The organism is Kitasatospora sp. NPDC001539, from assembly GCF_040298565.1.
Classification (GTDB): Bacteria; Actinomycetota; Actinomycetes; order Streptomycetales; family Streptomycetaceae; genus Kitasatospora.
In genome coordinates this window covers 1-51,577 of record NZ_JBEPAK010000012.1, presented here as the reverse complement: position 1 = coordinate 51,577, position 51,577 = coordinate 1, and the positions used below count along the sequence as shown (strand labels likewise).

Here is a 51,577-nt window from a genome sequence, read left to right as displayed (position 1 = left end):
GTCCCCGGCGGGCGGCCGGCCTCCGTGCTGCTCGGCCCGTCAGTTCCGCTCGGCCCGCTCCCCGCCCCCGCCCGAGTCGGGTTCGAAGCGGATGACGACGGCCTTGGACGTGGGGGTGTTGCTGATGTCGGCCGTGGAGTCGAGCGGCACCAGGACGTTGGTCTCCGGGTAGTAGGCCGCGGCGCCCGCGCGGGCCACGGGGTAGTGGACGACGCGGAAGTGCGGGGCGCGGCGCTCGGTGCCGTCCGTCCACTCGCTCACCAGGTCGACGTACTGGCCCTCGGCGAGGCCGAGCTCGGCGGCGTCGGCCGGGTTCACCAGCACCACCCGGCGGCCGCCCCGGATGCCGCGGTAGCGGTCGTCGAGGCCGTAGACCGTGGTGTTGTACTGGTCGTGGGAGCGCAGCGTCTGCAACAGCAGCCGGCCCGGCGGGACCTCGGGCGCGCACAGCGGGTTGACCGTGAAGTTGGCCTTGCCGGTCGCGGTCGGGAAGGTGCGGGAGTCGCGCGGGCCGTGCGGGAGGGTGAAGCCGCCGGGGCGGCGGACCTTCTCGTTGTAGTCCTCGAAGCCGGGCACGACCCGGGCGATCCGGGCCCGCAGGGTGTCGTAGTCGGAGGCGAAGTCCTCCCACGGCACGCTGTCCTGCGGCCCGAGGACGGTACGGGCCAGGCGGCAGATGATCGCCGTCTCGGAGAGCAGGCCGGGCGCGGGCGGGCGCAGGCCGCCGCGGGAGGCGTGGACCTGGCCCATCGAGTCCTCGACCGACACGAACTGGGGGCCGTGCGCCGTGACGTCCCGGTCGGTGCGGCCGAGGGTGGGCAGGATCAGGGCGCGCGCGCCGGTGACCACGTGCGAGCGGTTGAGCTTGGTGGAGACGTGCACGGTCAGCCGGCAGCGGCGCATCGCGGCCTCGGTGACCTCGGTGTCCGGGGTGGCGGCGACGAAGTTGCCGCCCATCGCGAAGAACACCTTGACCTTGCCGTCGCGCATCGCGCGGATGGTGTCCACCGAGTCGTAGCCGTGCGCGCGCGGCGGCTCGAAGGCGAACTCCCTGCCCAGGGCGTCGAGGAAGGCCGCCGTCGGCCGCTCGAAGATGCCCATCGTCCGGTCGCCCTGGACGTTGCTGTGCCCGCGCACCGGGCAGACCCCGGCGCCCGGGCGGCCCACGTTGCCGCGCAGCAGCAGGAAGTTGACCACCTCGCGGATGGTGGGGACGGCGTGCTTGTGCTGGGTGAGGCCCATCGCCCAGCAGACGATCACCTTCTCGGAGGCCAGCACCAGGCGGCCCAGCTCCTCGATCTGCTCCCAGGGCAGGCCGGTCGCGGCCAGCACGTCCGCGGGCTCGGTCTTGAGCGCCTGCTCCTCGAACTCCTCGAAGCCGTGGCAGTGTTCGGCCACGAAGGCGCGGTCGACGCCGTCCCGCTCCAGGATGATCCGGTTGAGCGCGCGGAACAGCGCGAGGTCCCCGCCGAGGCGGATCTGCAGGAAGAGGTCGGTCAGCTTGGTGCCGTGGCCGACCAGCCCGCGCGCGTGCTGCGGGTTCTTGAACCGCTCCAGGCCCGCCTCCGGCAGCGGGTTCACGCTGACGATGGTCGCGCCCGCCCGCTTGGCGCGCTCCAGCGCGGAGAGCATCCGGGGGTGGTTGGTGCCCGGGTTCTGCCCCGCCACGATGATCAGGTCGGCCTGGTAGAGGTCCTTGAGGCTCACGCTGCCCTTGCCGACGCCGAGCGTCTCGGTGAGCGCCGAACCGGAGGACTCGTGGCACATGTTGGAGCAGTCCGGCAGGTTGTTGGTGCCCAGGCGCCGGGCGAACAGCTGGTACGCGAAGGCGGCCTCGTTGCTGGTGCGGCCGGAGGTGTAGAAGGCGGCGCCGTCCGGGGTGTCCAGCGCGCGCAACTCCTCGGCGATCAGCGCGAAGGCGTCGTCCCAGGAGACCGGCGTGTAGTGGGTGGCGCCCTCGTCGAGCAGCATCGGCTGGGTGAGCCGGCCCTGCTGGCCGAGCCAGTAGCCGGAGCGCTCGGCGAGCTCGGCGACCGGATGGGCGGCGAAGAACTCGGCCCGGATCCGGCGCTCGGTGGCCTCCTCGGCCACGGCCTTGGCGCCGTTCTCGCAGAACTCGGCGGTGTGCGTCCGGTCCGGCTCGGGCCAGGCGCAGCCGGGGCAGTCGAAACCGTTCGGCTGGTTGACCTTCAGCAGGGTGGCGAGGGTGCGGCGGGCACCCATCTGCTCGGCGGCCATCCGCAGACTGTGGCCGACGGCGGGCAGACCGGCGGCCGCGTGCTGGGGCGCGGACACCTCGGGGGCGTCCTGCGCCGGGTCGCTCTGCGGGGCCTGCTTGGCCATGACTGCGCTCCTCGGGCTCTGCTGGTGCGAGCCGCCGCACCGTCGCGGGGCCCGCGCCCATCCTTCCACCTGGGCCGGGCCGGCGGGAGGGCCGTCGGTAGAGTCTGGGCGTCATGACGGGACGGACGTCCTGACGGGAGGGGAGGGGCGCGTGCGAGTCGGTGACGTCCTCGACGGCCGGTACGAGCTGCGGGAGAAGCTCGGACAGGGCGGCTTCGGGGTGGTGTGGCGGGCCCAGGACACCCGGGTGGGACGGCCGGTGGCGGTCAAGGTCATCGGGCACCACGGCGGCGACCACGCGAAGGCCGCGCTGCGCTTCGTCCGGGAGGCCGGCGCGGCCGGAAACCTCTCCCACCCGCACATCGTCACCGTGCACGACCTCGGACAGTGCGAGCTCGCCGGCCAGGAGGTCACCTACCTGGTGATGGAGCTGCTCACCGGCCGCACCCTGACCGAGGTGCTGCGGGCGGGCGTGCCCGAGCCCGCGCTCAGCCTGCGCTGGGGGCGGCAGATCAGCGCCGCGCTGGCGGCCGCGCACGACGCGGGCATGGTGCACCGGGACATCAAGCCGGACAACATCATGATCACCGACGCCGGGCACCTGAAGGTGCTGGACTTCGGGATCGCCCAACTGGACACCGGCGCGGGCGGACTGACCACCACCGGGACCATCGTCGGCAGCCCGGCGTACATGGCGCCCGAGCGGTGGACGGGCGGCCGGGTGGACGGGCGGGCCGACCTCTACGCGCTCGGCTGCGTGCTGGTCGAACTGTTCACCGGAGCACGGCCGTTCACCGGGGACTCGACGCCGGTGCTGATGTACCAGCACCTCAACGAGCCGCCGGCGCCGCTGGACCCGGCCCGGTTCGGGCTGCCGCCGCAGGTGGCGGGGCTGGTCGCGGAGCTGCTGGCCAAGGACCCGGCGGACCGGCCGGCCGACGCGCGTGCGGTCGAGCGGCGGCTGGCGGAACCGGCGGCGCCGCCGCCCCCGGCGCAGCCGCCGCTCCCGGCTTCGCCGCCGGCACCTCCGGCCGTCCCGCCGGCTGCGCCGGTGGTGTCCGCTGCGCCCGTGCCGCCGGCTGCGCCGGTGCCGCCCGCTGCGCCGGTGGTGCCCGCGCCGTCGGTGCTGTCGCCGTTGACCACCCCGCCGGTGGTCGCCGCCCCGCCGTCCGCCGAGGCCGTACGGGCCGGGCTGCGCGAGCGCCGTACGGCCGCCTACCGGGCCGCGACACCCGGTGAGGCGGCGATCCAGCTCCAGGCGATCGCCCAGGAGTGCGTCACCGCGCTGGGTGCGGCCGACCGCGACACCCTCTGCACCTGGCGGGACTTCGCCTGGTACCTCAGCCGGACCGGGGACCTGGACGGCGCGATCCGGCTGCTGTCCGCCCTGGTGGAGGACATGCGCGCGGCGCTCGGCGCGACCGATCCGGACACCCTGGGCGCCCGCCACCACCTGGTGTGGTGCATCGGCGAGAGCGGCTCGGTGGTGACGGCGATCCGGCTGATGAACGAACTCCTCCCGGACCTCCACGCCGTCTGGGGCGCGCTGGACGGCCGGGTCCTGAAGGCGCGGCACGACGTCGCCGTCCACCACGCCGACCGGGGCGACCTGCAGAGCGCGGTGGCGCTGCTGCACGCGCTGCTGCCCGACCTCGCCCGCGCGTTCGGCGAGCACCACCCGAGCACCCTCCAGGCCTGGCAGCAGCTGGCCGGCTACCAGCAGCGCCTCGCCCAGGCCGGCCGCAAGGGGCCGGCGAGGCGCCGGGCGCCGCGGATGAGCCGGATCGAGGCGCTGGTGCTGGTCCGGCGGCTGCGGGTGTGGGACTTCGCCACCGACCAGGAAGCCCGCGGCTGCATCGACGCGTTCGAGCGCGGGATGGGTCTGAAGGGCGCCGCCGACGTGGTGTTCGAGGCCCCCGACCACGTCTCGGACGAGGACCTGGTGGAGGAGATCTTCGGCCCCTGAGGCGGCACGGTCCCCGAGCGCGCACCGCCCGCGCCGCACGGACGGCCCGCACGGCCCGCGCCGCGCGCACCGCCCGCACCGCCCGCGTGGCACGCACCGTCACGCCGCCAGCGCCGGTGCCGCCGGGAGTGCGGCCAGGGCCCGGAGCAGCGCCCGGGCGGTGGCGTCGTTCTGCCGGAACGCCGGGGCGTCGGTGCGCGGCCGGGCGAAGGCGGCCGCCGAGCGCAGGCTGGTGTGCGGGCCGAGTGCGGTGCGGCGGGGGTGCGGGGCGCCGCCGAGGGCGGGGTCGAGCAGCCGGCTGTCAGCGGGGGCGATGGTGACCAGGCCGGAGCGGTGGGTGTGTTCGCCGTCGCTGACCACCTCCTCCACGAGCCGTCCGGCGCGGTGCAGTTGGCGCAGGACGGGGTCGAGGGTGCGGGAGAGCGCGTGCTTCGGCAGGTAGCCCTCGACCAGCGCCGTGGCGGTGACGGTGTGGCCGGGCACGGTGGCGCCGGTGGCCCGCCAGGTGCCGGTGGCCTCGTCCCGCTCGACCCGTACGCCGGCGCCGAGGAAGCGCACCACTCCGGCCTCGGAGAGGGCGAGCAGCTGGCGCAGCCGGAAGCCGGGCGGACCGGAGGCGAGGAAGCTGAAGAAGCCGAAGAACCACTCGTCCACCTCCTCGGCGACCGAGCGGGCGGTGAGCCGGCCGCTGGCGAGCACCCGGGGGAGCCGGCCGAACAGGGAGAGCAGGGCGAGGAACGCGCCGAGGTCGGCGCTGTGCGCCGGGTCGCGCCGGCGGTCGGCGTCGGCGGTGATGTAGCCCCGCAGGTGGGCCTGGAGTTCCTCGGCGGAGCCGAGTTCGAGCCCGGCCAGGGGGTGGTCGAGCCGCTCGAAGTCGAGCCGGTCGGCCGGGTCGGGGACGGCCTCGGTGACGAGGGCGGCGAGTTCGGAGGAGTACCAGCCGTGCCGGTCGTAGCGGGCCAGGAACTCGGGCCAGGGCAGCGCGGTGCGCTCGGGGTGGGCGTGGAACAGCTCGTGGTAGTGCCCGAAGCCGACTTCCTTGGCCATCAACGGCCAGACGTCGCGGCGCAGTTCGAGCGGCCGGCCGGTGGCGAGCAGGGCGTCCACGGCGGCCGCGTCGAAGTACCGGGGCAGCGGCGCGGGCGGTCCCTGGAGCCGGTAGTCGGTCTTGGAGTGGTACGGCACGCCGCGCCGGGAGCCGAGGTGGAGCACCGGTTCGCGGCCGGACGGGCGGTAGCGCAGGCCCGGACCGTCCCCGGAGGGTTCGAAGCGGCCGCCGCGGCCCTCGGTGAGCAGGGCGACGAGGTCGACGGAGGCGAGGCCCATGCCGCGCACCACCACCTGCTCGCCCGGGGCGATGGCGGCCAACTCGGCCTCCACGTCGGCGGAGTAGGCCGGCGGGAGGTGGAAGCGGCGGTGCCGGGCGGCGAACTCGGCGTCGGCGTCGTGGCGCGGGTGCGGAGCGGAGTCGAGGTGGCCGAGGGTGAGGGCGACGTGGTCGGCGGTGAGCGTCCGGTCGGTGAGGTGGACGGTCTGCGGGCCGTCGGCCGGGCCGTCGAGGCGGTGGACGGTGTCCCGGTGGACGGTGACGGTGACGTGCGGCGGAAGGTCGGCGACGGCGCGGCGGAACACCCAGTCCAGGTAGGCGCTCTGAGCACGCCGGGTGGGGAAGTCGGTGGGGGACAGGGCGTCCAGCTCGGCCCGTACGTCCGGGTCGGCGACCTCCCGGTAGGGCGCGAACTCGCGCCGCCGCGGGGCCCATTCGGCGAGCGAGGGGCCGGGGCGGACCGGGCCCTCGATGGTGGAGCTCTGGTCGGTGAACATGGTGACGTCCTCGGCCATCGAGTTCATCCGCAGCAGCGGGGACTGCTCGCGGCGCCAGATCCGGCCCGCTCCGGGCGGGTACCGGTCGACCAGGTGGATGTCCAACGGCCGGTCGGCGGGCAGGAGTTCGACGGCGTTGGCGGCGATCCGCTCCAGCAGCCCGGTGCCGCGGGGGCCGGCACCGACGATGACCAGGGCCGTCATGCCCGCACCACCTTGGCGAAGGCCGCGCGGGCGCGCTGCAGCGGCGTGGGCGGCAGGCCGTCCCGGCTGGCGCCCCTGGCGAAGTGCCGCTCGACGTAGTACTGCCCGACGGACAGCACGGTGGTGACCGCCAGGTACCAGAGGGTGGCGACCACCAGCATCGGGATGACCTGGTAGGACTGCAGGTAGACCAGTTGCACCGAGTAGAGCAGGTCGGAGACGGCCAGCACGCTGACGATGCTGGTGCCCTTGAGCGCGCCGATCAGCATGTTCCCGGCGGACGGCACGATCGCGCGCATCGCCTGCGGCACCACGATCCGGCGCAGTACCCGCCCGCGGCCCAGCCCGAGGGCGGCCGCCGCCTCGAGCTGGCCGCGGTCGACGGAGAGGATGCCGCCGCGGACCACCTCGGCGGCGTAGGCCGTCTCCAGCAGGGTGAGGCCGATGACGGCCGTCAGCGTCGGGCCGATCAGGTTGACGGTCTTCACGGTGACGAACTCGGGGCCGAACGGGATGCCCAGGCCGAGCGTCGGGTAGAGCGCGCCGATGTTGAAGAAGAACAGCAGCTGCACCAGCGGCGGAGTGGACCGGAAGATCCAGATGTAGCCCCAGGCGAGGGTGCGCAGCACCGGGTTGGCGGACAGCCGCATGACGGCGAGGACGGTGCCGAGGACGAACCCGAGCGCCAGGGTGACGGCGGTCAGCCACAGGGTGAGGGTCAGGCCGCTCAGCACGGACCGCGCGGTGAACCAGTCGGCGACCACGCCCCACTGGAAGGCCCGGTTGCGGATCACCGAGTTGACCGCCATCGCGGCCAGCAGCAGGGCGATCGCGGCGGCGGTCCACTGGCCGGGCTTGCGGCGGGCGACGATCCGGGCGTCGGGCCCGGGGTCCGGCGGCGGGGCGGGGCTCGTGGCGCGGGCCCGGTCGGGGGCGGGGGCGGGCAGGACGTCCTGCGGGGTGGCCATGGCGGCGGCTCCTGGGCGGAGTGCGGGCGGGAGAGGGGCACGGCGGTGGTCACGTACGCGGGTCTCGGGGGCCGGCCCGCGTCCCTCAACGCGGCCGGCGATCGCACTGCACTCCGCGCCGATCGTACGCATTCGCGATCGACGGCTGTCAAGGGCCGCCGGGGCGCGGCCGGGGGGCGCGGCCAAGGCGCCGGAGCGCTTCGGAGAAGTGTCAGGAGATCGCAACAGTGCGGCAATGATGGGTGGTTGACGTACTCCTCGGCCGACTGCTCAACTTGGGGACATGTACGCCGAGCAGCCCCTGGTCACCCGCGACCACATCGACTTCGGTCGGGTGTGGTCCGCGGCGTGTCGCGGCTGACCGGGCAGCGGGCCGCCCGTCCGGCCTGAACCTCCCGGCGGGGAGCCTCCCTCGGCCCACCCCGCTCCGGCCCGGGACCGTCGTCGACGACCGACGACCCGTCAGGTCCCCGCTGCCCGCCGACGACCTCGCACCGCGCTCCGGCAGTCACCCCTCCCGTACGCCTCCGGCTTCCCCGTCACGTGCCCGACGGCCGCCCCGCCGCGGCCGCCTCCGGTCCGCCCGCCCGCGGTCGACCGGACCGCCCCGCCAGACCCGAAAGGTTCCGCCATGCCCGTCGAATTCCTCGGCATCGCCGCCACCGCCGACGGTTCGGAGACGCACCCGCGCACCACCGCGGCCTTCGACCGCGACTACACCCTGCGACTGGCCAGGGCGCACGAGGACCACGGCTGGGACCGGGTGCTCTTCGCGTACGGCTCCGGCTCCCCGGAGCCGGCCGCCGCCGCGGCCTTCCTGGCCTCGCACCTCGACCGGCTGCAGATCCTGCTCGCGCACCGGCCGAACGTCTCCTACCCGACCTTCGCCGCCAAGACCTTCGCGACCCTGGACCAGATCAGCGAGGGCCGGCTGACCGTCCACTTCATCACCGGCGGCACCGACCACGAGCAGCAGCGCGAGGGCGACTTCCTCACCAAGGACCAGCGCTACGAGCGCACCCGCGAGTACATCGGGATCGTGAAGAAGGCCTGGACCAGCCGGGAGCCCTTCGACCACGAGGGCCCGCACTACCGCTTCAACGACTTCGTGTCCGACGTCTTCCCCGTCCAGCAGCCGCGCCCGGCGGTCTCCTTCGGCGGCTCCTCGGACGCGGCCTACGCGGCCGGCGGCGCCGAGGCGGACATCTACTGCCTCTGGGGCGAGCCGCTGGCCCGCACCGCCGAGCAGATCGAGCGGGTGAAGGAGGCGGCGCGGACCGCCGGACGGACCGACGTGCCGCGGATCCAGGTGGCGTTCCGGCCGATCATCGCGCCGACCGAGGAACTGGCCTGGGAGAAGGCGCACCGCACGGTGGCCGCGATCAGGGCCCGCCGGGAGAGCGGGGAGCTCGCCCCGCGCCGCCGCCCGGTCACCGCCGCACCCGAGAACACCGGCTCCCAGCGGCTGATCGAGATCGCCGAGGCGGGCGAGCGCTACGACCGCGCGCTGTGGACGCCGACCGCCGCGGCCACCGGCGGGGCGGGCAACTCCAACGCGCTGGTCGGCACCCCGGAGACGGTCGCCCAGGCGCTGCTGGACTACTACGACCTGGGCGTGGACATCCTCTCCGCCCGCGGCTACGACCTGCTGGGCGACGCGATCGACTTCGGCCGCCACGTCATCCCGATCGTCCGCGAGGAGGTCGCCAAGCGGGACGCCGCCAAGGCCGAGGCGGCGGCGCGGGCGGTGCACGAGCGCAACCAGCTGATCGCGGTGCAGGCGTGAGCGACGCCACGCGCAGCGAGTTCCGCAGGACCGGCCTGGACGACCCGCTGGTCGAGCCGCTGCTGCGCGAGCTCACCCACGAGTACGTCAGCCGCTACGGCCCCGGTGCCCACGAGGAGATGAGCCGCTACCCCGGTGAGGCCTTCGCCGAGCCGCACGGTGTGCTGCTGCTCCTGCTGGAGGACGGCGAGCCGGTGGCCGGCGGCGCGTACAAGCGGTACGACGAGCACACCGCCGAGGTGAAGCGGATGTGGACCCACTCCGCGCACCGCCGCCGGGGCCTGGCCCGCCGGGTGCTGGCCGAGCTGGAGCGGACGGCCGCCGCGGCCGGGTACCGCCGGATCTACCTCACCACCGGCCCGCGCCAGCCCGAGGCCAGGGGCCTCTACCTGGCCGCCGGCTACCGCCCGCTGTTCGACGTCACCGCCGACCCCCTGACCATCGGTCCGCTGCCCTTCGAGAAGTCCCTGCCGGCCCTGGTCCCGACCCGTTGAAAGGCCCCTCGTGAGAACCACCACCGCCTCCCGCCGCCTGCTCGCGGCCGCCGCGCTGCTGCCCGTCCTGGCGCTGGCCGCGTGCGGCTCGGACCCGAAGATCGCGGGCGCGGCGGGGGCGGGCGGATCCGCCGCCGCCGAGGACGTCGTCTCCGGCCTGGCCAGGTCCGAGACCGCGGCGGCGCTGCTGCCCGAGAAGGTGCGGGCGGCCGGGGTGCTGACGTTCGGCTCGTCCTTCGGCACCCCGCCCAGCGCCTTCTACGCCGACCAGGCCGGCCGCAAGCCCGTCGGGGTGGACGTGGACTTCACCGACGCGGTGGCCAAGCTGCTCGGTCTGACCGTGCGGCGCGAGGAGGCCGCCTTCGAGACCATCCTGCCCGCCCTGGACAGCGGCAAGTTCGACGTCGGCACCGGCAACTTCGGGGTCACCACCGCGCGGCTGAAGACCATCGACTTCGTCACCTACGTCGACGACGGCCAGGGCTTCGCGGTGAGGAAGGACAACACCGCCGTCCAGCCGATCACCGACCTGGCCCAGCTCTGCGGGCTGACCGTCGGCACCGGCGCCGGCACGACCTTCGAGACCACGCTCAACAGCAAGAAGGGCGTCTGCACCGAGGCCGGGAAGAAGCCGTACGAGGTCAAGGCGTTCAGCGAGAGCGGCGCGCTGCTGACCGCCCTCCAGCAGGGCCGGGTGGACGTCGAGATGTCCACCATCAACGGCCTGCGCCACCAGGCCGCGCAGGACGCCGCCGGGGTGCGCTTCCTCAACGAGTTCCACCGGTTGGACGTCGGCTTCGCCTTCAAGAAGGGCTCCGAGCTCACCCCGGCCTTCCAGGCGGCGGTCAACCAGCTGATCAAGGACGGGACGTACCAGCGGATCCTCAGGAAGTGGGGGATCACCGACTCGGCCATCCCGCAGTCGCAGATCAGCCCGTCCGAACACCCCTGAGGCCCGGCCCCGTCGGAAGCCGCGCAGGGCCCGTCGAAGGAGTCCCGATGACCGTCAGATCGCCCAGCACCGCCGGCGCCGCCGGCAGTCTCGACACCGTCAGCACCGTCAGCACCGTCAGCACCGAAAGCCGGCTCGGCACCGGCAGCGCCGGATCGCCACCGCCCCCGCCCGGGCCGGCCCCCGGCCTCGATCCCGCGGAGCTGGACGGCCTGCGGACCGTCCCCGCCCGGCACCCGTGGCGCTGGGCGGTCGGGATCGCCGCACTCGTCCTGCTGGCCCAGTTCGCCCACGGCCTGGTCGTCAACCCCGGCTGGGACTGGGCCACCTTCCGGCTCTTCTTCACCGCCGACACCGTCCTGCAGGCGATCGGCCGCACGCTCGAACTCACCGCCTACGGCACCGTGCTGGGCTTCGCGCTGGGCGCCGTGGTGGCCGCGATGCGACTGTCCCGCAGCGCGATCCTGCGGACCATCGCCTGGGCCTACGTCTGGGTGTTCCGTTCGATCCCGCTGATCGTCCAGCTGGTGTTCTGGTTCAACCTCTCCTACCTCTACAAGCGGTTCGGCTTCGGCATCCCGTTCGGCCCGACCTTCGGCGAGTTCGAGACGGTCGGCGTGCTCGGCGCGCTGGGCGCCGCGGTGCTCGGGCTCGGGCTGCACCAGGCCGCGTTCGCCGCCGAGATCATCCGCGGCGGCATCGTCGCGGTGGACGCCGGCCAGCGCGAGGCCGCCGCCGCGCTCGGCATCCCGCGCTGGCGGCAGGGCCTGCGGATCGTGCTGCCCCAGGCGATGCGGGGCATCCTGCCGGCCGCCGCCAACGAGGTGGTCTCGCTCCTCAAGGGCACCTCGGTGGTGTACGTGATGGCGATCGGCGAGCTGTTCTACCAGGTCCAGGTGATCTACGGCCGGACCGGCCGGGTGGTGCCGCTGCTGATGGTCGCCACGGTCTGGTACGTGCTGCTGACCACCGTGCTGTCGATCGGCCAGTACTACGTCGAGCGCCACTTCTCCCGGGGAGCCCGGCGCACCCCGCCGCCCACCCCGCTGGAACGCCTGCGGGCCTTCCTGCGCAGCCTGCCCGCCCGCACCACCGGAGGGAACCCGTGACCGCCCTGACCAGCACCGGCACCGAGACCGCCACCGCCACCGCCACGGATCCCGGGACCGCGACCGGGCCCGCGCCGATGGTGCAGGTCCGCGGCCTGCACAAGAGCTTCGGCGCCCTGGAGGTCCTGCGCGGCGTCGACCTGGACGTCCCGGCGGGCTCGGTCACCGTGGTGCTCGGCCCGTCCGGCTCCGGCAAGTCCACCCTGCTGCGGGCGATCAACCACCTGGAGAAGCTCGACCGCGGCTACGTCGCGATCGACGGCGAGCTGATCGGCTACCGGCGCTCCGGCGACCGGCTGTACGAGCTCAAGGAGCGCGAGGTGCTGCGCCAGCGCACCGGCATCGGCTTCGTCTTCCAGAACTTCAACCTGTTCCCGCACCTGACCGTGCTGGAGAACCTGGTCGAGGCGCCGATCGCCGCGCTGGGCCGCCCCCGGGCCGAGGCCAGGGCGAGGGCCCTGGCCCTGCTGGAGCGGGTGGGACTGGCCGACAAGTCCGCCGCCTACCCCCGGCAGCTGTCCGGCGGGCAGCAGCAGCGGGTCGCCATCGCCCGGGCGCTCGCCCTGGAGCCGAAGGTGCTGCTGTTCGACGAGCCGACCTCGGCGCTCGACCCGGAGCTGGTCGGCGAGGTGCTGGACGTCATCAAGGACCTCGCCCGCAGCGGCACCACGATGGTCGTGGTGACCCACGAGATCGGCTTCGCCCGCGAGGTCGCCGACACCGTCGTCTTCATGGACGGCGGCGTGGTGGTCGAGCAGGGCCCGCCCGCCGAGGTCCTGGACCGGCCGCAGCACGAGCGCACCCGGGCCTTCCTGGCCAAGGTCCTCTGAGGCCCGTCCTCGGACCCCCACCCGCGGGGTGCGAAGACGGGGCCCAGAACACCCGCACGTCCCCTTCACCGATCAGGAGTTCCGCCATGTCCCTACCCCGTCGCGCCCTCGTGACCGCCGCCGCCGCGCTCGCCGCCGCCGTCGCCCTGGCCGGCTGCGGCAGCGGTGCCACGGGCGCCGCGGCGGACCTCGCCCCGGCCAAGGGCAGCACCGCGCCGAACGGCACCGTGGTCAACCTGTCGGCCGACCAGAAGCGGGTGACCACCGGCAAGGTCGACGCGATCGCCGCGCTGGTGCCGGAGGAGATCAGGAAGCGGGGCACGCTGAAGGTCGTCGACTCCATCGGCACCACCCCGCCGCTGGACTTCTACGCCGACGACGACAAGACCGTCATCGGCGTCGAGCCGGACATCGCCTCGCTGATCGGCAACGTGCTCGGCCTCAAGGTCGAGCTCAACCCCGTCTCCTGGGAGAACATCTTCGTCGGCCTGGACAGCGGCAAGTACGACGTCGGCCTGTCCAACATCACCGTCACCGAGGAGCGCAAGGAGAAGTACGACTTCGCCACCTACCGGCTGGACATCCTCGGCTTCGAGGCCAAGAAGGGCAGCGGCCTCAAGGTCACCGGCGCCAAGGACCTGGCCGGCCGGTCCGTCGGGGTGGCGACCGGCACCAACCAGGAGAAGCTGCTGCTCTCCTGGAGCGAGGAGAACGTCCGCAACGGCCTCAAGCCGATCGACATCAAGTACTTCTCCGGCACCGAGTACTACCTCGCGCTCTCCTCCGGCCGGATCGACGTCTACACCGGGCCCAACCCGAGCCTGGCCTTCCACGCGGTGCAGACCGGCCAGACCGAGGTGGTCGGCACCTACTCGGGCGGCGGCGCGGACGTCCTCGGCAAGATCGCGGCGACCACCCACAAGGACAACGGCCTGGTCCGGGCGCTCAACGAGGCGATCAACGAGATGATCAGGAACGGCACGTACGGGCAGGTGCTCAAGCGCTGGGGCCTGGACGGCGAGGCGGTGCAGACCTCCGAGATCAACCCGCCCGGCCTGCCGAAGCCCAAGCCGTAGCCGGACCCGGAGCCGCGGCCGCGGGTTCGCCGCCGAGCCCGCGGCCGCGCCCTCAGCCGAGCTCGGAGTCGAGCCCGCGCCCGCCGTCGACCCGCGGCTCCGGCCCCGCGTCGTTCACCCGTTCGTCCCCGGCCGCCGCTAGGGTGGCCCATCCGACGGCGAACGACGTGCGGGCGCGGTCGAGTTGGGGGAGGACATGCGGAAGGGCGAGGTGCTCGACGGCCGGTTCCGGCTGGACGAGTGGCTGGGCAAGGGCGGCTTCGGCGAGGTGTGGCGGGCGACCGACGACTGGCTGGAACGGGAGGTCGCGGTCAAGCTGCTGCTGCCCGAGCACGCCGCCGACGCCGAGGCCGTCGGGCGGTTCGTCCGGGAGGCCAGGCTGGCCGGCGGCCTGTCCAACCCGCACATCGTCACGGTGCACGACTACGGCCGGATCGCGGACGGTACGGGGGAGATCCACTACCTGGTGATGGAGCTGGTCCGCGGCCGTCCGCTGTCCGCGATCCTCAAGGGCGGCCGACCGGACCACGGGCGGGCGCTGGCCTGGATGGCGCAGGTCTGCGAGGCGCTCGACGCGGCGCACCGCAGCGGGGTCGTCCACCGGGACATCAAGCCCGAGAACGTCATGATCGCGGAGGGCGCGGACCGCGCGAAGGTGCTGGACTTCGGCATCGCCCGGCTGCTCACCCAGTCCACCGGGCTCACCTCCACCGGCAGCGTGGTGGGCACCGTCCCGTACCTGGCACCCGAGTGCTGGTCCGGCGGCACGGTGGACGGCCGGACCGACCTCTACGCGTTCGGCGTGATGCTGTACGAGGTCTGCACGGGCCGGCGACCGTTCCACGCCGACTCGCCGTACGGGTACATGGTCAAGCACCTGGAGGCGACCCCGCCCGGGATCCGCAGCCACGACCCGGCCCTGGCCGACCTGGTCGCCCAACTGCTCGCCAAGCGGCCCGCCGACCGGCCGGCCGACGCCGCCGAGGTACTGGAGCGGCTGCGCCGGATCCGGCCCGGGATGCTGGGGCCGGACGACCCGAGCCCGGAGCAGCTGCGCCGCCGGGCCGACCAGGCCTGGCAGCGCGGCGCCGAGGGCGGTGCGGCGGAGGCCGTGGAGATCCTGCGCAAGCTCGTCCCCGACTTCGCCCGGATCTGCGGCCCGACCGACCCGCGCACCCTGCGCACCTGCCACGACCTGGCCCTCTGGCTGGCCCGGGGCGGCGACCGGGGCGCCGCCGTCGCCCTGCTGGACGCGCTGACGACGGAGCCCGGAGCCTCCCCGGAGGCCCGGGCCGACCTCCGGCGCGACCTCGCGCACTGGCAGCGGGAGGTGGACCGGCTCGGCCCGGGCGGGTTCGGCGGCGAAGGAGAGGACGGGGGCGAGGAGCTGAGCCTGGGGGTGCTGCTCGGCGGCGGCGCACAGGGCGGCTGATCCGGGCGTGTCAACCGTACGGGCCGCCGATTCGGGCCCCCGCAGACCTGTGGGTTTTGATGGGAACTCGCCCATCGAGACGGTCTGGTCCGCCGCCCCGGGCCGTTGATATACCTCGTTGCCAGACTCGGGAGCGGTGTCGCGCCGCCCCGGTGAGCTGCGACGAAAGGCTGGTGACGGATCGATGAAGCTCCTCCGCGTCGGACCCCCGGGCGCCGAGCGTCCGGTCGTACTGGGCGAGGACGGCACCGCGTACGACCTCTCCGGGCGGGCCCGTGACCTCGACGGGGCCTTCCTGGCCGGGCTGGACACCGCCGCACTGGCCGGGGAGGTGGCCGCGGGGGTGCTCCCGGTGGTGGACCTGTACGGCCTGCGGGTGGGCGCGCCGGTGGCCCGGCCCGGCAAGGTGGTCGGCATCGGGCTCAACTACCGCGACCACGCGGCCGAGGCCGGGGCGGCGATCCCGGACGAGCCGGTGATCTTCCTCAAGCCGAGCTCCACCGTCGTCGGCCCGTACGACGAGGTGCTGGTGCCGCGCGGCGGCGAGAAGACCGACTACGAGGCCGAGCTGGCGATCGTGATCGGCCGCACCGCCCGCTACCTGGACTCGCACGCCGAGGCCGCCGCGGTGATCGCCGGCTACACCATCGCCAACGACGTCACCGAGCGGGCCTTCCAGTTCGAGCGCGGCGGCCAGTGGGACAAGGGCAAGTCGGCGGAGACCTTCACCCCGCTCGGGCCCTGGCTGGTCACCGCCGACGAGGTCGCCGACCCGCAGGCGCTGGAGCTGCGGCTCTGGGTCAACGGCGAGCAGCGGCAGCACGGCAACACCGCCGAGATGATCTTCCCGGTGCTCGAACTCGTCCGGTACGCCAGCCAGTTCATGGTGCTGGAGCCCGGCGACGTGATCGTCACCGGCACCCCGGCCGGAGTCACCCTGGGCCGCCCGGGCACGCCGTTCCTCGCCCCGGGCGACGTCGTCGAGATCGAGATCGACGGGCTCGGCCGCCAGCGCCAGGTGCTCGGCAAGGCGTAGCCTCCGCGCGCCCGACCCTTGGCACGGGGGTCGGGACCGTCTACTCCTGCGGCCCGCCCAGCACCGCGCGCAGCCGCTCGGCCCGGTCCGTCCGCGGGCCGTCCAGCGCCAGCAGCGAGGCCAGGACCCGCGCGGTCTGCGGATCGTGCAGCGCCGTCGCCGCCGCCATCGCCGTGAACTGGTCCACCAGCCAGTCCCGCAGGTCCGCCACCGGCAGCGCGCGCCCCTCGTCCAGCCAGCTCAGCGACGCGCCCTCGACCATCGCGATCCACGAGCGCACCAGCAGGGTCAGCCGCGGCCCGGCCTCCCGCACACCGAGGTGCCGCACGGTCCGCTTGAGCGCGATCCGCCGCACGTCGTCCACGATCGCCGTGGTGCGGGCCGTCTCCACCACCGAGCCGCCGCGCAGCAGCGCCGAGTAACCGGCCTCGTGCTCGGCCACGAACTCGAAGTACCCGTCCAGCACGGCCGCCAGCTGCTCGGACGGCGTGCCGTCCGGCGGGACGGTGAACCGGCTGGTCAGCTCGTCCGCCGCGGTGCGCAGCGCGGCCTCGTACAGCTGCTGCTTGCCGCCGGCGAAGTAGCGGTAGACCAGCGGCCGGGAGGCCTCGGCGGCCTCGGCCACGTCGTCCAGGCTGACCTCCTCGGGCGGCCGGGCGGCGAACAGCTCCAGGGCGACCGCGATGAGCTGCTCGCGCCGCTGTTCGACGGGCAGCCGTCGGTAGCCGGTGCGGCGCGGCCGGGGGTCGGGTGCGGTCCGGGTGGGGGCCGGGCCGGTTGCCGTGGTGGGGCTGGCTTCCATGGCGGTCAGCGTAATGGGCGTCGGACCGATCGGGACCTGTCGGGCACGGATCTCTCCGAACGGCCGTTCGCGGTGCCCACCGCCCGTCAGATACCGGCCGGTGCAGGTCAACCGGTCCGCGGCAGGGGCTTGCAATCGGGCCCGGCAACGCGATGATGTGCGAATGGTTGAAGAACTGATCAATTCCGACGGCGGGACCCCGCGCGGCATCGCGGACGCGTACGTCCGCGCGCTGGCCGACCTCGACCCGCTGACCGCGGTGTACCTCGGCCTCGACCCCGAGGACGACCGGCTGCCCGACCTCTCCCCGGCCGGCGCCGAGGCGATCGCCGACCTCGCCCGCCGCACCCTGGCCCGGCTGGACGAGGTCGAGCGGGCCGGCGCCGCCGAGGACGAGTCGGAGCGGCGCTGCGCCCGGCTGCTCCGCGAGCGGCTGACCGCCGAACTCGCCGTCCACGACGCGGGGGAGAACTACCGCGCGGTGCGCAACCTGGCCTCCCCGGTGCACAACACGCGGGAGGCCTTCACCCTCATGCCCGCCGGCACCGAGGACGAGTGGCGGGTGATCGGCCGCCGGCTGGCCCGCCTCCCGCTGGCGCTGGAGCAGTACCGGCAGACGCTGGCCGAGGGCATCGAGCGGGGGCTGCTGTCCGGCCCGCGCCAGGTGGAGACGGTGATCGGGCAGTTCGGCGAGTGGCTGGGCGAGGCGCCGGCCGAGGGCGCGCCGGCCGGTCCCTCGGACGAGGGCGGGCAGGGGCGCGGGGCGGGCTGGTTCGGGCAGTTCGTCCAGGACGCCCCGGAGGCCGTGCGCGCCGAGCTGTCCGACCACGCGGTGGCCGCCGCACGGGCGCTGGCCGCGCTGCGCGACTGGATGCGCGACGTGTACGCCCCGGCCGCCGCCGGCACCCCGGATCCGGTCGGCCGGGAGCGCTACGGCCGCTGGGTGCGCTACTGGACCGGCGCCGACCTGGACCTGGACGAGGCCTACGCCTGGGCCTGGGGCGAGTTCCACGACCTGTACGCGCAGATGACGGCCGAGGCGGAGAAGGTGCGCCCGGGCGCCGACCCGATGACGGCGATGAAGTGGCTGGAGGAGGACGGCCCGGCCATCGAGGGCGCCGAGCCGGCCCGGGAGTTCCTCCAGGGCCTGATGGACCAGGCGGTCCGGGACCTCCAGGGCACCCACTTCGACCTGGCGGAGCCGGTCACCCGGGTCGAGTCGCGGATCGCCCCGGCCGGCAGCGCCGCCGCGCCGTACTACACGGCTCCCTCGCTGGACTTCAGCCGGCCGGGGCGGACCTGGCTGCCGCTGCTCGGCAAGGAGCGCTTCCCGGTCTGGGACCTGGTGTCCACCTGGTACCACGAGGGCGTCCCGGGCCACCACCTGCAGCTCGCGCAGTGGAACTACGTCGCCGACCGGCTCTCCACCTACCAGGTGAGCCTCGGCGGGGTCAGCGCCAACATGGAGGGCTGGGCGCTGTACGCCGAGCGCCTGATGGACGAGCTGGGCTACCTCACCGACCCGGGCCACCGCCTGGGCTACCTCAACGCCCAGATGATGCGGGCGCTGCGGGTCATCATCGACATCGGCATGCACCTGGGCCTCGACTTCCCGGCCGACTCGCCGTACCGGCCGGGCGAGCCGGTGAGCCCGGAGCACGCCCGGGAGTTCTTCGGGCTGTACTGCGGTCTGGCTCCGGAGTTCCTGGACAGCGAGCTGGTCCGCTACCTGGGGCTGCCCGGTCAGGCGATCGGCTACAAGCTCGGCGAGCGCGCCTGGCTGCGCGGACGGGCGGCGGCGAAGGCGGCGCACGAGGCGCGGGGCGAGGAGTTCGACCTCAAGGCCTGGCACATGGCGGCGCTCTCGCAGGGCTCGCTGGGCCTGGACGACCTGCTCGCGGAGCTGTCGGCGCTGTAGCCGGGGGTGCGTCCGGGAGCGGACGGCGCGGGGCCCCGGGACTCGGTCGCGAGTCCCGGGGCCCCTGGTCATTTCGTCCCGTTTGGGACCGTTTGACCAGGTTTTTGCTTGCCATTCGTCCACACCGGCGCTTGGCTGGAAGGCGACTGCGTGACCTCTCCGTACCCACTCCGGAAGGCTCGACCAGTGTCCTCGCACCTTGCCACCGGTCATGAGGAGGCGGACAGTCGCCGCTGGTGGGCCTTGGCGGTCATCGCCATCGCCCAGCTCATGATCGTCCTCGACATCACCATCGTGAACATCGCGCTGCCGTCCGCCCAGCGGGACCTGGGCATCACCGACGCGGACCGGCAGTGGGTGATCACCGCCTACACCCTCGCCTTCGGCGGCCTGCTGCTGCTCGGCGGGCGGCTGGGCGACCTCTTCGGCCGCAAGCGCGTCTTCACCATCGGCCTGCTGGGCTTCGCCCTCGCCTCCGCCCTCGGCGGTGCGGCGGTCAGCCCGGCCATGCTCTTCGGCGCCCGCGCCCTCCAGGGCGCGTTCGGCGCCCTGCTCGCCCCCTCCGCGCTGGGGCTGCTCTCCACCACCTTCTCCAATCCGAAGGAACGCAGCACGGCCTTCGGCATCTTCGGAGCGATCGCCGGCGGCGGCGCCGCGATCGGTTTCATCGCCGGCGGCCTGCTGACCGAGTACCTCAACTGGCGCTGGTGCCTGTTCGTCAACACCCCGATCGCCGTCGTCACCGCCTTCGCGGCCTTCTCCGTGCTCAAGCGCGACCACATCGCCAAGGGGCGCCGGATCAGGCTCGACCTGCCGGGCGCGGTGCTCGGCTGCGGCGGCCTGCTCGCGATCGTCTTCGGCACCTCCGAGGCCGTGACCAGGGGCTGGAGCGACGCTCTGGTGATCGGCTCGCTGGTCCTGGGCGTGGCGCTGCTCGCGGTGTTCGTCCTGGTCGAGAAGCGTTCCGCGCACCCGCTGCTGCCGATCCACATCGTGGCCGAGCGCAACCGCGGTGGCGCCGCGCTCTCGGTGGGCCTGGCCATGGTCGGCATGTTCGGCCTGTTCCTCTTCCTGACCTACTACATGCAGGCCATCAAGCACTTCTCGCCGGTGGTCTCGGGCATCTCCTTCCTGCCCATGACGGGCGCCATCGTGCTGAGTTCGACCGGCATCGCGGCCCGGCTGATGACCAGGGTGCCGTCCCGCAACCTGATCGCCCCGGGGCTGCTGCTGGCCGCGGGCGGCATGGCCTGGCTGACCCAGATGAAGGTGGACAGCCCGTGGGCCGCCATGGTCCTGCCCTCCGTGCTGCTGATCGGCTTCGGGATGGGCCTGGTGTTCATGCCGTCGATGAGCCTGGCCACCCTCGGGGTCGCCCCCAACGAGGCCGGCGCGGCCTCGGCCACCATCAACTCGGCCCAGCAGGTGGGCGGTTCGCTCGGGACGGCGCTGCTGAACACGATCGCCGCCAGCGCCACCGCGACCTGGCTGGCCACCCGGGCCGCGAGCGATCCACTGGTGCAGGCCCGCGGTGCGGTGCACGGCTACGTGGCCGCCACCTGGGTCGCGATGGGCGTGCTGCTGGCGGCCGCGCTGGTCGCCTTCCTGATGATCGACCACCGCCCGGAGCCCGGTGAGGCGACCGCTGTCCCGGGCGCTGCCGGGGCCGAGACCGCTGCCGGGACCGCTGCCGGGGCCGAGACCGCGGTGCCGGTGCGGGCCGTGGACGGACGGCCGAGTCCGCGGGCCGCCGCGGCGGCCGACGTGAGGGCCAACGTCAGGCCCCCCGCCGAGTCCCGGGCGGAGGCGGGCGCGGAGCGGCCGCCGGCCGACTGAGGGGTCGGCCCGGGGGAAGCCGCCGAGCGGCCCCGGCTGGAATTTTCAGCAAGATCTTGCAGTCAACCTCCGGCGCCTGCTTGACTCCTGGCCACCGTCCAGCGATCAAGGAGGCGCCGCGTGCAGCCGGAAACCGAAGCGGCCGAGTTCGACCTGCTCGTCGTGGGCGGCACCGGCGTGGACACCATCGTCCGGGTCGACCGGTTGGAGATCCCGCCCGGCGACTCGCGGTACGTGGAGCCGGTGCGCGACTACGTCGGCCACACCGGCAACGGCGTCGCCCTCGGCGCCCACCACCTCGGGCTGCGCACCGCATTCCTGGACTACCTCGGCGACGACCCCCAGGGCGACCTGGTCCGTGCCCACTACCGGCGCCACGGCCTGCACTTCGCCCACCTGGTGAGCCCGTACGGCACCCCGCGCGGGGTCAACCTGGTCGACGCGGCCGGCCGCCGGTTCTCCTTCTTCGACGGCCGCCACCCCGCCGACCTGCGCTTGCCGCGCGAGTTCTACCTCCCGTACGCGCGGCGCAGCCGGCACGTCCACCTCTCGATCACCGGCGTCAACCGCGACATGTACGGCGACCTCCACCGGCTCGGCCGCACCACCTCCACCGACCTGCACGACTGGGACGGCGCCGAGCCGCACCACCGCGACTACGCCCTCGGCTCCGACCTGGTGTTCCTCTCGGTGGCCGGCTGCCGGGGCCGCCACGAGCAGGTGATGCGCGCGATCCTCGCCGAGGGCCGGGCCGCCGTGGTCACCGCCACCGACGGCGCCGACGGCTGCCACCTGCTGACCCGCGAGGACGGCGTGCTGCGCCACCTCCCGGCCGTCGACCCGGGCCGCCCCGTGGTGGACACCAACGGCGCCGGCGACGCCTTCGTCACCGGCTTCCTCTACGCCTGGTTCCGCGGCCACCCGGCGGTGGACTGCGCCCGGGCCGGCGCCGTCGCCGGCGCCTTCGCCTGCACCACCGCCGGCACCCACACCGACTTCGTCACGGCCGCCGAACTCGATAACCTGTTGGGCCGGTGACCGGTTTCTCATCGACCTTCAAGCCTGCGGTAACGCCCCTTCCAGGCTGAGGCGCCATAGTCGTCGACCGAACGCCGCCACCCCCAGGGCAGGAGAGTCAGACATGGGTCAGCACCGCCGCGCGAGGCCGCGCCGCCGCCGTCTGCTCGCGCCGTCGCTGTTCGCCGCGCTGTCGGCCGTCGTGGTGGCCGCGGTGGTCGCCGGGACGCACGGGCTGGACCTGTCCGACGCGACCGCCGCCGGCAAGGCGGCTCGCAGCGTCAGGGCCGCCGGGCCGGCCGCCACCGCCTCGCCCGACGCGACCACCGCCCAGCCCGCCGCACCCGGCCCGGCCTCGGCCGCGACGCCGAGCGGCAGTGCGACCCCCACCGCCGTACCCAGCCCCGCCGGCACCCCGGCGGCCACCGCACCGGCCACCCCCGTCGCCTCCGGCAGCCCCGCCGCCCACGGCGCCACCCTCGGCACCACCGCCCCCGCCCCGGCCGACGACAAGGAGACCGCCACCGTGGGCGCGCTGTTCAGCGGCCCGGTGGAGGCGGGCAACCACTTCTGCACCGCCAGCGTGCTGCACAGCGCCACCGGCAACCTGCTGCTGACCGCCGCGCACTGCGTCAGCAGCACCGACGGCGTCACCTTCGCCCCCGGCTACCGCGACGGCTCCGCCCCGTACGGCACCTGGCGGGTGACCGCCGTCCACACCGCCAGCGGCTGGTCCCAGAAGGGCGACGTGGACGAGGACTTCGCGATCCTGGAGACCGCCCCCAACAACGGCCGCGCGGTCGAGGACGTGGTCGGCGGCAACCGCCTGGGCACCGACGAGCCCTTCGACGCGACCGTCCGCCTCTACGGCTACCCGGCCGACTCGGAGACGCCCAGCCTCTGCACCAACACCACGGACCAGCAGAGCGCCTACCAGCGCGTCATTCAGTGCCCGTCCTACCCGTCCGGCACCAGCGGCGGCCCGTGGATCGACACCGCCACCGGCGACGTGGTCGGCGCGATCGGCGGCTACCAGCAGGGCGGTGACACCGACGACGTCTCGTACAGCGCCTACTTCGACCACACCATCGCCGACCTGTACGCCCAGGCCGAGTCCGCCGCGTCCTGATCTGCGGGCCGGGACAGGACAGGACCGGAACGCTCCGGCCGCCGCCCCGGACGGCGCGGGACGGCACGGGACGACTCCGGAAGGCTCCGGCGCACCTCCGGAGCCACCAGGGCCCGGACATGACGAAGGCCCAGATCCGTGGAGCAACTCCACTGGTCTGGGCCTCTGTTGCACTTGCTGCGAAGTGCCCCCGGTAGGATTCGAACCTACGCACCCGCCTCCGGAGGGCGGTGCTCTATCCCCTGAGCTACGGGGGCCTGTCGGCCTGTCGGCCGCTTCCGCGTTCCGACGGAATGAACACTACCAGGCTTCGGCCGTGGTCCGTGCACGGTTTCCCGGAAAGATCGTCGGGGCCGGCCCCGGGCGGAAGTGCCCAAAGGCCGGACGGGGCGGTGGGGCCGCCGATACCCTCGGTGAGGTGTCGGGAGTGTCCGGGCGGGTCCTCGTGGTGGACGACAGCGAGGTGATCCGCCAGCTGATCAGGGTCAACCTGGAGCTCGAGGGCTTCGAGGTGGTGACCGCCGCCGACGGCGCCGAGTGCCTGGAGGTGATCCGCCGGGTGAGGCCCGACGTGGTGACCCTGGACGTGGTGATGCCGCGGCTGGACGGCCTGCGGACCGCGGCCCGGCTGCGGGCCACCCCGGACACCTGCCGGCTGCCGATCGCGATCGTGAGCGCCTGCACCCCGGCGGACCTGGACCTGGGGGAGACCGTCGGCGTGGACGGCTACCTCGGCAAGCCCTTCGACCCGGCGGACCTGGTGGCCCTGGTCCGGCGCCTGATGCGGCTCACCGGACCGCCCGGTGGCTTTCGCTCTGGGCGAACAGAACGCACGGATCTCGGCTGACCTCCCCTGCCGGAGCGGTGCGACGGCCCCGCGGCCCGGGGATCGCGGCGTCTCAACGGGTAAACCGGGTGCGGGCGGGCACCCCGTCTCGCCTACGCTTGGCGTCGTGACCCCCGCAGACCTTTCCCAGGCAATCCAGGCCGCAGTGAGCTCCGCCGTCGAGGCGGGCGAGCTGGCCGTCGCCGTGCCCGAGCACGTGACGGTCGAACGGCCCAAGAACCGGGACCACGGCGACTACGCGACGAACGTGGCCCTCCAGCTCGCCAAGGCGGCCGGCAAGCCGCCGCGAGCCGTTGCCGAGGTCCTGGCCGGGCGCCTGCGAGGGATCACCGGCGTGGCCGAGGTCGACATCGCCGGTCCGGGCTTCCTGAACATCACCCTGGACACCGCCACCGCGGGCGCGCTGGCGCGCACCGTCGTCGAGGCGGGCGAGGCCTACGGCCGCAACGAGGCCCTCAAGGGCCTGAAGATCAACCTGGAGTTCGTCTCCGCCAACCCGACCGGCCCGATCCACATCGGCGGCGTCCGCTGGGCCGCCGTCGGCGACTCGCTGGCGCGCGTCCTGCGGGCCTCCGGCGCCGACGTCACCACCGAGTACTACCTCAACGACGCGGGCGTGCAGATCGGCAAGTTCGCCGCCTCGCTGCAGGCCGCCGCGAACGGCCGCGAGGTGCCCGAGGGCGGGTACGTCGGCGAGTACGTCGTCGACATCGCCAAGGCGCTCACCGACGCCATCCCGGGCGTGCTCGACCTGCCCGAGGACGAGCAGCTGCAGGTCTTCCGCACCGAGGGCCTCAAGCTCATGGTCGCCGAGATCAAGCGCTCCATGGACGAGTTCGGCACCCACTTCGACGTGTGGTTCTCGGAGAAGACGCTGCACGACTCCGGCGCCGTCGAGCAGGCCATCGACCGGCTGCGCGAGCAGGGCCACGTCTTCGAGCAGGACGGCGCCGTCTTCCTGCGCACCACCGACTTCGGCGACGACAAGGACCGCGTCCTGGTCAAGGCCGACGGCGACAAGACCTACTTCGCCGCCGACGCCGCGTACTACCTCTCCAAGCGGGACCGCGGCGCCGAGGTCGCGCTCTACATGCTGGGCGCCGACCACCACGGCTACGTCAACCGCCTCAAGGCCATCGCCGCCTGCGCCGGCGACGACATGGACCGCAACATCGAGGTGCGGATCGGCCAGTTCGTGAAGATGCTCCGCGACGGCGAAGAGGTCCGCATGTCCAAGCGGGCGGGCAACATCATCACGATCGACGACGTGGTCGAGTGGATCGGCGTGGACGCCGCCCGCTACACCCTGGCGCGCTCCTCCACGGACTCGACGATCACGCTCGACATCAACGTCCTGACCAGCCAGACCAACGAGAACCCGGTCTACTACGTCCAGTACGCCCACACCCGGATGTGCGGCGTGGCGCGCAAGGCCGCCGAGCTGGGCGTGGACAAGGGCACCGCCGAGCAGTTCAAACCCGAGCTGCTCGCCACCGAGTGGGAGAACGACATCCTCGGCGCCCTCGGCGAGTTCCCGCGCGTCCTGGCCACGGCCGGCGAGCTGCGCGAGCCGCACCGGGTCGCGCGCTACCTGGAGGACCTCGCGGGCAAGTACCACCGCCTGTACGAGAACTGCATGTTCCTGCCCAAGGGCGACGAGGAGCTCAACGACACGCACCGTGCCCGGCTGTGGCTGGTCGAGGCCACGCGCACGGTCATGGCCAACGGCCTGACGCTCCTGGGCGTCACGGCACCCGAGCGGATGTAGGCACCACCCCCAAGCGACGGCGGGGGCGGCTGACGGTCAACGGGGACCGTCGCCGCCCCTCGCCATAGGTCTCACAGGTCTCGAAGGACGCCGTACACATGAGTCGTTCCGCACACCCCGCAGGCCCCCGGCACGGCGACGTCCTGCCCGACGGCCACTACCAGGCCCCGCCGGCCGACCTGAACGCCCTCGACCCCAAGGTGTGGTCGTGCACCGTCGACCGCGACGCCGAGGGCGTGGTCACCGTCGGCGGGATCGACGTCAAGCAGCTGGCGGCCGAGTTCGGCACCCCCGCCTACGTGATGGACGAGGAGGACTTCCGCTCCCGCGCCCGCGCCTGGCGGGACGCCTTCGGCACCGAGGCGGACGTCTACTACGCCGGCAAGGCCTTCCTCTCCAAGGCGATCGTGCGCTGGCTGCACGAGGAGGGCCTCAACCTCGACGTGTGCAGCGCCGGCGAGCTGGCCGTCGCACTGGCCGCCGGGATGCCGGCGGAGCGGATCGCGCTGCACGGCAACAACAAGTCGGCGGACGAGCTCGAACACGCGGTGAAGAGCGGCGTCGGGCACATCGTGGTCGACTCCCACGAGGAGATCGAACGGCTGGCCGCGATCGCCGCCCGCCAGGGCGTGCGCCAGCCGGTGCTGATCCGGGTCACCGTCGGCGTCGAGGCGCACACCCACGAGTTCATCGCCACGGCGCACGAGGACCAGAAGTTCGGCCTCTCGCTGACCGGCGGAGCGGCCGCCGAGGCGGTGCGCCGGGTGCTCGGCCACGCCGGCCTGGAGCTGCGGGGCATCCACTCGCACATCGGCTCGCAGATCTTCGACACGGCCGGCTTCGAGGTGGCGGCCCGCCGGGTGGTCGGCCTGCTGGCGCAGATCCGCGACGAGCACGGCGTCGAGCTGCCCGAGATCGACCTGGGCGGCGGCCTCGGCATCGCCTACACCAGCGAGGACGACCCGCGCGAGCCGGCCGAGATCGCGGCCGCGCTGGCCGACATCGTGCGCCGCGAGTGCGCCGCCGCGAACCTCGCCGCGCCGCGGCTGAGCGTGGAGCCGGGCCGGGCGATCGTCGGCCCGACGGCGTTCACCCTGTACGAGGTCGGCACGGTCAAGCCGCTGGAGGGCCTGCGCACCTACGTCAGCGTGGACGGCGGGATGTCCGACAACATCCGCACCGCGCTGTACGACGCGGAGTACTCGGTGGCCCTGGCCTCCCGCACCAGCGAGGCCGAGCCGATTCTGGTCCGGGTGGTCGGCAAGCACTGCGAGTCCGGTGACATCGTCGTGCGGGACGCCTTCCTGCCGGCCGACCTCGCCCCGGGCGACCTGATCGCGGTGCCCGCGACCGGGGCCTACTGCCGCTCGATGGCGAGCAACTACAACCACGCCCTGAAGCCCCCCGTGGTCGCCGTCAGGGACGGTGCGGCCCGGGTGATCGTCCGGCGCGAGACGGAGGAGGATCTCCTGCGCCTGGATATCGGATGACGAAATTCTCGTCTCAGATCATGGAACGACCGTAGATCCGTGCGGAAAGTCCCCGAGACTGGTACGGACCGAGGTTTCCGGCGGCCCGGAAAAAGCCGCCGGAAACACAGAAGCACGATGAATGCAGAGCGGAGTCGGATGATGCGTACGCGCCCGCTGAAGGTGGCGTTGCTGGGTTGTGGTGTGGTGGGCTCCGAGGTGGCGCGCATCATGACGACGACGGCCGACGACCTCGCCGCTCGCATCGGTGCCCCGGTCGAACTCGCCGGGATCGCGGTCCGCCGGGCCGGCCGGGTCCGCCCCGGCGTGCCCGAGCACCTGATCACCACCGACGCCGAGGCCCTGGTGGGCAGGGGCGACATCGACGTGGTGGTCGAGGTGGTGGGCGGCATCGAGCCCTCCAAGTCGCTGATCCTGTCCGCCTTCGAGCAGGGCGCCTCGGTGGTCAGCGCCAACAAGGCGCTGCTCGCCAAGGACGGCACCGAACTGCACGCCGCGGCCGCCCGGGCGGGGGTGGACCTCTACTACGAGGCCGCGGTGGCGGGGGCGATCCCGCTGCTGCGCCCGCTGCGCGAGTCCCTCGCCGGGGACAAGGTCGACCGGGTGCTGGGCATCGTCAACGGCACCACCAACTTCATCCTCGACAAGATGGACACCACCGGCGCCGGCTACTCGGAGGCGCTGGAGGAGGCCACCGCGCTCGGCTACGCCGAGGCCGACCCGACGGCCGACGTGGAGGGCTTCGACGCCGCCGCCAAGGCCGCGATCCTGGCCGGCATCGCCTTCCACACCAAGGTGACCGCGGCGGACGTCTACCGGGAGGGCATCACCGAGGTGACCGCCGCCGACATCGCCTCCGCCAGGGCGATGGGCTGCGTGGTCAAGCTGCTCGCGATCTGCGAGCGGGCGAGGGACGGCGAGTCCGTCACCGCGCGCGTCCACCCGGCGATGATCCCGCTGTCGCACCCGCTGGCCTCGGTCCGCGAGGCGTACAACGCGGTGTTCGTCGAGGCCGAGGCCGCGGGCCGGCTGATGTTCTACGGCCCGGGCGCGGGCGGCTCGCCGACCGCCTCCGCGGTGCTCGGGGACCTGGTCGCGGTCTGCCGCAACAAGCTGGCCGGCGCCACCGGGCCCGGTGACTCCCTGTACACCCGGCTGCCGGCCAAGCCGATGGACGAGGTGGTCACCCGCTACCACGTCAGCCTGGACGTGGACGACCGCGCGGGCGTGCTCGCCCAGGTCGCGTCCGTGTTCGCCGAGCACGGCGTGTCCATCGACACCGTGCGCCAGCAGGGCCGCGACGGCGACGCCTCGCTCGTCGTGGTCACCCACCGTGCCACCGACGCCGCGCTGTCGGCGACGGTCGACAAGCTCCGCGCGCTGGACAGCGTGCGGGACGTGGCCAGCATCATGCGGGTCGAAGGGGAATAAGGAACAGCCATGAACGTCGTTGCCGAGAACGTCGTCCGAGGCGCGCACACCCCCCAGTGGCGCGGCCTGATCGAGGAGTACCGGGACCGCCTGCCGGTCACCGCGGCCACCCCGGTGGTCACCCTGCTGGAGGGCGGTACGCCCCTGGTCCCGGCCCAGGTGCTCTCCGAGCGCACCGGCTGCGAGGTCTACCTCAAGGTCGAGGGCGCCAACCCGACCGGCTCCTTCAAGGACCGCGGGATGACGATGGCCATCTCCAAGGCCAAGGAGGAGGGGGCCCAGGCCGTCATCTGCGCGTCCACCGGCAACACCTCGGCCTCCGCCGCCGCGTACGCGGTGCGGGCCGGGATGGTCTCCGCCGTGCTCGTCCCGCAGGGCAAGATCGCCCTCGGCAAGATGGGCCAGGCGCTGGTGCACGGCGCCAAGATCCTGCAGGTCGACGGCAACTTCGACGACTGCCTGACGCTCGCGCGCGAACTGTCCGAGAAGTACCCGGTGGCCCTGGTCAACTCGGTGAACCCGGTGCGGATCGAGGGTCAGAAGACGGCGGCCTTCGAAATCGTCGACATGCTCGGCGACGCCCCGGACATCCACGTCCTGCCGGTCGGCAACGCGGGCAACATCACCGCGTACTGGAAGGGCTACCGCGAGTACGCCACGGACGGGATGTCCTCCCGCACCCCGCGGATGTGGGGTTTCCAGGCGGCCGGCTCGGCCCCGATCGTGGACGGAGCGCCCGTCCTCAAGCCGCAGACCATCGCCACCGCGATCCGGATCGGCAACCCGGCCTCCTGGGACTACGCGCTCGCCGCCCGGGACGAGTCCGGCGGCCTCATCGACAAGGTGACGGACCGTCAGATCCTGGCCGCCTACCGGCTGTTGGCCGCGCAGGAGGGCGTCTTCGTGGAGCCTGCGTCGGCCGCCTCGGTGGCCGGTCTGCTGGCCAAGGCGGAAGCCGGCCTGGTCGACCCGGGCCAGCGGATCGTCTGCACCGTGACCGGCAACGGCCTCAAGGACCCGGACTGGGCGGTGGCCGGCGCGCCGCAGCCGCAGATCGTCCCGGTCGACCCGGAGGCCGCGGCCCAGCGGCTCGGACTGCTCGACTGACGACGTGGTCTGACGCTCCGACGGGCCGACTCTTTCGAGGGGCGGCCCGTCAACGCTCTCCACTGACTCTTTTGTGTCAATCTCGCTTCGCATTCCGATCCGATTCCGGAACGCATTCCGGCCAGAACCGGCAACACACCAGATCGAAGGCCCACGGGGTGTACCACTGGGGAACCTCTCTTCGATACTCTGGCTTCGGCCGTGTGGCACATGCCCCGGGCCCGTCCTGGTACGGGCCGAGCCGACGACTGTGGCCGCCCGCCCCGTGGGCCCGCGGCCCTTTCCCCCCCACCCCTGCACCGACGACGCGCACCGCGCCGCCCGATTTCCCCAGGAGAGTCCACCGCATGGCCGGTCCTGCGTTCCGTGCCGCCGCCGTCCGGGTCCGGGTTCCCGCGACCAGCGCCAACCTCGGTCCGGGCTTCGACGCCTTCGGACTCGCGCTGGGCCTGTACGACGACGTGGTCGTCCGGGTCGCCGACTCGGGCCTGACCGTCGACATCGCCGGCGAGGGGGCCGGGACGCTGCCCCGGGACGAGCGCCACCTGTTGGTCCGCTCGATGCGGGCCGCCTTCGACCGGCTCGGCGGCCAGCCGCGCGGCCTCGAAGTGGTCTGCGCCAACCGGATACCGCACGGCCGCGGCCTGGGCTCCTCCTCGGCCGCCATCTGCGCCGGCATCGTGGCCGCCCGCGCGGTGACCATCGGCGGCCCCTCCGCACTGGACGACGACGCGCTGCTCGCCCTCGCCTCCGAGCTCGAGGGCCATCCGGACAACGTCGCGGCCTGCCTGCGCGGCAACTTCACCATCGCCTGGACCGACGAGGAGTCCGCCAAGGCGGTCGCCCTGGAGCCCTCCGAGCGGGTCGTGCCGGTGGTGTTCGTCCCGGCCGGCGAGGTGCTCACCGAGACCGCCCGCGGCCTGCTGCCGAAGACCGTCCCGCTGGCCGACGCCGCCGTCAACGCCGGCCGCTCCGCCCTGCTGGTGGAGGCGCTGACCCGGCGGCCCGAGCTGCTGCTCGCGGCCACCGAGGACCGGCTCCACCAGGACTACCGCGCCTCCGCCATGCCGGACAGCGCCGCGCTGGTCGGCGCCCTGCGCGCGGAGGGCGTGCCCGCCGTCATCTCCGGGGCCGGCCCGACCGTGCTGGCGCTCACCGACGAGGCGGGCGTCGACAAGGTGCTGTCCTTCGCCGGCCACCACGGCCACGGCGGGGATCCGGCGTTCGCCGCGCACCGGCTCGACGTCGACCGGACCGGGGCCGTCGTGCTCCCGCTGGACGTCTGACCAGGCGAAGCGCCCTATTCGGGCCCGGTGCCGAGCCGGGCCGTCCGGACACGATTGGCAAGCCCGAGGTCGGGGAATGTCTGAGGGGGTCGGTAGTGTTAACCTCATTGCTGCACCAGGTGCCCTCCGGGGCTCGGTGCGCCGCGTCCCGATCCCAGCACTCCACGGCCGTGGAGTCGCGGCGATGTCCGGGGCGACGATTCTCCGGGAGCCCACCGCAGCGCGTACGCAGCCTGCCTGCGCGACATGCGGCCGCATCCCGAAGCCGTGACGGCACCTGACTCCCACCCGCGGCCTCCACCTGAGGCCAGGACGGGCGGAGCGCGGGCCACCGTCACGCGACGGGGGCCCGGGATTCGCAGGCAGCGTGGGGGCAAAGCCCTCAGGGGAGGTCGACACACGACCGGCCCACGCGCCACCTCAGCACCACCGTGCTTCATGCACCGCACCTCGCAGCTCTCCCTCGACGGGCTCCCGCCATTCGAGGGACCACCGCCTCGGACCGACGCAGTCGAGCGTCGGTCAGGACAGCACAACCGGTCGCCGAGCCAGACAGGCCGACGTCCGCTCCAGGGAAGGACCCTTAGTGAGCGACACCACCGATCTGATGGGCGCGCGCCCGGACGCCGATGCGTCGGACGCGGCCGCCGCACCCGCTGCCCCGGCACGCCGCCGCCGCAGTGCCGCCGCGGGCCTGGACGGCATGGTCCTCGCCGAGCTGCAGAAGCTCGCGGCGGACCTGGGCATCACCGGTACCGGCCGCATGCGCAAGAGCCAGCTGATCGAGACCATCAAGGAGAAGAGCGGCGGGGACCCGCTGCTCGCCGCCGGTGGCGCCCCGGCCGCCAAGCGCACCGCCGCCAAGGCGGACGCCGAGGCCCCGGCCGAGAAGCCGGCCCGCCGCACCAAGGCCGCCGCCGCGCAGGCCCCGGCCGCCGAGCCGCAGGCCCAGATCGAGATCCCGGTCCAGGCCGCCCCCGAGACCACCGCGCCCGCCCGTAGCGAGCGCACCCGCCGCCGTGCCACCTCGGCCGCCGGCGCCCCCACCGCCCCGGCCGGCGAGGCCGGCGCGGAGGCCGCCACCGTCGCGGTGGCCGAGCCCAAGCAGGCCGAGCGCGCGGCCGAGACCCGCGCCTTCGAGGGCCGCGAGGAGGGTCGCGAGAGCCGTCGCGACCGTCGTGAGCGCCGTGACCGCCGCGACGGCGGCGAGCGCGGCGACCGCCAGGACGCCGGCGAGGCCCAGGCCGGGCAGGACGGCGAGTCGCGCGAGTCGCGCCGCGACCGCCGCGGTCGGCGCGACCGTGCCGACCGCCAGGGCCAGCAGGGTCAGCAGCAGGGCCAGACCGACGGCCAGCAGGGCCGCCAGGGCGGCGGCCAGCAGGCCCAGCAGCCCCAGGCCCAGCAGGGCGGCTACGAGGACGACGAGTTCGGCGAGGGCCGTCGCGGCCGTCGCGGCCGCTACCGGGACCGTCGGGGCCGCCGCGGCCGCGACGGCTTCGAGACGGGCGCCGCCGAGCCGCAGATCGGCGAGGACGACGTCCTGATCCCGGTCGCGGGCATCCTCGACATCCTCGACAACTACGCGTTCGTGCGCACCTCCGGCTACCTGCCGGGCCAGAACGACGTCTACGTCTCGCTCGCCCAGGTCCGCAAGAACGGCCTGCGCAAGGGCGACGCCATCACCGGTGCGGTGCGCCAGCCGCGCGAGGGCGAGCGCCGCGAGAAGTTCAACGCCATGGTGCGCCTGGACTCCGTGAACGGCATGGACCCGGAGACCGGCCGCGGCCGCCCCGAGTTCAACAAGCTCACCCCGCTCTACCCGCAGGAGCGGCTGCGCCTGGAGACCGACCCGGGCGTGCTGACCACCCGGATCATCGACCTGGTGTCGCCGATCGGCAAGGGCCAGCGCGGTCTGATCGTCGCGCCGCCGAAGACCGGCAAGACGATGGTGCTGCAGGCGGTCGCCAACGCGATCACCCACAACAACCCCGAGTGCCACCTGATGGTCGTCCTGGTCGACGAGCGTCCGGAGGAGGTCACCGACATGCAGCGGTCGGTGAAGGGCGAGGTCATCTCCTCGACCTTCGACCGCCCGGCCGAGGACCACACCACCGTCGCGGAGCTGGCCATCGAGCGCGCCAAGCGCCTGGTCGAGCTGGGCCACGACGTGGTCATCCTGCTGGACTCCATCACCCGCCTGGGCCGTGCCTACAACCTGGCGGCGCCGGCCTCCGGCCGCATCCTGTCCGGTGGTGTCGACTCGACGGCGCTGTACCCGCCGAAGAAGTTCTTCGGCGCCGCGCGCAACATCGAGAACGGCGGCTCGCTGACCATCCTGGCCACCGCGCTGGTCGAGACCGGCTCGCGCATGGACGAGGTGATCTTCGAGGAGTTCAAGGGCACCGGCAACATGGAGCTCAAGCTCGACCGGAAGCTCTCGGACAAGCGCATCTTCCCGGCCGTCGACGTGGACGCCTCCAGCACCCGCAAGGAGGAGATCCTGCTCGGCAGCGAGGAGTTGGCCATCGTCTGGAAGCTGCGCCGGGTGCTGCACGCGCTCGACTCGCAGCAGGCGATCGAACTGCTCCTGGACAAGATGAAGCAGACCAAGAGCAACGCCGAGTTCCTGATGCAGATCGCCAAGACCACCCCGGGCTCCGGCGACTGACCGTAGTCGGACGGCTGCCCCAGCACGGAACCCCGGATCGCGCGAGCGGTCCGGGGTTCCGTGCGTTCGCGGCGGCTTTGTTCCAGAGTTGGGACATCTTGGGGCTATTCGATCAGCTTGTCCGTTTTACTCTGGACCGTATGGCCGAGCACAAGAGGGTCCCGAGTCGCCGCCGCAAGGTCCTGCGGTGGTCCGCCTGCGCGCTCGCCGCGCTGGTCGTCGCCGGCGGCGGCGCAGGCGCCTACGCGTACCTGAAGCTCAACGGCAACATCAAGAGCGTCGACATCGACTCCCGCCTCGGCGACGCCCGGCCCCCGGCGGCCACCGACGGCTCCTTCAACATCCTCGTGCTGGGCTCCGACTCCCGGAGCGGCGCGAACGGCGACCTGGCCGGCGGGAGCGCCGGCGACAGCGCCCGCTCCGACACCGCGATGGTGGTGCACGTCAGCCAGGACCACACCCGGGCCTCCGTCGTCTCGATCCCGCGCGACACCCTGGTCGACCGCCCGCAGTGCACGGACAGCAGCGGCAGGTCCGTCCCGGCGGTCAAGCGGGCGATGTACAACAGCGCCTTCGAGACCGGCGGCGCGGCCTGCGCGGTCAAGACCACCGAACAGCTCACCGGGCTGCGGATGGACCACTACCTCCAGGTGGACTTCGCCGGCTTCGCGAGGGTCGTGGACGCGATAGGCGGGGCCACCGTGACCACCACGGTGGCCATCCACGACAAGGACAGCGGGCTGGACCTCCCGCCCGGCGAGCACCACCTCGACGGACAGCAGGCGCTGGCCTTCGTGCGCACCCGGCACGGCGTCGGCGACGGCAGTGACCTCGGCCGGATCGAGCTCCAGAAGCAGATGGTCAAGTCGCTGCTCCGGCAGGCCGGCGGGGTCGGGCTGCTCTCCGACCCGGTCAAGCTGTGGTCGATCGGCGACACCATGACCAGGAGCGTCACCACCGACTCCGCGCTGGGCTCGGTGAACGCCCTGGTGGGGCTCGTGCAGGAGCTCAAGGGGATCGGGCCCGACCAGCTGACCATGGTCACCCTGCCGGTGGAGGCGGCCCCCGGCGACCCGAACCGGGTGGTCCCGCAGCAGTCGCAGGCCCAGCCGCTCTGGGCGGCCCTCAGGGCCGACCAGCCGGTGCCCCAGGCGGTCGTCTCGGCCCAGCCGCAGAACCCCGCGCAGACGGACCCGGCCACCGCGGCCGCGGCCGCGCCGAAGGCCTCCGCCAGGACCTCCCCGAAGCCCGCCGCGACGGCCACCGCGCGGCGCTGACCGGCCACCCCGCGACGGCCGGCGCGCGGTGTCCGCGGCCCCGCGGCACCCGGCGGCGGCCCGGAACGACGGTCGGAATATCCCGCGGGGGACCCCGGTTTTGGAAGGTGCGGCCGGTCCTGGCAGACTGGTACGTCGGTCCCGGTTCACGAGCGGCACTCCGCCGCCGACCCGGTGCCCTCCCGAAACCTAGGAGAACCCCTTGAAGTCCAACGTCCACCCGGAGTACGTGGTCACCCGCGTGACCTGCACCTGCGGCGCCGAGTTCACCACCCGCTCGACCGAGACCAGCGGCGAGATCCGCGCCGAGGTCTGCTCGCAGTGCCACCCGTTCTACACCGGCAAGCAGAAGATCCTCGACACCGGTGGCCGCGTGGCCCGCTTCGAGGCCCGCTTCGGCAAGCAGCACAGCGCGAAGGCCTAGCGCTCCCTCGGCGCCGGTTCCCGGCGCCCCCGTACTCGTTCCGGGGGCGTTGGGGGCCGGCGCCGTTCGCGTCCTCCCACGCGGTCGAAACCGCCCCGCGTCCACCCCCCAGTCGTTCCGCAGCCCCCCGGGAAGAAGGCCACCCCATGTTCGAGGCAGTCGAAGAGCTCCTCGTCGAGCACGCCGACCTCGAAAAGAGGCTGGCCGACCCGTCCGTCCACGCGGACCAGGCGAACGCCCGCAAGCTGGCCAAGCGGTACGCCGAGCTGACCCCGATCACCCGGGTCTACCGGCAGTGGCGGCAGGCCGGCGAGGACATCGAGGCCGCCCGCGAACTCGCCGCCGAGGACCCGGAGTTCATCGCCGAGGTGAAGGACTCCGAGGCGCGCCGCGACGAGCTCACCGAGGAACTGCGCCTGCTGCTGGTGCCGCGCGACCCGAGCGACGACAAGGACGTCATCCTGGAGATCAAGGCGGGCGAGGGCGGCGAGGAGTCCGCGCTGTTCGCCGGCGACCTGCTCCGGATGTACCTGCGCTACGCCGAGCGGATCGGCTGGAAGACCGAGATCATCGACTTCAACGAGTCCGACCTCGGCGGCTACAAGGACGTCTCGGTGGCCGTGAAGACCAAGGGCAGCGCTGAGCCCGGCCAGGGCGTCTGGGCCCGGCTGAAGTACGAGGGCGGCGTGCACCGCGTGCAGCGCGTCCCCGCCACCGAGTCCCAGGGCCGCATCCACACCTCCGCGGCGGGCGTGCTGGTCACCCCCGAGGCGGAGGAGGTCGAGGTCGAGATCCACGCCAACGACCTGCGCATCGACGTCTACCGGTCCTCCGGCCCCGGCGGCCAGTCGGTCAACACCACCGACTCGGCGGTCCGGATCACCCACCTGCCGACCGGTATCGTGGCGTCCTGCCAGAACGAGAAGAGCCAGCTGCAGAACAAGGAGCAGGCGATGCGCATCCTGCGGTCGCGGCTGCTGGCCGCCGCCCAGGAGGAGGCCGAGCGGGAGGCCTCGGACGCGCGCCGCAGCCAGGTCCGCACGGTGGACCGCTCCGAGCGGATCCGGACGTACAACTACCCCGAGAACCGCATCTCGGACCACCGCACGGGCTTCAAGGCGTACAACCTGGACCAGGTCCTGGACGGCGACCTGAACGCGGTGATCCAGTCCTGCGTCGACAAGGACGCGGCGGCCAAGCTCGCCGCGGCCCAAGAGAACTGAGACCGGCGCGCCCCAGCCCGACGCCGAAGCCGGAGCGCAGAAACAAGAGGTCGTACGGATGAACCTGCTGCTCGCCGAGGTGGCCCAGGCCACCCAGCGGTTGGCCGCGGCCGGCGTGCCGTCGCCGCGCTTCGACGCGGAGGAACTCGCCGCCTACGTCCACAACGTCAAGCGCAGCCAGCTGCACACGGTGAAGGACGCCGACTTCGACGCCCGCTACTGGGCGGCGGTCTCCCGCCGCGAGGCGCGCGAGCCGCTCCAGCACATCACCGGCCGGGCGTTCTTCCGCTACCTCGAACTCGCGGTCGGCCCCGGGGTGTTCGTGCCCCGGCCGGAGACCGAGACGGTCGTCGAGTGGGCGATAGACGCGGTGCGCGACATGGACGTCGCCGAGCCGCTGGTGGTCGACCTGTGCTCCGGCTCCGGCGCCATCGCGCTCGCCCTGGCCCAGGAACTGCCGCGTTCGACCGTGCACGCCTTCGAGCTCGACGAGGGCGCGCTGACGTACACCCGGCGCAACATCGAGGCCAGCCCGGACCGCGCCCGGGTCACCCTGCACGCCGGGGACGCCACCAAGGCCTTCGAGGACGACCGCTCCTGGGACGGCCGCTTCGACCTGGTCATCTCCAACCCGCCGTACATCCCGCTCACCGAGTGGGAGTACGTCGCGCCGGAGGCCCGCGACCACGACCCGCAGATGTCGCTGTTCTCGGGCGAGGACGGCCTGGACACCATCCGCGGCATCGAGCGGGTGGCCGCGCGGCTGCTGCGCCCGGGCGGCGCGGTGGTGATCGAGCACGCCGACCAGCAGGGCGGCCAGGTGCCGTGGATCTTCAACGAGGAACGCGGCTGGACCGACACGGCCGACCACCGCGACCTGAACAACCGGCCCCGCTTCACGACCGCCCGGAGGGCGGGGTCGTGAAGCATCAGGCCCAGTACGACCGCCCGGAGGGCGGGGTCGTGAAGCATCAGGCCCTGTACGACCGCCCGAAGGGCCGCGCTGTCAATTCCGCCGTGAACCTCATGAGCCTTTCCGGAAGGGGACCGCACCGATGAGCCGCCGCTACGACTGTGCCGACGCCGGGGACCGCGCCACCGGCCTGCGCGAGGCCGCCTCGGCCATCCGCCGCGGCGAACTCGTCGTCCTGCCCACCGACACCCTGTACGGGGTCGGCGCGGACGCCTTCTCCCCGGAGGCCGTCGGCGAGCTGCTGGCCGCCAAGGGCCGCGGCCGGAACATGCCCTCGCCCGTCCTGGTCGGCTCGCCGACCACCCTGCACGGGCTGGTCACGGACTTCTCCGAGCAGGCCTGGGAGCTGGTCGACGCCTTCTGGCCCGGCGGCCTCACCCTGGTCGCCCGGCACCAGCCGTCGCTGCGCTGGGACCTCGGCGAGACCCGCGGCACCGTCGCCGTCCGGATGCCGCTGCACCCGGTCGCCATCGAGCTGCTGAACACCACCGGCCCGCTGGCCGTCTCCAGCGCCAACAAGACCGGCGGGCCGTCCCCGGCCACCTGCGACGAGGCGCAGGCCCAGCTCGGCGACGCCATCTCGGTGTACCTGGACGGCGGGCAGGCCGACCACGCCACCGCCTCGTCCATCGTCGACGTCACCGGCAAGGTGCCGGTGCTGCTGCGGGCCGGCGCGGTCAGCATCGAGCAGCTGAGGGAGGTCGTCCCCGACCTGGAGGCCGGAAGTTGACGCCCACCGCCTCGCTCCACGCGCGGCCCGGCATAGCGCCGTACCTGAGCGTGGGCCCCAGGCCGTTGGACCACTTCCGGATCCTGTTCGTCTGCACCGGGAACATCTGCCGCTCGCCGATCGCCGAGCGGCTCACCCGGCGTGAGCTGGACACCCGTCTGAGCCCCCGGGTGGCCGGTCGGATCCTGGTGGAGAGCGCGGGCACCTGGGGCCACGTCGGCGCGCCGATGGAGGACCACGCGGCGACGGTGCTCGACGAGTACGGCGCCGACAGCGGCGGCTTCGTCGGCCGCGAGCTGCTCGACGAGCACGTCGTCGAGGCCGACCTGGTGCTGACCGCGACGCTGGACCACCGCGCCCAGGTGATCTCGATGGGCCACGAGGCGGGCCTGCGCACCTTCACGCTGAAGGAGTTCACCCGGCTGGTGCGGACGATCGACCCGGGCACCCTGCCCGACCCCCGCCGCGGCGCCGACGTCACCGAGCGGGCCCGCGCGCTGGTCCGGGCGGCCGCCGCGCTGCGCGGCTGGCTGCTGGCCGCGACTCCGGAGTCGGACGAGCTGGAGGACCCGTACGGGGCGCCGATCGGCATGTTCCGCAACTGCGGCGAGGAGATATTCGACGCGATCGACCCGGTGGTCACCGCGCTGACCGGCACCCCGGCGCGGCGCTGACCCCTCGCCCGGCCGACCCCGCCGCACCGGAACCGGGCCCGGACCGGGGCCGATCGGGGGGCTGAACGGCGGATTCCGGCGGGCCGCGGGTGCGGTCCGGTCCTACGCTGGGTAGACGTCCCCCCAGTCTCCGGCCGGGGGCGCCCTCATCCGCAGCGCCCGGGAGCCTGCCATGACCGTCACCGATGCCGCGACCGGCTCGAGCGCGACGAGGGGGCGCCCGTGGGCGTCCGGAGCGCTGCACCGGGCGGACCCGCAGATCGCCGACCTGATGGCCGCCGAGGCCGAGCGGCGGGCCGAGACGATCCAGTTGCTGGCGGGGGAGAACCTGACCAGCCCCGCCGTGCTGGAGGCGCTGACCGGGCCGCTGATCGACAAGTACGCCGAGGGCTATCCGGGCCGGCGGCACCACACCGGCTGCGCGCCGGCCGACGCCGCGGAGCTGCTGGCGATCGACCGGGCCCGCGAGCTGTTCGCCGCTCCGCACGCCAACGTCCAACCCCGGTCGGCGACTTCGGCGATGCTGGCGGCGTACGCGGCGCTGCTGCGGCCCGGTGACGGGGTGCTGGCGATGTCGCTGGAGCACGGCGGCCACCTCAGCTGCGGTTCGCGGGCCAACTTCTCCGGCCGCTGGTTCGCCTGCACCGGTTACGGCGTGCGCGAGGCCGACGGCCTGATCGACCTCGACCAGGTCCGCGACCTGGCGCGGGCGCACCGCCCGAAGGCCATCGTGGCGGGTTCGATCTCCTACCCGCGGCACCCGGACTGGGCCGCCTTCCGGGAGATCGCCGACGAGGTGGACGCCTACCTGATCGCCTCGGTCGCCCAGACCACCGGCCTCGTGGCGGCCGGGGAGGCGCCCTCCCCGGTGCCGTACGCCGACGTCACGGTGGCGGCCACCCACAAGCTGCTGCGCGGTCCGCGCGGGGGCCTGCTGCTGTGCACCGCGGAGCTGGCCGAGCGGGTCGACCGGGCGGTGTTCCCGTTCAGCCAGGGCGGCGCGGCGATGAACGAGGTGGCCGGCAAGGCGGTCGCCCTGGCGGAGGCCGCGACGCCCGCCTACCGGGCCTACGCGCAGCAGACGGTGGCAGGGGCGCGGGCACTGGCCGCGGGGCTCGCAGAGGCCGGAATGCGCCCCCTGACGGGTGGCACCGACACCCACCTGGTGACCGCCGACGTGAGCCCGCTCGGGGTCAGCGGCGCGGCGGCCGAGCGGCGCTGCGCGGCGGCCGGGCTGCTGTTCGGCAAGTGCGTGCTGCCGTACGACCCGGCGCCGGTCGCCGAGGCCTCCGGGATCAGGCTGGGCACGGGCACCGTGACCAGCCAGGGGATGGGCGAGGCGGAGCTGTCCGAGATCGCCGGGCTGATCGCCCGGCTGCTCGCCGGGGAGGCGGCCGGGCCGGTCGCCCAGCGGGTGCGGGAGCTGGCGGCGGTCTTCGCCGTGGACCGTTGACGCGTTCCGCGGCGGCGGTGACCGGGCGCCGGTGTCCGTCGGCGCCCGCCGTCGTGCGCGGGCATCTCGATCTCCTACCCGTGAGGGCGAACCGCGATGCGCGCTCCGGGCGTCCGACTCAATAAGGTGTGTGCCGTGGCGACGCACCTCGAATCCCGGGAAGGCAGGGGAGTACCTTCGGTACCTCCCCGTTCGACAGTGATGCAGGAGGCCGGTGGTGCGTGAGTATCTGCTGGTGCTGTTCTGCACCGCCGCCGTCACCTACCTGCTGACCGGCCCGGTGCGGAAGTTCGCCATCGCCGCCGGCGCGATGCCGCCGGTCCGCGCCCGCGACGTGCACCGCGAGCCCACCCCGCGCCTGGGCGGCATCGCCATGTTCGGCGGGCTGTGCGCGGGCATCCTGGTCGCCTCGCAGCTGGACAACCTGAGCAAGGTGTTCTCCCAGGGCAGCGACATCCGCGCGCTGCTGTCCGGCGCCGGGATCATGTGGCTGCTGGGCGTCCTCGACGACAAGTGGGGCGTCGACGCGCTGGTGAAGCTCGGCGGCCAGATGATCGCCGCCGGCGTGATGGTGTGGCAGGGCGTCACGGTGATCACCCTCCCGGTGCCCGGCGTGGGCTCGGTCGCGGTGAGCCCGACCCAGGGCATGGTCATCTCGGTCACCCTGGTCGTCGTCATGGTCAACGCGGTGAACTTCATCGACGGTCTGGACGGCCTGGCGGGCGGCATGGTGTGCATCGCCGCGATGGCGTTCTTCCTGTACAGCTACCGGCTCTGGTACGGCTACGCGATCACCGACGCGGCCCCCGCCGTGCTGTTCAGCGTGCTGCTGATCGGCATGTGCCTGGGCTTCCTGGCGCACAACATGCACCCCGCGCGGATCTTCATGGGCGACTCGGGCTCGATGATGCTGGGCCTGATGCTGGCCGTCGCGGCGATCTCGATCACCGGCCGGGTCGACCCGGACCTGATCAACAACGAGACCGGTTCGCAGACCGCCACCGTGCACGCCCTGGTGCCGATCTACATCCCGCTGCTGCTGCCGCTCACCGTCATCGCGCTGCCGCTGGCCGACCTGCTGCTCGCGGTGGTCCGCCGGACCTGGGCGGGCCAGTCCCCGTTCGCCGCCGACAAGCGCCACCTGCACCACCGGCTGCTCCAGGTCGGGCACTCGCACAGCCGCGCCGTCCTGATCATGTACTTCTGGGCCGCGCTGATCGCCTTCGGCACGGTGGCGTTCTCGGTGACCAACACCGGCCGCACCGTGGTGCTGACCCTCGCCGGGCTCTGCCTGGTCGGCCTGGTGGTGCTGCTCACCCCGCGGTTCCGGCCGCGCGCCCCGCGGGCGGTGCAGTCCTTCGTCCCGCCGCGGTACCGGCGGCAGCCCTCGGCTCCGATGGCTGAACTGTCGGCGAAGGACAAGCAACTCCTGGGTGAAGCCAGCCGGCGTTCCTCCACCGAGCCCGCGGACCACGGAAAGGCCACCGGCCGCCGGTCGTAGGGGAGTTGATGTTGCGTCAAATGGGCTCACCCGTACGGCGGATTCGTTGCGCCATCGGTGTGACAGGTACCACACATTCATGGTAAAGCTCTCATCAAATAGTTTGTGATACCGTTCACGAGTACCGAGAACACGCCGAAAGACCTGACAGGTGGAGGACTTCCGTCCCTCGTCGGTCTCCCTCGACGGGCCCGCCGCTTCCGCGGGCGGCCCGGCGGCGGCCCGCTCGGTCCGGTGTCACCCGCCACCGTCTGTGCCCGTCCCCCGCCACATCGACATGCCGCCGGAGCTGCCGACATGCCGTCCACCGACGCCCGGATCCTCCGAGGCGCCGCGATCCCCACTGCGGTCGCCGGGATCATCGCCATGGCGATCTCCTTCGCCGTCGCCGGTGGGAAGGGCCTGCTCGGCGCCCTGATCGGCGCGCTCCTCGTGATGGCCTTCTTCAGCTTCGGCCAGATCGCGCTCGACCGGCTGACCAGGTCGAACCCGCACCTCATGATGGCCGCCGCGCTCATGGTCTACATGACGCAGATCCTGCTGGTCGCCGTCGTCCTGCTGGTCTTCAAGGACACCGAGCTGTTCAACCGCAAGGCCTTCGCGTTCACGCTGATCGGCTGCGTCCTGGTCTGGACGGGCTTCCAGGTGCGCGGTGCGCTCAAGGCCAAGACCTTCTACGTCGACCCCAACGCCTCGGAAAACAAGGGCGACAAGCCCTCCGACTCGGGTCGTCAACAGTGACGAGCCCCGACTGTCCCCCCAACGAGGGGGGCGGTGTTTATGCCGCACTGACGGGCTGCTATCGTCCGTCGCAACAACGGAGTACGGGAAGAGGCCTGGTCTGTCCGGACAGTGGACGGATCGCCCCCCGGATCCGCGCAGTCTTCGATGATCCCGCAGTCGCGCAGCGCGCCGTCGAGCGGGGTCGGCGAGAAACCCATCAAGTTCCAGTGCCGCTCCGTGGTCGCAGGCCACGCCGACACACCGAGGTTGCCGTAACCATGCGCCACGACGAAGGAGTCCGCGGTGAGTGCTGAACTCACGTCCTCGCTCGCCTCAGGCAGTTGCCACTTCGGGGACGCTGGCTGCGGCTTCCCGGCCCCGGGCCTGAACGAGTTCCAGTTCAAGCCGATCTTCACGATCGGCAGCGTCGAGTTCAACAAGCCGATGCTGCTGTCGATCATCGTCGCGCTGCTCGTCGTGGTGTTCTTCTGGGCCGCCTTCGCCAAGCCGCGCCTGGTGCCGGGCAAGCTGCAGCTGGTCGGTGAGATCGGCTACGACTTCGTGAAGCGCTCCATCGTGATGGAGACGATCGGCAAGAAGGGCGAGAAGTACGTCCCGATGCTGGTCTCGATGTTCTTCTTCGTCTGGTTGATGAACATCATGTCGATCATCCCGTTCGCGCAGTTCCCGGTGACGGCCTCGATCGCGTTCCCGGCCGGCCTCGCGGCCGTCGTGTGGATCACCTACATGACGCTGACCTTCAAGAAGCACGGCTTCGTCGGCGGTCTGAAGAACCTCTGCTGGCCCTCGGGCATCCCCGGCTGGGTCATGTTCATCCTGGTGCCGATCGAGTTCTTCTCGAACATCTTCGTGCGCCCGTTCACGCTCGCGGTCCGAGCCTTCGCGAACATGTTCGCCGGCCACCTGCTGATCGTGATGTTCTCCATCGCCTCCTGGTACCTGCTCAGCCCGACCCTGGGCGCGCTGTACGGCTCGGCCTCGTTCGTGGTCGCCGTCGGCCTGACCGCCTTCGAGCTGCTGGTCCAGTTCCTGCAGGCCTACATCTTCGTGATGCTGGCCAGCAGCTACATCGCCGGTGCCCTGGAAGAGGCGCACTGAGCCCCGCAGCCCCTCGGCTGCCCTCCCCCCAGAACGCCCGGTGGCCAACCACCACCGGTTCACCACCCCGCAAAGGACAAGCTGAAATGCAGCAGCTCGCTGAGGTCTACGGTTCCGTCGCCTCGATCGGTTACGGTCTCGCCGCGATCGGCCCGGGCATCGGTGTTGGTCTCATCTTCGGTAACGGTGTCCAGGCCATGGCCCGTCAGCCCGAGGCTGCCGGTCTGATCCGCTCCAACATGTTCATCGGCTTCGCGCTGACCGAGGCGCTCGCCCTCATCGGCATCGTCATGCCGTTCGTCTTCGGCGCCGGCAAGTAATCACCCCGCCGTTAGACCCTTTCGAGGAAGGTCCAGATATGAGTTTCGCGGCTCAGCTCGCGGAGGAGGGGGAGAAGATGAACCCCCTGCTTCCCGCGTGGCCCGAGGTCATCATCGGCCTGCTCTGCTTCTTCATCGTCTTCGGTCTGCTCGGCAAGAAGCTCCTCCCCAGCATCGAGAAGGTGCTGTCGGAGCGCCGGGACGCGATCGAGGGCGGCATGGAGCGCGCCGAGGCCGCTCAGGCGGAGGCCCAGGCCCTGCTTGAGCAGTACCGCGCCGAGCTCGCCGAGGCGCGCCACGAGGCTGCCCGCATCGTCGAGCAGGCTCGTGAGCAGGGTGCCGCCCAGCTCGCCGAGATGCGCGAGGAGGGCCAGCGCCAGCGCGAGGCCATCGTCGCCGCCGGTCACGCCCAGATCGAGGCCGACAAGAAGCAGGCGACTGCCGCCCTGCGTCAGGACGTGGGTTCGCTGGCCACCCAGCTGGCTTCCCGCATCGTGGGCGAGTCCCTTGAGGACAACGCCCGGCAGAGCGGCGTGATCGACCGCTTCCTGGACGAGCTGGAGGCCAAGGCCGCCGTTGCTCAGGGTGCGGCCAAGTGATCGGCGCCAGCCGCGAGGCTCTTGCCGCCGGTCGGCAGAACCTGGAGAGCCTGACCGACTCCACCTCGGTGGACGCGGTCAAGCTCGCCGAGGAGCTCACCGCCGTCACGGCCGTGCTGGACCGTGAGGTGTCGCTGCGCCGCGTCCTGACCGACCCGTCCCGGTCGGGCCAGGACAAGGCCCAGCTGGTCACCTCGCTGCTGACCGGCCAGGTCTCCGGCGAGACCGTGGACCTGGTCTCCGGCCTGGTCCGCTCCCGCTGGTCGGGTGCGCGCGACCTGGTGGACGCGATCGAGGAGCTCGCCGCGTACGCCGAGGTCATCGCCGCGGACAAGGCCGGCGTCCTGGACGACGTCGAGGACGAGCTCTTCCGCTTCGGCCGGGTGGTGGGCGGCTCGCACGAGCTGCGTGCCGCGCTGACCGAGCCGAAGGCCGGCGCCGTCGCCAAGGCCGAACTGATCAAGAAGCTGCTCGGCGGTCGCGCCAACGCCGGCACCGTCCGGCTGGTCACCGCCCTCGTCAACAAGCCGCGTGGCCGTAGCCTGGAGCAGGGCCTCGAGTCCTACTCGAAGCTCGCCGCGGCGCGCCGCGACCGCGTGGTGGCCCTGGTCACCACCGCGGTGCCGCTGTCGGACGCCCAGAAGGAGCGCCTGTCCGGTGCTCTGGGCCGGATGTACGGCCGCCAGGTCCACCTGAACATCGACATCGACCCCGAGGTCGTCGGCGGTGTCCGGGTGCAGATCGGCGACGAGATCATCGACGGCACCGTGTCGAGCCGCCTCGAAGGCGCTCGCCAGTCGCTCGAGGGCTGAGCACCCGAAGCAGCACATCCGACCCTCGGTCGGGAAACCGGCTCCCCAAGGAGCCGGCAAATCGTACGGCCGGTTCATACGACCCGGCCGAGAGTCGAGTACTTGCGGCCCTCAATGGCGGGCCGAGGATCGCAAACTAGGAGAGCAGGGAAGCCTGATGGCGGAGCTTACGATCCGTCCGGAGGAGATCCGGGACGCGCTGGCCGACTTTGTCCAGTCGTACCAGCCGGACGCCGCCTCTGTTGAAGAGGTCGGTACGGTCACCGAGGCCATGGACGGTATTGCCAAGGTCGAGGGCCTGCCCTCGGTCATGGCCAACGAGCTGCTGAAGTTCGAGGACGGCACGCTCGGCCTCGCGCTGAACCTCGACACCCGCGAGATCGGTGTCGTCATCCTCGGTGAGTTCGGCGGCATCGAAGAGGGCCAGACCGTGCGCCGCACCGGCGAGGTCCTCTCCGTCCCGGTCGGCGACGGCTACCTGGGCCGTGTCGTGGACCCGCTGGGCAACCCGATCGACGGCCTGGGCGAGATCGCCACCGAGGGCCGCCGCGCCCTCGAGCTGCAGGCCCCCGGCGTCATGGCCCGCAAGTCGGTCAAGCAGCCGCTGCAGACCGGCATCAAGGCCATCGACGCGATGACCCCGATCGGCCGCGGCCAGCGCCAGCTGATCATCGGTGACCGCCAGACCGGCAAGACCGCGGTGGCCGTCGACACGATCATCAACCAGCGCGACAACTGGCGCTCGGGCGACCCGGAGAAGCAGGTCCGCTGCATCTACGTCGCCGTCGGCCAGAAGGGCTCCACCATCGCGTCCGTCCGCGGCGCCCTGGAGGAGGCCGGCGCGCTGGAGTACACCACCATCGTGGCGGCTCCGGCTTCCGACCCGGCCGGCTTCAAGTACCTCGCCCCGTACACCGGTTCGGCCATCGGCCAGCACTGGATGTACGCCGGCAAGCACGTCCTGATCATCTTCGACGACCTGTCGAAGCAGGCCGAGGCCTACCGCTCCGTCTCCCTGCTGCTGCGCCGCCCGCCGGGCCGCGAGGCCTACCCGGGTGACGTCTTCTACCTGCACTCCCGCCTGCTGGAGCGCTGCGCCAAGCTGAACGACGAGCTGGGCGGCGGCTCGATGACCGGTCTGCCGATCATCGAGACCAAGGCCAACGACGTCTCGGCGTACATCCCGACCAACGTCATCTCCATCACCGACGGCCAGTGCTTCCTGGAGTCCGACCTGTTCAACGCCGGCATCCGCCCGGCCGTGAACGTCGGCATCTCGGTCTCCCGCGTCGGTGGCTCCGCCCAGATCAAGGCCATGCGCTCGGTCGCCGGCCGTCTGCGCCTGGACCTCGCCCAGTACCGTGAGCTGGAGGCCTTCGCCGGCTTCGGCTCCGACCTGGACGCGGCCTCCAAGGCCCAGCTGGAGCGCGGTGCGCGCATGGTCGAGCTGCTGAAGCAGGGCCAGTACCAGCCGTTCCCGGTCGAGGAGCAGGTCGTCTCCATCTGGGCCGGCACCACCGGCAAGCTGGACGACGTCCCGGTCGCCGAGATCCGCCGCTTCGAGCGCGAGTTCCTCGACTACGTCCGCCTGCAGCACAAGGACCTGCTGGCCGGCATCGTCGAGACCGGTCTGCTGGCCGACGGCACCGTCGACGCGCTGACCAGCGCGATCGAGGCGTTCAAGCAGGGTTACCAGACCGCCGACGGCAAGCTGCTCTCCGAGCAGGCCTGAGTCCGGTAGCGAGGGAAAGGACGTAACGACCCATGGGAGCACAGCTTCGGGTCTACAAGCGCCGGATCCGCTCTGTCACCGCGACGAAGAAGATCACCAAGGCGATGGAGATGATCTCCGCGGCACGCATCGGCAAGGCGCAGCGCGCGGTGGCGGCCTCCGCTCCGTACGCCGACGAGCTCACCCGGGCGGTGACGGCGGTGGCCACCCGGTCCAACGCCAAGCACCCGCTCACCACCGAGAACCCCGACGCCACGCGTGCGGCCGTCCTGCTGATCACGGCGGACCGCGGCCTGGCCGGCGGCTACTCGTCCAACGCCATCAAGGCCGCGCTGACGCTCATCGAGCGCCTGCGCGGCGAGGGCAAGGACGTGGTGACCTACATCGTCGGTCGGAAGGGTCTGTCGTACTTCACCTTCCGCAACCTGGCGGTCGGCAACTCGTGGACGGGCTTCTCGGACAAGCCGACCTACGGCGACGCCAAGATGGTCGCGGCCGAGCTGATCGAGGCCTTCACGGCCGAGACCGGCGGCGTGGACGAGCTCCACGTGGTCTCGACCGAGTTCGTGTCGATGCTGACGCAGGACGCGGTGGCGGCCCGGCTGCTGCCGCTGAAGCTGGACGAGGTCCAGCTCAGCGACCAGACGTCGGCCAAGTCGGAGATCTTCCCGCTGTACGACTTCGAGCCGTCGGCGGAGGGCGTCCTGGACGCGCTGCTGCCGCGGTACGTCGAGAGCCGGATCTACAACGCGCTGCTGCAGTCGGCTGCCTCCGAGCACGCCGCCCGCCGCCGCGCGATGAAGAGCGCGACGGACAATGCCGGCGAGCTCATCAAGTCGCTCACGCGGCTTGCCAACTCGGCCCGCCAGGCCGAGATCACCCAGGAAATCAGCGAGATCGTCGGTGGCGCCAACGCGCTCGCTGACGCCAGCCGCGGGAGCGAATGACTATGACCACCACTGTTGAGCCGACCACGGCGACGGGCCGCGTCGCGCGGGTCATCGGCCCGGTCGTCGACGTGGAGTTCCCCGTCGACGCCATCCCGGAGATGTTCAACGCCCTGCACGTCGAGGTGGACAACCCCGACGGCACGGGCAAGAAGACCCTGACCCTCGAGGTCGCCCAGCACCTCGGCGACGGCCTGGTCCGCGGCATCTCGATGCAGCCGACCGACGGCCTGGTCCGCGGTTCGCAGGTCGTCGACACCGGTGCCGCCATCTCGGTGCCGGTCGGCGACATCACCAAGGGCAAGGTGTTCAACGCCCTCGGTGAGGTGCTGAACGTCGACAAGTCCGAGTTCGAGTCCCAGGTGTCGGTCCGCTGGCCGATCCACCGCAAGGCCCCGAACTTCTCGGAGCTCGAGTCGAAGACCGAGATGTTCGAGACCGGCATCAAGGTCATCGACCTCCTCACCCCGTACGTGCAGGGTGGCAAGATCGGTCTGTTCGGTGGCGCCGGTGTCGGCAAGACCGTTCTGATCCAGGAGATGATCTACCGCGTCGCCGAGAACTTCGGTGGTGTGTCGGTGTTCGCCGGCGTCGGCGAGCGCACCCGTGAGGGCAACGACCTGATCGACGAGATGGTCGACTCGGGCGTTCTGGACAAGACCGCGCTGGTCTTCGGCCAGATGGACGAGCCGCCGGGCACCCGTCTGCGCGTCGCCCTGTCCGCCCTGACCATGGCGGAGTACTTCCGCGATGTGCAGAAGCAGGACGTGCTGCTCTTCATCGACAACATCTTCCGGTTCACCCAGGCCGGTTCCGAGGTGTCGACCCTGCTCGGCCGCATGCCCTCCGCGGTGGGTTACCAGCCGAACCTGGCCGACGAGATGGGCCTCCTCCAGGAGCGCATCACCTCGACCCGCGGTCACTCGATCACCTCGATGCAGGCGATCTACGTCCCCGCGGACGACCTGACCGACCCGGCCCCGGCCACCACCTTCGCCCACCTGGACGCGACCACCGTTCTGTCGCGCCCGATCTCGGAGAAGGGCATCTACCCGGCCGTCGACCCGCTGGACTCCACGTCCCGCATCCTCGACCCGCGGTACATCGCGCAGAACCACTACGACACGGCCGTCCGCGTCAAGGGGATCCTGCAGAAGTACAAGGACCTCCAGGACATCATCGCCATCCTCGGTATGGACGAGCTGTCCGAAGAGGACAAGATCACGGTCCACCGTGCCCGTCGCATCGAGCGCTTCCTCTCGCAGAACACCTACGTGGCGAAGCAGTTCACCGGTGTCGAGGGTTCGACCGTGCCGCTGTCGGAGACCATCGAGGCCTTCAACGCGATCGCGGACGGCAAGTACGACTCCGTCCCGGAGCAGGCCTTCTTCATGTGCGGTGGCATCGAGGACCTCGAGAAGAACGCCGCCGAGCTGGCCAAGAAGTAAGCGCGGCCGGTAGCAGCTGAGTGACCGTGAGGGGTGGCCCCCGAGCCTGGGGACCACCCCTCACGTCGCATCGGCTGTGATTCCGGTCAAATCCGTGCCGCCGGTTTCATGCCGGGGGCGCGGGGCCGTTATTCTTACCGAAACTCCCGAGTAATCGGGGGTTGCATGAGCCTAGGAGCCCACGTTGGCTGAGCTGCACGTCGAGCTGGTCGCAGCCGACCGCAAGGTGTGGTCCGGTGCGGCCACCATCGTCGTCGCCCGTACGGCCTCCGGTGACACCGGCATCATGCCGGGCCACACCCCGGTGCTGAGCGTGCTGGAGACCGGTCCGGTCACCATCCGCACGGTGGACGGCGGGACCGTCATCGCCGCGGTGCACGGCGGCTTCATCTCCTTCGCCGACAACAAGCTGTCTCTGCTCGCGGAGATCGCCGAGCTGGCGGACGAGATCGACGTCGCGCGTGCCGAGCGCGCACTGGAGCAGGCCAAGTCGGACCTGGACGCGCACGCCGAGCGTCGCGCCGAGGTCCGTCTGTTCGCGGCGCGCGGCCTCAAGGCCCACGCCTGAGTGCGCCGGACCCCGGCTTAGCGGGGTCGACCGACGGTCCCGGGGACGCGCGAGCGTGACCCCGGGACTGTCGTCGTAGTTGGTAGGTCAGCGCGGTCGCTTCATACGACCGCAACGGGGAACGCGGGTAGCGAGGAGGTAGGTGAGCATGGTCCTCGCGCTTGTGGTGTGTGCGGCGGTCGTGGCGCTGGGAGTGATCGGCCTGATGGCCTTCGCCGTCCGCCGCCGCCTGATCCAGCGGGTCGGCGGCACGTTCGACTGCAGTTACCGGCTCAAAATGCCCGCCGACGCCTCCATGCAGCCCGACCTCGACGAGAACGGCAAACCCACCTCCGCCCCGGTCCCCCCGACCGACGGCAAGGGGTGGGTTTTTGGTATCGGCCGGTACAGCGGCGACTCGATCGAGTGGTTCCGGGTGTTCTCCTACGCCCCGCGCCCGCGCAAGGTGCTGCCCCGCCGGGAGATCGAGGTGCTGGGCCGGCGCTACCCGGAGGGCCAGGAGGAGCTGGCGCTGCTCTCCGGCTCGGTGGTGCTGCGCTGCCTGCACAACGGGTCCCCGCTGGAGCTGGCGATGAGCGAGGACGCCCTCACCGGCTTCCTGGCCTGGCTGGAGGCGGCCCCGCCCGGGCAGAGGGTCAACGTCGCGTAGCGACGAGACCCTCGGGGTGGGGGTCCCCCCGGCCGGAGGCTGGGGGAGGTCAACGTCGCGTAGCGACGAGACCCTCGGGGGGTGGGGGTCCCCCCGGCCGGAGGCTGGGGTGGGGGGCCCCCGGCCGGAGGCTGGGAGGTCAACGTCGCGTAGCGGCGGGACTCCGGGGCGGGAGGCCCGCCGGGAGCCGGGCGACGAGGGGCCGGGTCGCCCCGGGGACGGCGGGGCCGTCCGCGGGGTTAACGGCGCCTAACACCGGCGGCTAGGCTGGCCGCATGGTCAATCTGACGCGCATCTACACCCGCACCGGGGACGACGGCACGACCGCGCTCGGCGACATGAGCCGGACCACCAAGACCGACCCGCGGCTGATGGCGTACGCCGACGCCAACGAGGCGAACGCGGCGATCGGGGTGGCGGTGGCCGCCGGCTCGCTGGCCGAGGACGTGGTGGCCGTGCTCACCCGGGTCCAGAACGACCTGTTCGACGTCGGCGCGGACCTGTCCACCCCGGTGGTCGAGGACCCGCAGTACCCGCCGCTGCGGGTGCTGCAGTCCTACATCGACCGCCTGGAGGCGGACTGCGACCACTACCTGGCGCAGGTCGAGAAGCTGCGCAGCTTCATCCTGCCCGGCGGCACACCCGGAGCGGCCCACCTGCACCTGGCCTGCACGGTGGTGCGGCGCGCCGAGCGCTCCACCTGGGCGGCGATCGCGGAGTACGGGGACACCGTCAACCCGCTCACCGCGAAGTACCTCAACCGGCTGTCCGACCTGCTGTTCATCCTGGCCCGGGTGGCCAACAAGGAGCGCGGCGACGTGCTGTGGGTGCCGGGGGAGAACCGCTAGGGCCAATGCTGGTGACTTTAGGTCGTGTCGCGCGGGGTGACGGTTGGTGTTGCTGGTTGTGGTGGTGGCCAGTTGTGGTGCTGGGCGCGCTTGAGGGGCCAGTTGGACATCTTGCGTTTGATGACTCGCGGGCAGGTCCGTTGACGGCGCGGAGGCAGCAGGCGTTCGGTGATCTCAGCCAGGGTGCGGGTCAGCGCTGCGGCGAGTCTGGCGGGGGGAAAGCGCCGCCTGGGCGGGG

General features: G+C 72.5%; 43 protein-coding genes and 1 tRNA gene. 39 read left to right on the top strand and 5 right to left on the bottom strand.

All coding sequences use genetic code 11. The features are described from left to right. Nucleotides 1-39: 39 nt before the first annotated feature. Nucleotides 40-2,343 (bottom strand): FdhF/YdeP family oxidoreductase, encoded by a 2,304-nt coding sequence (locus tag ABT247_RS04645; protein WP_350737869.1) that lies wholly within the window; start codon nucleotides 2,341-2,343, stop codon nucleotides 40-42. Nucleotides 2,344-2,494: 151 nt separating this feature from the next. On the opposite strand from ABT247_RS04645, the gene ABT247_RS04640 reads away from it, so the two are divergent. After that, entirely contained in the window at nucleotides 2,495-4,309 is a 1,815-nt protein-coding gene (locus tag ABT247_RS04640; protein WP_350737866.1) for a serine/threonine-protein kinase, read from the top strand. A 99-nt stretch (nucleotides 4,310-4,408) separates the two neighbouring features. Here ABT247_RS04640 and ABT247_RS04635 read toward each other — a convergent pair whose 3' ends face one another. Then, the gene (locus ABT247_RS04635) at nucleotides 4,409-6,337 is read right to left on the bottom strand and encodes an FAD/NAD(P)-binding protein (protein WP_350737863.1); all 1,929 of its coding nucleotides are present in this window, start codon (nucleotides 6,335-6,337) and stop codon (nucleotides 4,409-4,411) included. Beyond that, nucleotides 6,334-7,305, bottom strand: a complete 972-nt coding sequence (locus ABT247_RS04630; protein ID WP_350737860.1) for an amino acid ABC transporter permease — start codon at nucleotides 7,303-7,305, stop codon at nucleotides 6,334-6,336. The genes ABT247_RS04635 and ABT247_RS04630 overlap by 4 nt, the downstream gene beginning before the upstream one ends. A 631-nt stretch (nucleotides 7,306-7,936) precedes the next feature. Between ABT247_RS04630 and ABT247_RS04625 the strand changes: the two genes are divergently transcribed. From ABT247_RS04625 to ABT247_RS04590, 8 genes are all read left to right on the top strand, one after another. After that, entirely contained in the window at nucleotides 7,937-9,091 is a 1,155-nt protein-coding gene (locus ABT247_RS04625; RefSeq protein ID WP_350737857.1) for an LLM class flavin-dependent oxidoreductase, read from the top strand. Then, the gene (locus ABT247_RS04620; RefSeq protein ID WP_350737854.1) at nucleotides 9,088-9,585 is read left to right on the top strand and encodes a GNAT family N-acetyltransferase; all 498 of its coding nucleotides are present in this window, start codon (nucleotides 9,088-9,090) and stop codon (nucleotides 9,583-9,585) included. The genes ABT247_RS04625 and ABT247_RS04620 overlap by 4 nt, the downstream gene beginning before the upstream one ends. 10 nt (nucleotides 9,586-9,595) lie before the next feature. Further along, complete coding sequence (locus ABT247_RS04615) at nucleotides 9,596-10,537, top strand: ABC transporter substrate-binding protein (protein WP_350737851.1); 942 nt, start codon at nucleotides 9,596-9,598, stop codon at nucleotides 10,535-10,537. Between the two features lie 47 nt (nucleotides 10,538-10,584). Next, nucleotides 10,585-11,646 (top strand): amino acid ABC transporter permease, encoded by a 1,062-nt coding sequence (locus ABT247_RS04610; protein ID WP_350737848.1) that lies wholly within the window; start codon nucleotides 10,585-10,587, stop codon nucleotides 11,644-11,646. A 77-nt stretch (nucleotides 11,647-11,723) separates the two neighbouring features. Next, nucleotides 11,724-12,476 (top strand): amino acid ABC transporter ATP-binding protein, encoded by a 753-nt coding sequence (locus ABT247_RS04605; RefSeq protein ID WP_350737878.1) that lies wholly within the window; start codon nucleotides 11,724-11,726, stop codon nucleotides 12,474-12,476. A gap of 86 nt (nucleotides 12,477-12,562) precedes the next feature. After that, nucleotides 12,563-13,552, top strand: a complete 990-nt coding sequence (locus tag ABT247_RS04600) for an ABC transporter substrate-binding protein (RefSeq protein WP_350737845.1) — start codon at nucleotides 12,563-12,565, stop codon at nucleotides 13,550-13,552. Nucleotides 13,553-13,748: 196 nt separating this feature from the next. Further along, nucleotides 13,749-14,984 (top strand): serine/threonine-protein kinase, encoded by a 1,236-nt coding sequence (locus tag ABT247_RS04595; RefSeq protein ID WP_350737842.1) that lies wholly within the window; start codon nucleotides 13,749-13,751, stop codon nucleotides 14,982-14,984. A 184-nt stretch (nucleotides 14,985-15,168) separates the two neighbouring features. Next, on the top strand, nucleotides 15,169-16,020 hold the full coding sequence (locus ABT247_RS04590) for a fumarylacetoacetate hydrolase family protein (RefSeq protein WP_350737839.1): 852 nt from the start codon (nucleotides 15,169-15,171) through the stop codon (nucleotides 16,018-16,020). Between the two features lie 40 nt (nucleotides 16,021-16,060). On the opposite strand, the gene ABT247_RS04585 is transcribed toward ABT247_RS04590, so the two are convergent. After that, the gene (locus ABT247_RS04585) at nucleotides 16,061-16,822 is read right to left on the bottom strand and encodes a TetR/AcrR family transcriptional regulator (protein WP_350737836.1); all 762 of its coding nucleotides are present in this window, start codon (nucleotides 16,820-16,822) and stop codon (nucleotides 16,061-16,063) included. A gap of 163 nt (nucleotides 16,823-16,985) precedes the next feature. Here ABT247_RS04585 and ABT247_RS04580 point away from each other — a divergent pair, with 163 nt between their 5' ends. From ABT247_RS04580 to ABT247_RS04565, 4 genes are all read left to right on the top strand, one after another. Further along, nucleotides 16,986-18,740 (top strand): DUF885 domain-containing protein, encoded by a 1,755-nt coding sequence (locus tag ABT247_RS04580; protein WP_350737833.1) that lies wholly within the window; start codon nucleotides 16,986-16,988, stop codon nucleotides 18,738-18,740. Between the two features lie 186 nt (nucleotides 18,741-18,926). Then, nucleotides 18,927-20,576: an MFS transporter gene (locus tag ABT247_RS04575; RefSeq protein ID WP_350737830.1), complete on the top strand. Its 1,650-nt coding sequence runs from the start codon at nucleotides 18,927-18,929 to the stop codon at nucleotides 20,574-20,576. 120 nt (nucleotides 20,577-20,696) lie between these two features. After that, nucleotides 20,697-21,614, top strand: coding sequence for a carbohydrate kinase family protein (locus ABT247_RS04570; RefSeq protein ID WP_350737827.1), 918 nt, complete (start codon nucleotides 20,697-20,699; stop codon nucleotides 21,612-21,614). Between the two features lie 103 nt (nucleotides 21,615-21,717). Next, complete coding sequence (locus ABT247_RS04565) at nucleotides 21,718-22,722, top strand: trypsin-like serine peptidase (protein ID WP_350737824.1); 1,005 nt, start codon at nucleotides 21,718-21,720, stop codon at nucleotides 22,720-22,722. 185 nt (nucleotides 22,723-22,907) lie between these two features. Here ABT247_RS04565 and ABT247_RS04560 read toward each other — a convergent pair. Further along, a tRNA-Arg gene (locus ABT247_RS04560) sits at nucleotides 22,908-22,979 on the bottom strand. A gap of 170 nt (nucleotides 22,980-23,149) precedes the next feature. Here ABT247_RS04560 and ABT247_RS04555 point away from each other — a divergent pair. From ABT247_RS04555 to ABT247_RS04430, 26 genes are all read left to right on the top strand, one after another. After that, nucleotides 23,150-23,569 carry a response regulator gene (locus ABT247_RS04555; protein ID WP_350737875.1) on the top strand — a complete coding sequence of 140 codons (420 nt, stop codon included), beginning with the start codon at nucleotides 23,150-23,152 and terminating at the stop codon, nucleotides 23,567-23,569. Between the two features lie 106 nt (nucleotides 23,570-23,675). Then, nucleotides 23,676-25,337, top strand: coding sequence for an arginine--tRNA ligase (argS, locus tag ABT247_RS04550; RefSeq protein WP_350737821.1), 1,662 nt, complete (start codon nucleotides 23,676-23,678; stop codon nucleotides 25,335-25,337). Nucleotides 25,338-25,435: 98 nt separating this feature from the next. Further along, on the top strand, nucleotides 25,436-26,827 hold the full coding sequence (lysA, locus tag ABT247_RS04545; protein ID WP_350737818.1) for a diaminopimelate decarboxylase: 1,392 nt from the start codon (nucleotides 25,436-25,438) through the stop codon (nucleotides 26,825-26,827). Between the two features lie 138 nt (nucleotides 26,828-26,965). Beyond that, a complete protein-coding gene (locus ABT247_RS04540) occupies nucleotides 26,966-28,258 on the top strand; it encodes a homoserine dehydrogenase (RefSeq protein WP_350737815.1) in 1,293 nt (430 codons plus the stop codon). A gap of 9 nt (nucleotides 28,259-28,267) precedes the next feature. Continuing rightward, a complete protein-coding gene (thrC, locus tag ABT247_RS04535) occupies nucleotides 28,268-29,365 on the top strand; it encodes a threonine synthase (RefSeq protein WP_350737812.1) in 1,098 nt (365 codons plus the stop codon). Nucleotides 29,366-29,712: 347 nt separating this feature from the next. Then, on the top strand, nucleotides 29,713-30,651 hold the full coding sequence (gene thrB, locus ABT247_RS04530) for a homoserine kinase (protein WP_350737808.1): 939 nt from the start codon (nucleotides 29,713-29,715) through the stop codon (nucleotides 30,649-30,651). A gap of 586 nt (nucleotides 30,652-31,237) precedes the next feature. After that, nucleotides 31,238-33,319 (top strand): transcription termination factor Rho, encoded by a 2,082-nt coding sequence (gene rho / locus ABT247_RS04525; protein WP_350737805.1) that lies wholly within the window; start codon nucleotides 31,238-31,240, stop codon nucleotides 33,317-33,319. A gap of 140 nt (nucleotides 33,320-33,459) precedes the next feature. After that, nucleotides 33,460-34,596, top strand: a complete 1,137-nt coding sequence (locus tag ABT247_RS04520; protein ID WP_350737802.1) for an LCP family protein — start codon at nucleotides 33,460-33,462, stop codon at nucleotides 34,594-34,596. A 202-nt stretch (nucleotides 34,597-34,798) separates the two neighbouring features. Further along, nucleotides 34,799-35,020 carry a 50S ribosomal protein L31 gene (rpmE, locus tag ABT247_RS04515; protein WP_030235761.1) on the top strand — a complete coding sequence of 74 codons (222 nt, stop codon included), beginning with the start codon at nucleotides 34,799-34,801 and terminating at the stop codon, nucleotides 35,018-35,020. A gap of 146 nt (nucleotides 35,021-35,166) precedes the next feature. Further along, the gene (prfA, locus tag ABT247_RS04510) at nucleotides 35,167-36,243 is read left to right on the top strand and encodes a peptide chain release factor 1 (protein ID WP_350737799.1); all 1,077 of its coding nucleotides are present in this window, start codon (nucleotides 35,167-35,169) and stop codon (nucleotides 36,241-36,243) included. A gap of 58 nt (nucleotides 36,244-36,301) precedes the next feature. Continuing rightward, nucleotides 36,302-37,168: a peptide chain release factor N(5)-glutamine methyltransferase gene (gene prmC, locus ABT247_RS04505; RefSeq protein WP_350737796.1), complete on the top strand. Its 867-nt coding sequence runs from the start codon at nucleotides 36,302-36,304 to the stop codon at nucleotides 37,166-37,168. A 130-nt stretch (nucleotides 37,169-37,298) separates the two neighbouring features. Then, on the top strand, nucleotides 37,299-37,946 hold the full coding sequence (locus ABT247_RS04500; RefSeq protein WP_350737793.1) for an L-threonylcarbamoyladenylate synthase: 648 nt from the start codon (nucleotides 37,299-37,301) through the stop codon (nucleotides 37,944-37,946). 32 nt (nucleotides 37,947-37,978) lie between these two features. Beyond that, nucleotides 37,979-38,620, top strand: coding sequence for an arsenate reductase/protein-tyrosine-phosphatase family protein (locus ABT247_RS04495; RefSeq protein ID WP_350737872.1), 642 nt, complete (start codon nucleotides 37,979-37,981; stop codon nucleotides 38,618-38,620). A 172-nt stretch (nucleotides 38,621-38,792) separates the two neighbouring features. Beyond that, entirely contained in the window at nucleotides 38,793-40,073 is a 1,281-nt protein-coding gene (gene glyA, locus ABT247_RS04490; protein ID WP_350737790.1) for a serine hydroxymethyltransferase, read from the top strand. 217 nt (nucleotides 40,074-40,290) lie between these two features. Beyond that, nucleotides 40,291-41,574: an MraY family glycosyltransferase gene (locus ABT247_RS04485; protein ID WP_350737787.1), complete on the top strand. Its 1,284-nt coding sequence runs from the start codon at nucleotides 40,291-40,293 to the stop codon at nucleotides 41,572-41,574. A gap of 297 nt (nucleotides 41,575-41,871) precedes the next feature. Then, entirely contained in the window at nucleotides 41,872-42,315 is a 444-nt protein-coding gene (locus ABT247_RS04480; RefSeq protein WP_350737784.1) for a Cg1360 family ATP-synthase-associated protein, read from the top strand. Between the two features lie 285 nt (nucleotides 42,316-42,600). Further along, entirely contained in the window at nucleotides 42,601-43,416 is an 816-nt protein-coding gene (gene atpB / locus ABT247_RS04475; protein ID WP_350737781.1) for a F0F1 ATP synthase subunit A, read from the top strand. A gap of 86 nt (nucleotides 43,417-43,502) precedes the next feature. Further along, nucleotides 43,503-43,736 carry an ATP synthase F0 subunit C gene (gene atpE / locus ABT247_RS04470; protein WP_350511999.1) on the top strand — a complete coding sequence of 78 codons (234 nt, stop codon included), beginning with the start codon at nucleotides 43,503-43,505 and terminating at the stop codon, nucleotides 43,734-43,736. 38 nt (nucleotides 43,737-43,774) lie between these two features. Next, the gene (locus tag ABT247_RS04465; RefSeq protein WP_350737778.1) at nucleotides 43,775-44,335 is read left to right on the top strand and encodes a F0F1 ATP synthase subunit B; all 561 of its coding nucleotides are present in this window, start codon (nucleotides 43,775-43,777) and stop codon (nucleotides 44,333-44,335) included. Further along, a complete protein-coding gene (locus ABT247_RS04460) occupies nucleotides 44,332-45,147 on the top strand; it encodes a F0F1 ATP synthase subunit delta (protein ID WP_350737775.1) in 816 nt (271 codons plus the stop codon). Before ABT247_RS04465 ends, ABT247_RS04460 begins: the two co-directional genes overlap by 4 nt. Before the next feature lie 157 nt (nucleotides 45,148-45,304). Next, nucleotides 45,305-46,879, top strand: coding sequence for a F0F1 ATP synthase subunit alpha (gene atpA / locus ABT247_RS04455; protein ID WP_350737772.1), 1,575 nt, complete (start codon nucleotides 45,305-45,307; stop codon nucleotides 46,877-46,879). A gap of 32 nt (nucleotides 46,880-46,911) precedes the next feature. Then, on the top strand, nucleotides 46,912-47,826 hold the full coding sequence (locus tag ABT247_RS04450) for a F0F1 ATP synthase subunit gamma (RefSeq protein WP_350737769.1): 915 nt from the start codon (nucleotides 46,912-46,914) through the stop codon (nucleotides 47,824-47,826). A 2-nt stretch (nucleotides 47,827-47,828) separates the two neighbouring features. Next, complete coding sequence (gene atpD / locus ABT247_RS04445; RefSeq protein ID WP_350737766.1) at nucleotides 47,829-49,274, top strand: F0F1 ATP synthase subunit beta; 1,446 nt, start codon at nucleotides 47,829-47,831, stop codon at nucleotides 49,272-49,274. 184 nt (nucleotides 49,275-49,458) lie between these two features. After that, nucleotides 49,459-49,842 (top strand): F0F1 ATP synthase subunit epsilon, encoded by a 384-nt coding sequence (locus ABT247_RS04440; protein WP_030282045.1) that lies wholly within the window; start codon nucleotides 49,459-49,461, stop codon nucleotides 49,840-49,842. A 148-nt stretch (nucleotides 49,843-49,990) separates the two neighbouring features. Then, a complete protein-coding gene (locus ABT247_RS04435; protein ID WP_350737763.1) occupies nucleotides 49,991-50,491 on the top strand; it encodes a DUF2550 domain-containing protein in 501 nt (166 codons plus the stop codon). A gap of 275 nt (nucleotides 50,492-50,766) precedes the next feature. After that, nucleotides 50,767-51,339: a cob(I)yrinic acid a,c-diamide adenosyltransferase gene (locus ABT247_RS04430; RefSeq protein ID WP_350737760.1), complete on the top strand. Its 573-nt coding sequence runs from the start codon at nucleotides 50,767-50,769 to the stop codon at nucleotides 51,337-51,339. The last annotated feature ends 238 nt before the right edge of the window (nucleotides 51,340-51,577 follow it).

Coding starts and splice junctions, on each gene's coding strand:
- ABT247_RS04645 (WP_350737869.1), bottom strand. CDS start 2,343: ATGGCCAAGCAGGCCCCGCAGAGCGACCCGGCGCAGGACGCCCCCGAG.
- ABT247_RS04635 (WP_350737863.1), bottom strand. CDS start 6,337: ATGACGGCCCTGGTCATCGTCGGTGCCGGCCCCCGCGGCACCGGGCTG.
- ABT247_RS04630 (WP_350737860.1), bottom strand. CDS start 7,305: ATGGCCACCCCGCAGGACGTCCTGCCCGCCCCCGCCCCCGACCGGGCC.
- ABT247_RS04625 (WP_350737857.1), top strand. CDS start 7,937: ATGCCCGTCGAATTCCTCGGCATCGCCGCCACCGCCGACGGTTCGGAG.
- ABT247_RS04610 (WP_350737848.1), top strand. CDS start 10,585: ATGACCGTCAGATCGCCCAGCACCGCCGGCGCCGCCGGCAGTCTCGAC.
- ABT247_RS04605 (WP_350737878.1), top strand. CDS start 11,724: ATGGTGCAGGTCCGCGGCCTGCACAAGAGCTTCGGCGCCCTGGAGGTC.
- ABT247_RS04600 (WP_350737845.1), top strand. CDS start 12,563: ATGTCCCTACCCCGTCGCGCCCTCGTGACCGCCGCCGCCGCGCTCGCC.
- ABT247_RS04595 (WP_350737842.1), top strand. CDS start 13,749: ATGCGGAAGGGCGAGGTGCTCGACGGCCGGTTCCGGCTGGACGAGTGG.
- ABT247_RS04590 (WP_350737839.1), top strand. CDS start 15,169: ATGAAGCTCCTCCGCGTCGGACCCCCGGGCGCCGAGCGTCCGGTCGTA.
- ABT247_RS04585 (WP_350737836.1), bottom strand. CDS start 16,822: ATGGAAGCCAGCCCCACCACGGCAACCGGCCCGGCCCCCACCCGGACC.
- ABT247_RS04580 (WP_350737833.1), top strand. CDS start 16,986: ATGGTTGAAGAACTGATCAATTCCGACGGCGGGACCCCGCGCGGCATC.
- ABT247_RS04565 (WP_350737824.1), top strand. CDS start 21,718: ATGGGTCAGCACCGCCGCGCGAGGCCGCGCCGCCGCCGTCTGCTCGCG.
- lysA (WP_350737818.1), top strand. CDS start 25,436: ATGAGTCGTTCCGCACACCCCGCAGGCCCCCGGCACGGCGACGTCCTG.
- ABT247_RS04540 (WP_350737815.1), top strand. CDS start 26,966: ATGATGCGTACGCGCCCGCTGAAGGTGGCGTTGCTGGGTTGTGGTGTG.
- thrC (WP_350737812.1), top strand. CDS start 28,268: ATGAACGTCGTTGCCGAGAACGTCGTCCGAGGCGCGCACACCCCCCAG.
- thrB (WP_350737808.1), top strand. CDS start 29,713: ATGGCCGGTCCTGCGTTCCGTGCCGCCGCCGTCCGGGTCCGGGTTCCC.
- ABT247_RS04520 (WP_350737802.1), top strand. CDS start 33,460: ATGGCCGAGCACAAGAGGGTCCCGAGTCGCCGCCGCAAGGTCCTGCGG.
- prfA (WP_350737799.1), top strand. CDS start 35,167: ATGTTCGAGGCAGTCGAAGAGCTCCTCGTCGAGCACGCCGACCTCGAA.
- prmC (WP_350737796.1), top strand. CDS start 36,302: ATGAACCTGCTGCTCGCCGAGGTGGCCCAGGCCACCCAGCGGTTGGCC.
- ABT247_RS04500 (WP_350737793.1), top strand. CDS start 37,299: ATGAGCCGCCGCTACGACTGTGCCGACGCCGGGGACCGCGCCACCGGC.
- glyA (WP_350737790.1), top strand. CDS start 38,793: ATGACCGTCACCGATGCCGCGACCGGCTCGAGCGCGACGAGGGGGCGC.
- ABT247_RS04480 (WP_350737784.1), top strand. CDS start 41,872: ATGCCGTCCACCGACGCCCGGATCCTCCGAGGCGCCGCGATCCCCACT.
- atpE (WP_350511999.1), top strand. CDS start 43,503: ATGCAGCAGCTCGCTGAGGTCTACGGTTCCGTCGCCTCGATCGGTTAC.
- ABT247_RS04465 (WP_350737778.1), top strand. CDS start 43,775: ATGAGTTTCGCGGCTCAGCTCGCGGAGGAGGGGGAGAAGATGAACCCC.
- atpA (WP_350737772.1), top strand. CDS start 45,305: ATGGCGGAGCTTACGATCCGTCCGGAGGAGATCCGGGACGCGCTGGCC.
- ABT247_RS04450 (WP_350737769.1), top strand. CDS start 46,912: ATGGGAGCACAGCTTCGGGTCTACAAGCGCCGGATCCGCTCTGTCACC.
- atpD (WP_350737766.1), top strand. CDS start 47,829: ATGACCACCACTGTTGAGCCGACCACGGCGACGGGCCGCGTCGCGCGG.
- ABT247_RS04435 (WP_350737763.1), top strand. CDS start 49,991: ATGGTCCTCGCGCTTGTGGTGTGTGCGGCGGTCGTGGCGCTGGGAGTG.
- ABT247_RS04430 (WP_350737760.1), top strand. CDS start 50,767: ATGGTCAATCTGACGCGCATCTACACCCGCACCGGGGACGACGGCACG.